Annotated in this window: 51 protein-coding genes, 1 other RNA gene and 1 pseudogene; 20 read left to right on the top strand and 33 right to left on the bottom strand. The window is 66.2% G+C overall.

Features of this window, described 5'->3' with window-relative positions; all coding sequences use genetic code 11:
- Positions 1-140: 140 nt before the first annotated feature.
- The gene (gene fdxA, locus KZ491_RS00265; protein WP_222563894.1) at positions 141-467 is read left to right on the top strand and encodes a ferredoxin FdxA; all 327 of its coding nucleotides are present in this window, start codon (positions 141-143) and stop codon (positions 465-467) included.
- A gap of 167 nt (positions 468-634) precedes the next feature.
- On the opposite strand, the gene gap is transcribed toward fdxA, so the two are convergent.
- Positions 635-1,636, bottom strand: coding sequence for a type I glyceraldehyde-3-phosphate dehydrogenase (gene gap, locus KZ491_RS00260; protein ID WP_222563893.1), 1,002 nt, complete (start codon positions 1,634-1,636; stop codon positions 635-637).
- Between the two features lie 170 nt (positions 1,637-1,806).
- Between gap and KZ491_RS00255 the strand changes: the two genes are divergently transcribed.
- The gene (locus tag KZ491_RS00255) at positions 1,807-2,643 is read left to right on the top strand and encodes a S1/P1 nuclease (protein WP_222563892.1); all 837 of its coding nucleotides are present in this window, start codon (positions 1,807-1,809) and stop codon (positions 2,641-2,643) included.
- Between the two features lie 113 nt (positions 2,644-2,756).
- Here KZ491_RS00255 and KZ491_RS00250 read toward each other — a convergent pair whose 3' ends face one another.
- From KZ491_RS00250 to KZ491_RS00230, 5 genes are all read right to left on the bottom strand, one after another.
- Positions 2,757-3,431, bottom strand: coding sequence for a protein tyrosine phosphatase family protein (locus KZ491_RS00250; RefSeq protein WP_222563891.1), 675 nt, complete (start codon positions 3,429-3,431; stop codon positions 2,757-2,759).
- A gap of 73 nt (positions 3,432-3,504) precedes the next feature.
- Entirely contained in the window at positions 3,505-3,969 is a 465-nt protein-coding gene (trxC, locus tag KZ491_RS00245; protein WP_222563890.1) for a thioredoxin TrxC, read from the bottom strand.
- Positions 3,966-7,256 carry an efflux RND transporter permease subunit gene (locus tag KZ491_RS00240; protein ID WP_222563889.1) on the bottom strand — a complete coding sequence of 1,097 codons (3,291 nt, stop codon included), beginning with the start codon at positions 7,254-7,256 and terminating at the stop codon, positions 3,966-3,968. The genes trxC and KZ491_RS00240 overlap by 4 nt, the downstream gene beginning before the upstream one ends.
- A complete protein-coding gene (locus KZ491_RS00235) occupies positions 7,249-8,352 on the bottom strand; it encodes an efflux RND transporter periplasmic adaptor subunit (protein ID WP_246606432.1) in 1,104 nt (367 codons plus the stop codon). Before KZ491_RS00235 ends, KZ491_RS00240 begins: the two co-directional genes overlap by 8 nt.
- The gene (locus tag KZ491_RS00230) at positions 8,349-8,564 is read right to left on the bottom strand and encodes a YgaP family membrane protein (protein ID WP_043957848.1); all 216 of its coding nucleotides are present in this window, start codon (positions 8,562-8,564) and stop codon (positions 8,349-8,351) included. The genes KZ491_RS00235 and KZ491_RS00230 overlap by 4 nt, the downstream gene beginning before the upstream one ends.
- Positions 8,565-8,687: 123 nt before the next feature.
- Here KZ491_RS00230 and KZ491_RS00225 point away from each other — a divergent pair, with 123 nt between their 5' ends.
- From KZ491_RS00225 to KZ491_RS00215, 3 genes are read left to right on the top strand one after another with little or no spacing between them, the layout of a single operon-like run.
- Positions 8,688-9,074, top strand: a complete 387-nt coding sequence (locus tag KZ491_RS00225) for a rhodanese-like domain-containing protein (RefSeq protein ID WP_222563888.1) — start codon at positions 8,688-8,690, stop codon at positions 9,072-9,074.
- A gap of 11 nt (positions 9,075-9,085) precedes the next feature.
- Positions 9,086-9,454, top strand: a complete 369-nt coding sequence (locus KZ491_RS00220; RefSeq protein ID WP_246606431.1) for an ArsR/SmtB family transcription factor — start codon at positions 9,086-9,088, stop codon at positions 9,452-9,454.
- Positions 9,451-10,329 (top strand): MBL fold metallo-hydrolase, encoded by an 879-nt coding sequence (locus KZ491_RS00215; RefSeq protein WP_222563887.1) that lies wholly within the window; start codon positions 9,451-9,453, stop codon positions 10,327-10,329. Before KZ491_RS00220 ends, KZ491_RS00215 begins: the two co-directional genes overlap by 4 nt.
- Before the next feature lie 30 nt (positions 10,330-10,359).
- Here the strand turns inward: KZ491_RS00215 and KZ491_RS00210 are convergent, their stop codons facing one another.
- The 15 genes and pseudogenes from KZ491_RS00210 to KZ491_RS00140 all read right to left on the bottom strand — a co-directional run bounded on the left by KZ491_RS00210 (position 10,360) and on the right by KZ491_RS00140 (position 27,708).
- A complete protein-coding gene (locus tag KZ491_RS00210; RefSeq protein WP_222563886.1) occupies positions 10,360-11,577 on the bottom strand; it encodes a TonB family protein in 1,218 nt (405 codons plus the stop codon).
- Entirely contained in the window at positions 11,564-11,935 is a 372-nt protein-coding gene (locus KZ491_RS00205) for a BlaI/MecI/CopY family transcriptional regulator (protein ID WP_222563885.1), read from the bottom strand. Before KZ491_RS00205 ends, KZ491_RS00210 begins: the two co-directional genes overlap by 14 nt.
- Positions 11,936-12,088: 153 nt before the next feature.
- Positions 12,089-14,080, bottom strand: a complete 1,992-nt coding sequence (tkt, locus tag KZ491_RS00200; protein ID WP_222563884.1) for a transketolase — start codon at positions 14,078-14,080, stop codon at positions 12,089-12,091.
- A 161-nt stretch (positions 14,081-14,241) separates the two neighbouring features.
- Positions 14,242-15,546 (bottom strand): dicarboxylate/amino acid:cation symporter, encoded by a 1,305-nt coding sequence (locus KZ491_RS00195; RefSeq protein ID WP_222563883.1) that lies wholly within the window; start codon positions 15,544-15,546, stop codon positions 14,242-14,244.
- Positions 15,547-16,941: 1,395 nt separating this feature from the next.
- Positions 16,942-17,253 (bottom strand): annotated as a pseudogene (locus tag KZ491_RS12900) (BatD family protein); the annotation flags it as partial.
- Between the two features lie 29 nt (positions 17,254-17,282).
- A complete protein-coding gene (locus KZ491_RS00185) occupies positions 17,283-19,094 on the bottom strand; it encodes a vWA domain-containing protein (protein WP_222563881.1) in 1,812 nt (603 codons plus the stop codon).
- A complete protein-coding gene (locus tag KZ491_RS00180) occupies positions 19,094-20,113 on the bottom strand; it encodes a vWA domain-containing protein (protein WP_246606502.1) in 1,020 nt (339 codons plus the stop codon). Before KZ491_RS00180 ends, KZ491_RS00185 begins: the two co-directional genes overlap by 1 nt.
- Positions 20,114-20,118: 5 nt before the next feature.
- Positions 20,119-20,613, bottom strand: coding sequence for a DUF4381 family protein (locus tag KZ491_RS00175; protein ID WP_222563879.1), 495 nt, complete (start codon positions 20,611-20,613; stop codon positions 20,119-20,121).
- Entirely contained in the window at positions 20,613-21,506 is an 894-nt protein-coding gene (locus tag KZ491_RS00170; RefSeq protein ID WP_343225501.1) for a DUF58 domain-containing protein, read from the bottom strand. Before KZ491_RS00170 ends, KZ491_RS00175 begins: the two co-directional genes overlap by 1 nt.
- Positions 21,503-22,531: an AAA family ATPase gene (locus KZ491_RS00165; protein ID WP_222563877.1), complete on the bottom strand. Its 1,029-nt coding sequence runs from the start codon at positions 22,529-22,531 to the stop codon at positions 21,503-21,505. The genes KZ491_RS00170 and KZ491_RS00165 overlap by 4 nt, the downstream gene beginning before the upstream one ends.
- 148 nt (positions 22,532-22,679) lie before the next feature.
- A complete protein-coding gene (locus tag KZ491_RS00160) occupies positions 22,680-24,626 on the bottom strand; it encodes a type IV pilus secretin PilQ (RefSeq protein WP_246606430.1) in 1,947 nt (648 codons plus the stop codon).
- A gap of 19 nt (positions 24,627-24,645) precedes the next feature.
- Entirely contained in the window at positions 24,646-25,203 is a 558-nt protein-coding gene (locus KZ491_RS00155) for a pilus assembly protein PilP (protein WP_425493062.1), read from the bottom strand.
- A complete protein-coding gene (locus KZ491_RS00150) occupies positions 25,200-25,865 on the bottom strand; it encodes a type IV pilus inner membrane component PilO (RefSeq protein WP_222563876.1) in 666 nt (221 codons plus the stop codon). The genes KZ491_RS00155 and KZ491_RS00150 overlap by 4 nt, the downstream gene beginning before the upstream one ends.
- Positions 25,862-26,650 (bottom strand): PilN domain-containing protein, encoded by a 789-nt coding sequence (locus tag KZ491_RS00145; RefSeq protein WP_222563875.1) that lies wholly within the window; start codon positions 26,648-26,650, stop codon positions 25,862-25,864. Before KZ491_RS00145 ends, KZ491_RS00150 begins: the two co-directional genes overlap by 4 nt.
- Positions 26,650-27,708 carry a pilus assembly protein PilM gene (locus KZ491_RS00140; RefSeq protein ID WP_043957862.1) on the bottom strand — a complete coding sequence of 353 codons (1,059 nt, stop codon included), beginning with the start codon at positions 27,706-27,708 and terminating at the stop codon, positions 26,650-26,652. The genes KZ491_RS00145 and KZ491_RS00140 overlap by 1 nt, the downstream gene beginning before the upstream one ends.
- A 245-nt stretch (positions 27,709-27,953) precedes the next feature.
- Here KZ491_RS00140 and KZ491_RS00135 point away from each other — a divergent pair, with 245 nt between their 5' ends.
- Together KZ491_RS00135 and KZ491_RS00130 are read left to right on the top strand one after the other, a co-directional pair.
- Positions 27,954-30,458, top strand: a complete 2,505-nt coding sequence (locus KZ491_RS00135; RefSeq protein ID WP_222563874.1) for a penicillin-binding protein 1A — start codon at positions 27,954-27,956, stop codon at positions 30,456-30,458.
- Between the two features lie 45 nt (positions 30,459-30,503).
- Positions 30,504-31,205: a hypothetical protein gene (locus KZ491_RS00130; protein ID WP_222564655.1), complete on the top strand. Its 702-nt coding sequence runs from the start codon at positions 30,504-30,506 to the stop codon at positions 31,203-31,205.
- A 51-nt stretch (positions 31,206-31,256) separates the two neighbouring features.
- Here KZ491_RS00130 and KZ491_RS00125 read toward each other — a convergent pair whose 3' ends face one another.
- The 10 genes from KZ491_RS00125 to KZ491_RS00080 all read right to left on the bottom strand — a co-directional run bounded on the left by KZ491_RS00125 (position 31,257) and on the right by KZ491_RS00080 (position 42,456).
- Complete coding sequence (locus tag KZ491_RS00125) at positions 31,257-32,549, bottom strand: citrate synthase (protein WP_222564654.1); 1,293 nt, start codon at positions 32,547-32,549, stop codon at positions 31,257-31,259.
- Between the two features lie 251 nt (positions 32,550-32,800).
- Positions 32,801-33,043 carry a type B 50S ribosomal protein L31 gene (locus KZ491_RS00120; protein ID WP_043957864.1) on the bottom strand — a complete coding sequence of 81 codons (243 nt, stop codon included), beginning with the start codon at positions 33,041-33,043 and terminating at the stop codon, positions 32,801-32,803.
- A 74-nt stretch (positions 33,044-33,117) separates the two neighbouring features.
- Positions 33,118-34,059, bottom strand: a complete 942-nt coding sequence (locus tag KZ491_RS00115; RefSeq protein ID WP_222563873.1) for a nucleoside hydrolase — start codon at positions 34,057-34,059, stop codon at positions 33,118-33,120.
- Positions 34,056-35,477 (bottom strand): M28 family metallopeptidase, encoded by a 1,422-nt coding sequence (locus tag KZ491_RS00110; protein WP_222563872.1) that lies wholly within the window; start codon positions 35,475-35,477, stop codon positions 34,056-34,058. The genes KZ491_RS00115 and KZ491_RS00110 overlap by 4 nt, the downstream gene beginning before the upstream one ends.
- Positions 35,478-35,593: 116 nt before the next feature.
- Positions 35,594-37,738 (bottom strand): ATP-dependent DNA helicase RecG, encoded by a 2,145-nt coding sequence (gene recG, locus KZ491_RS00105; protein ID WP_222563871.1) that lies wholly within the window; start codon positions 37,736-37,738, stop codon positions 35,594-35,596.
- Positions 37,731-38,114: a RidA family protein gene (locus KZ491_RS00100; protein ID WP_222563870.1), complete on the bottom strand. Its 384-nt coding sequence runs from the start codon at positions 38,112-38,114 to the stop codon at positions 37,731-37,733. Before KZ491_RS00100 ends, recG begins: the two co-directional genes overlap by 8 nt.
- Positions 38,115-38,162: 48 nt before the next feature.
- Positions 38,163-40,343 (bottom strand): RelA/SpoT family protein, encoded by a 2,181-nt coding sequence (locus tag KZ491_RS00095; protein WP_222563869.1) that lies wholly within the window; start codon positions 40,341-40,343, stop codon positions 38,163-38,165.
- A gap of 188 nt (positions 40,344-40,531) precedes the next feature.
- Entirely contained in the window at positions 40,532-40,831 is a 300-nt protein-coding gene (gene rpoZ / locus KZ491_RS00090) for a DNA-directed RNA polymerase subunit omega (protein ID WP_043957870.1), read from the bottom strand.
- 101 nt (positions 40,832-40,932) lie between these two features.
- Positions 40,933-41,562, bottom strand: coding sequence for a guanylate kinase (gene gmk / locus KZ491_RS00085; protein WP_222564653.1), 630 nt, complete (start codon positions 41,560-41,562; stop codon positions 40,933-40,935).
- Between the two features lie 33 nt (positions 41,563-41,595).
- Positions 41,596-42,456, bottom strand: a complete 861-nt coding sequence (locus tag KZ491_RS00080) for a YicC/YloC family endoribonuclease (protein WP_222563868.1) — start codon at positions 42,454-42,456, stop codon at positions 41,596-41,598.
- A gap of 107 nt (positions 42,457-42,563) precedes the next feature.
- Between KZ491_RS00080 and rph the strand changes: the two genes are divergently transcribed.
- The 6 genes from rph (at position 42,564) to pepQ (ending at position 49,476) form a co-directional block, all read left to right on the top strand.
- Positions 42,564-43,319, top strand: coding sequence for a ribonuclease PH (gene rph / locus KZ491_RS00075; protein ID WP_222563867.1), 756 nt, complete (start codon positions 42,564-42,566; stop codon positions 43,317-43,319).
- Between the two features lie 43 nt (positions 43,320-43,362).
- Positions 43,363-43,956, top strand: a complete 594-nt coding sequence (rdgB, locus tag KZ491_RS00070) for an RdgB/HAM1 family non-canonical purine NTP pyrophosphatase (RefSeq protein ID WP_222564652.1) — start codon at positions 43,363-43,365, stop codon at positions 43,954-43,956.
- Between the two features lie 41 nt (positions 43,957-43,997).
- A complete protein-coding gene (gene hemW / locus KZ491_RS00065) occupies positions 43,998-45,170 on the top strand; it encodes a radical SAM family heme chaperone HemW (protein WP_222563866.1) in 1,173 nt (390 codons plus the stop codon).
- Between the two features lie 118 nt (positions 45,171-45,288).
- Positions 45,289-47,628, top strand: coding sequence for a DUF1631 family protein (locus KZ491_RS00060; protein ID WP_222563865.1), 2,340 nt, complete (start codon positions 45,289-45,291; stop codon positions 47,626-47,628).
- Complete coding sequence (locus KZ491_RS00055; protein ID WP_343225500.1) at positions 47,625-48,026, top strand: PilZ domain-containing protein; 402 nt, start codon at positions 47,625-47,627, stop codon at positions 48,024-48,026. The genes KZ491_RS00060 and KZ491_RS00055 overlap by 4 nt, the downstream gene beginning before the upstream one ends.
- Positions 48,027-48,147: 121 nt before the next feature.
- Complete coding sequence (pepQ, locus tag KZ491_RS00050; RefSeq protein WP_222563863.1) at positions 48,148-49,476, top strand: Xaa-Pro dipeptidase; 1,329 nt, start codon at positions 48,148-48,150, stop codon at positions 49,474-49,476.
- Positions 49,477-49,512: 36 nt separating this feature from the next.
- On the opposite strand, the gene KZ491_RS00045 is transcribed toward pepQ, so the two are convergent.
- Together KZ491_RS00045 and KZ491_RS00040 are read right to left on the bottom strand one after the other, a co-directional pair.
- The gene (locus KZ491_RS00045) at positions 49,513-50,871 is read right to left on the bottom strand and encodes an aminopeptidase P N-terminal domain-containing protein (RefSeq protein ID WP_425493060.1); all 1,359 of its coding nucleotides are present in this window, start codon (positions 50,869-50,871) and stop codon (positions 49,513-49,515) included.
- Complete coding sequence (locus KZ491_RS00040) at positions 50,840-51,397, bottom strand: UPF0149 family protein (protein WP_222563861.1); 558 nt, start codon at positions 51,395-51,397, stop codon at positions 50,840-50,842. The genes KZ491_RS00045 and KZ491_RS00040 overlap by 32 nt, the downstream gene beginning before the upstream one ends.
- Before the next feature lie 286 nt (positions 51,398-51,683).
- Between KZ491_RS00040 and KZ491_RS00035 the strand changes: the two genes are divergently transcribed.
- The 7 genes from KZ491_RS00035 (at position 51,684) to rpiA (ending at position 56,611) form a co-directional block, all read left to right on the top strand.
- On the top strand, positions 51,684-53,894 hold the full coding sequence (locus KZ491_RS00035) for a putative bifunctional diguanylate cyclase/phosphodiesterase (RefSeq protein WP_222563860.1): 2,211 nt from the start codon (positions 51,684-51,686) through the stop codon (positions 53,892-53,894).
- Positions 53,895-53,950: 56 nt separating this feature from the next.
- Positions 53,951-54,172 (top strand): TIGR02449 family protein, encoded by a 222-nt coding sequence (locus KZ491_RS00030; protein ID WP_222563859.1) that lies wholly within the window; start codon positions 53,951-53,953, stop codon positions 54,170-54,172.
- Positions 54,169-54,471, top strand: a complete 303-nt coding sequence (locus KZ491_RS00025; RefSeq protein ID WP_222563858.1) for a cell division protein ZapA — start codon at positions 54,169-54,171, stop codon at positions 54,469-54,471. The genes KZ491_RS00030 and KZ491_RS00025 overlap by 4 nt, the downstream gene beginning before the upstream one ends.
- 54 nt (positions 54,472-54,525) lie before the next feature.
- Positions 54,526-54,713: non-coding RNA, 6S RNA (gene ssrS, locus KZ491_RS00020), on the top strand.
- A gap of 116 nt (positions 54,714-54,829) precedes the next feature.
- Complete coding sequence (locus KZ491_RS00015) at positions 54,830-55,474, top strand: 5-formyltetrahydrofolate cyclo-ligase (protein ID WP_222563857.1); 645 nt, start codon at positions 54,830-54,832, stop codon at positions 55,472-55,474.
- Positions 55,471-55,941 carry an EVE domain-containing protein gene (locus KZ491_RS00010; protein WP_222563856.1) on the top strand — a complete coding sequence of 157 codons (471 nt, stop codon included), beginning with the start codon at positions 55,471-55,473 and terminating at the stop codon, positions 55,939-55,941. The genes KZ491_RS00015 and KZ491_RS00010 overlap by 4 nt, the downstream gene beginning before the upstream one ends.
- Positions 55,942-55,948: 7 nt before the next feature.
- On the top strand, positions 55,949-56,611 hold the full coding sequence (gene rpiA, locus KZ491_RS00005; RefSeq protein ID WP_222563855.1) for a ribose-5-phosphate isomerase RpiA: 663 nt from the start codon (positions 55,949-55,951) through the stop codon (positions 56,609-56,611).
- Positions 56,612-56,783 lie beyond the last annotated feature (172 nt).

Below are 56,783 nucleotides of genomic sequence, written 5' to 3'. Positions count from 1 at the left end.
TGGTACTGACTCCATATGGTGGGGTGATGGCGACAATTGTCCGTACGCGGGCTCTCCATCGCCTTGATCCATGTCAGGGGCAGCGATGTTCGATCCGCGAGACAATGGCGCTGCCGGAAGCAATACGATTGGAACACCCCATGACCCACGTCGTTACTGAAAACTGCATCAACTGCAAACATACCGATTGTGTCGAGGTATGCCCGGTCGACTGTTTCCACGAGGGACCCAACTTCCTTGTCATCGACCCGGACGAATGCATCGACTGCACCCTGTGCGTGGACGAATGCCCCGTGGGCGCGATCTATCCCGAGGACGATGTGCCGCTCGGGCAGGAGCACTTCCTCGCCATCAACGCTGAACTGGCGCCGCTTTGGCCGGTGATCGACCGCAAGATCGCACCGATGGAAGACGCCGAGAAGTGGGATGGCGTGCCCAACAAACTCCCCTTGTTGAAGCGCGAGTAGCCACGCAGTAAACGGCGTGTTCCGTTGAGGTCGCCGCGCAGGTCTGTGCGCGCGGGTCTGCGTGCGCCGGTCCATGCGCGCGCATTTCCGCAGGCGGGTTTCTGCAAGCACAAAAAAGCCGGGCGCGAAGCCCGGCTTTTTAATTGCGAGAACCGTTATGGTGCGGGTTACTTCGCCACCACCTTGACCATCTCCAGGCACTTGTTCGAGTAGCCCCACTCGTTGTCGTACCAGGCCACCAGCTTCACGAAGGTGTCGTCCATCGCGATGCCCGCGCCGGCATCGAAGATCGAGGTACGGGTGTCGCCACGGAAATCGGTCGCAACCACCATGTCGGTCGTGTAGCCCAGGATGCCCTTCAGCGCGCCTTCGGACTGCGACTTCATCTCCGCGCAGATTTCCTCGTACGTCGCGCCCTTCTCCAGCTCGACGGTGAGGTCGACCACGGAGACGTCGGAAGTCGGGACCCGGAAGCTCATGCCGGTCAGCTTCTTGTTCAGCTCCGGGATCACCACGCCGACGGCCTTGGCCGCACCGGTGGAAGACGGAATGATGTTCTCCAGGATGCCGCGGCCGCCGCGCCAGTCCTTGTTGGACGGACCGTCGACGACCTTCTGGCTCGCGGTCGCCGCGTGCACGGTGGTCATCAGGCCACGCTTGATGCCCCACTTGTCGTTGAGCACCTTGGCCACCGGTGCCAGGCAGTTGGTGGTGCACGATGCGTTGGAGATGATCGCCTCACCGGCGTACTTCTTGTCGTTGACGCCGAAGACAAACATCGGAGTGTCGTCCTTGGACGGCGCCGACAGGATCACCTTCTTCGCGCCGGCATCGATGTGCTTCTGGGCGCTTTCCTTGGTCAGGAACAGGCCGGTGGACTCGATTACCACGTCCACATCGACCTCGCCCCACTTCAGGTTGGCCGGATCGCGCTCCTGGGTCAGGCGGATCTGCTTGCCGTTGACGATGATGTTGTCGCCCTCGACCTTGACGTCGCCCTTGAAACGGCCGTGGACGGAGTCGTACTGCAGCATGTAGGCCAGGTAATCCGGCTCCAGCAGGTCGTTGATCGCGACCACTTCGATGTCATCGCCGAAATTCTCAATCGCCGAACGCAGGACGTTGCGTCCGATACGGCCAAAACCGTTGATACCAACCTTGATCGCCATTGCAGGGCTCCTGACGGGCACGTGTGGGAATAAAGCCCCCCATTTTAGCCCATTCACGCTGGACCCGGCGGGCGCTGAGAAAGGAACGCCGGTTTGTGCGACCGCGCGGGAATGCCGTCAGCCAACTTGCGGCAGGTCCTTTCCTGCCCGGTGCGGATACCCTGTCGTCCATGAAACCATTCTCCGCTTTCCGCACCATCTGCTACGGCGTCCTCGCCTTCGCTCTTCTTTCACCCTCGGTCGCCTCGGCATGGGGTCCTCAAGGCCATCGCCTGGTCGCCGAACTGGCCTGGGAGCAGCTCACTCCGCAGGCGCAGGCCCGGATCGAGCCGCTGCTGCACGGCGAGCCGGAGCCCACCCTGCCCGGCATCGCCAACTGGGCCGACCGCCTGCGCTCGTCAGACCCCGATCTGGGACGGCTCAGCGCCGCCTGGCATTACGTCAACATCGGCGGCGACCAGTGTGTCTTTGATGAGCCTCGGGACTGCCCCGAGGGCAGTTGCGTGGTCGAGGCGATTCCGGCCCAGGCCGCGCTGTTGGCAGACGAGAGCCTGCCGATGGCCAGCCGGACCCGGGCGCTGAAGTTCCTGGTGCACTTTGTCGGCGATGTGCACCAACCGCTGCATGCGGGCCATGCGGAGGACAAGGGCGGCAACACGTATCAGGTGAATCTCGACGGCAAGGGCAGCAATCTGCACCAGCTGTGGGACAGCGGCCTGCTGGGCACGACCAGACTGGATGACGTGCGCTACCTGGAGCGGTTGCGCGCCCTGCCCGCGGACCCACAGGCAGCGGCACTGGTCACCGATCCGCTCGCACTGCGCGCCGCGAAATGGGCGGAGCAGTCGTGCGTGATCGTCGTCGAGCCGGGGTTCTATCCGCAGAACCGCAAGATCAGCGCCGAGTACGTCCAGTCCTGGCTGCCCGTGGCAGAGCAGCAGCTGCGCCTGGGTGGTGCGCGGCTGGCCGTCGTACTGAACGAGATCTTCGATCCGGCGGAACGCTAGGTTTCTACAACCCGCCTGCGGGCGGAAGTACGGTCACGCCGTCACCGCTGCCCGACTGCACAGGCGACATGTCAGCGCTTGCGTCACGTCAGCCGGCGCTGACGGGAAACGGATCAGCAACTGGCGTCGGCCTTGCAGGCCTCCGCGCGTGCGCTTTCGATCACTTCGCGCACGCGCGGCTCAAGACTGCCCAGTCCGGCGCTGCGACCAAAGGCCAAAGCCTGCTCGGCGGGGACAGCGCCGCTCTCGGCCTCGCCCAGCGCCAGCAACGCACCGACGCGGTTGCCGGACGCGCAGTGGACCAGGACCGGGCCGGCAGCCTCATCGATCAGGCGTCTGAGTTCGGTGGCGTTGGCCATGGTGATGTCGCCTGCGCCGGCCACGGGAAGCTGGTGATAGACCATCCCGGCCGCGGCGACCTCGGCCGCTTCGTCGTGATCGCCCATCTCGGCAGCCGGTCGCAGGTTGATCACCGTGGTGACGCCTTCACTGGCGGCCGCCTGCCATGCCGCGGCGTCGGGCTGGCCTGCGGTATAGAGCCCGGGTCGTGGCTCTCGCAGGCCCGAAATCGCTGCCTCCAGCGTCGGCGCACCGGCGTCCGCGACCGGCGTAGCCGTGTCCATCGGATGTGCGCCGGCCTGCAGCGCATTCGCGGCCGGCTGAATGGTTGTGACAGCGTCCGTCACATCGACATGATCGGCGTAACCGCAGGCGGCCAGCGAACATGCCGTCAGTACCGCGATGGTGGCGGATCTCATCGCAATGGCGTTGGAAAACGGAAACTTCATCTCAATTCGCCTTCGGTGAACAAGGGCCCATGATGAGCGCCCCGCCGCCATCTGTCGCGTTCGGGGGCCCGGGTTACCCCGGCAGGTGCTGCCGCGTCCAGCGCACGATGTCGGCCGACGACATCGCCCCCGCCTGCCGCGCGAGCTCGCGGCCACCCTTGAACAAGGCCAGGGTGGGAATGCTGCGGATGGCGTACTGCTGGGCCAGGGTGGGCTCGCTCTGGGTATCGACCTTGGCCAGCCGCACGTACGGCTCCAATTCGGCGGCCGCGAGCTCGAACTGCGGCGCCATGACCTTGCAGGGGCCGCACCACGGGGCCCAGAAATCCACCAGCACGGGCAGGCCACCGCGACTGATGTGGGCGGCGAAATGGTCCACTCCCAGACTCACCGGCTTGCCGTCGAACAGCGCCTTCTGGCAGCGACCACACGATGGCGCCTCGGCCAGTCGGGCGTCCGGCACGCGATTGGGTGAGTGGCAATGGGGGCAGACGACCAGCACCGCCTCCGCTGCGTTGCCTGTGGTTGAAGAACTCATGCGTGGACCTCCTTTCGCCGCTGCCAATGCAGCAGGGTGTAATAAAGCAATGGAATCACCACCAGCGTGAGCGCGGTGCTGACCAGGATGCCGAAGATCAGCGACACCGCCAGCCCGTTGAAGATCGGGTCATCAAGGATGAAAAACGCTCCCATCATCGCCGCCACACCGGTGAGCAGGATTGGTTTCGCCCGCACGGCGCAGGCATCCACCACCGCCTGTTCAACCGAGCGCCCGGCATCGATGGAGTGGTTGATGAAATCCACCAGCAAAATCGAGTTGCGCACGATGATGCCGGCCAGCGCGATCATCCCGATCATCGAGGTCGCCGTGAATTGCGCGCCCAGCAAGGCATGGCCGGGCATCACGCCGATCACGGTCAGCGGAATCGGCGCCATGATCACCAGCGGTACCAGATAGCTACGGAATTGCGCGACCACCAGCAGGTAGATCAGCACCATGCCGGCGGCGTAGGCGATGCCCATGTCGCGGAACGTCTCGTACGTGATCTGCCACTCCCCGTCCCATTTGATCGCGAAATCACTGGTGTCCGCCGGCTGCGAGATGAAGGTCTGGGCGATGTTCTGGCCGCCCACCGCATCGCGCCTGAGCTGGCCGACCAGATCGAACATGCCGTACAGCGGGCTGTCCAGTTTGCCGGCCTCATCGCCGGTCACGAAGACCACCGGCAGCAGGTCCTTGTGGTGGATCGCCCCGTCCCACTGGCCCGTCCGCAGGCTTACCAGCTCGGACAGCGGCACCAGTTGGCCCTCGCCACCGCGGACATGCAGCGCCAGCAGACGATCCACGCCGGCCTGCTCGGAAGGCGGCAGGCGCAGTCGCACCGGCCGCGGGTACTTGGATGCGCCGTCATGGACCCAGGTCGCGTCGATGCCGCTGACCGTGGCCTGCAGCGCGTCGGCAACCGCCGATTGAGGCACGCCGAGTCGCGCGGCACGGGCGCGGTCGATCACCAGCGTCTCGCGCGGCGCGGTGCTTTCGACGGTGGTATCCACATCGACCACGCCCTCGGTAGCGCGGAAGCGCTGCGCCAGTTCCAGTGCGAGCTCGCGGCTGCGCTGGTAGTCAGGCCCATACACCTCGGCAACCAACGGCGAGAGCACGGGCGGCCCCGGCGGCACTTCCACGACCTTGACCGACGCGCCGTGACTCTCGCCGATGGCGGCCAGCGCCGGCCTCAGCGCGCGCGCGATCTCGTGGCTCTGGCGTTTGCGTTCGTGCTTGTCCACCAGGTTGACCTGCAGATCGCCGACGTTACTGCCGCTGCGCAGGAAATACTGGCGGACCAGCCCGTTGAAGTTCATCGGTGCGGAGGTGCCTGCGTAACCCTGGTAATCCAGCACTTCGGGCACGCCGTCCAGGGTGGCAGCCAGCTCCACCAGCAAGGCGTTGGTGTCTTCCAGGGTCCGGCCCTCCGGCAGATCGACCACGACCTGGAATTCAGACTTGTTGTCGAACGGCAGCATCTTCATCACCACCAGCTGGAAGACGGCCAGCGACGCCGCCGCGACCACCAGCAATGCCATGCCGCCAAACAGCCACCCACGTCGGCCGGAGCCCCGGTCCGGGTCCAGGAACGGATCCATCAGCTTGCCAAACCAGCGGTGCAGGAACGTGTCCTGCGCAAGCGCCGTGGGTGAGTCCGGACTTGCGTCCGGCCCGGCCGACGGATCAGGCGTATCCGGTGCATGCCGGCGCAGCAGCTTCAGCGACAGCCACGGGGTCACGATCAGCGCGATCGCCAGCGACAGGAACATGCCCACCGAGGCATTGATCGGGATCGGCCGCATGTACGGTCCCATCAGCCCTGACACGAACGCCATCGGCATCAACGCGGCGATGACCGTGAAGGTGGCCAGGATGGTCGGCCCACCAACCTCATCGACCGCCGGCGGGATGGCCTGGAACAGCGTTCGCGGCTTGCCGTCCGGACCCGGCAACGCCATGTGCCGGTGAATGTTTTCCACCACCACGATGGCGTCATCCACCAGGATGCCGATCGAGAAGATCAGTGCGAACAGCGACACCCGGTTGAGGGTGAAGCCCATCGCCCAGGACGCGAACAGGGTCAGGGCGAGGGTCAGCACGACCGCGCTGCCCACCACCAGCGCCTCCCGCCAGCCCAGCACGAACAGGATCAACAGCACCACCGAGCCGGTCGCGAACACCAGCTTCTGGATCAGCTTCTGCGCCTTGTCGTTGGCGGTGCGGCCGTAGTCGCGGGTAACACTGACATGCACGCCTTGGGGGATCACCTCGCCCTCCAGCTGGGCAACCCGATCGATGATGCCGTTGGTGATGTCGGAGGCATTGCTGCCGGGCTTCTTGGCGATGGCGATAGTTACCGCAGGCGCAATCCCGCTCGCGGGACCGTCCTTGCCGGGCGGACTGCCATGCCACGCGTAGCGGCTGGCGACGTCCCCGCCGGCACGGATGGTGGCCACGTCCGACAGGCGCAAGGGGTTGCCGTCACGCAGCCCGACCACCAGCCCGGCGACCGCATCGGCGTCCACAAGAAAATCGCCGGCAGTCACCGGGATCGCGCCCTCAGGGCCGACGCGCTCGCCGACATGGCGCACCGCGTTGGCCGCCTGCAGGGACTGCATCAGGTCGTTCACCGTCAGGCCGTAGGCCGACAGGCTGGCCGGGTCGAGGGTGACCGCGACCACACGATCGGGCGCGCCGAGCGTGTAGACATCCCGCGTGCCCGGCACCCGCTTGAGTTCGGTCTCCAGGGTGTGGGCGACCTCCGCCAGGTCGGTCGCGCTGCGGCCAGGATCGTCCGTCCACACGGTAAGCGCCATCACCGGCACATCGTCAATGCCCTTGGGCTTGATCAACGGCTGGCCGACACCCAGGCCGGGCGGTAGCCAGTCCTGATTGGAAAACACCTGATTGTAGAGACGCACGATCGCGGCCTGGCGCTCGACCCCGACGGTGTATTCGACCGTCAGCACCGCCATGCCCGGGCGACTGATCGAGTAGACGTGTTTCACGCCCTCGATCTCCGACAGCTTCTGCTCCAGGGGCGAGCTGACCAACTGCTCGACGTCGCGCGCGCTGGCACCCGTGAAGGGCACGAACACGTTGGCCATGGTCACGTCGATCTGCGGCTCTTCCTCCTTGGGCGTGATCATCACCGCGACCACGCCCAGCAACAGGCCGAGGATCGCCAGGATCGGAGTCAGAGGGTTTGCCTGGAACTTCGCGGCAAGCCAGCCCGACAGGCCCAGCCGTGCGGGCGCGAGGGCAGCGTGGTCAGTCATCGAAACCCCCATCGGCACGGCGCTGTGCCGCCAGGGCCTGGACCGCCAGGGTCGGGTCGGACACGACCTCCTCGCCCAGCGTCAATCCGGCCAGGACCTCGACGCTGTCACCGCTGCGGCGCCCCAGCCGCAACTGGCGCAGTGCCAGTCGGTCATCCGACAGCACGTACACGCTGCTGAGCTCGCCGCGCTGGGCGATCGCCGACCGGGGAATTCGTATGGGTGCGGCATCCGTCACGCCAGCGATCGGGAAGACGACCTTGGCCGTCACCCCTGGCGTCGGCGCGTCGTCCAGCTCCGGCAGCATTACCCGCACACCCACACTGTGGGTGAGTGGATCGGCTGCCGGGTACACGGCCACCTCGGCATCGACCGCGCGACCATCGGCGAGTTGCACCTGGGCACGGTCGGCCGCGCGGATCGCTGCGGCGTCGGACTGTGGCACCTGGACCTGGATCCGCAGCGCCCCCGGGGCGTGGATCGCCAGCAATGGCTGGCCGGGGGCAACGCTCTCGCCCGGTTCCACCCGACGTGCGTCGACCACGCCCGCAAAGGGCGCCCTTACAACGGTGTATTCGGTTTGCTGGCCCGCCTGGGCGAGTTGCGCGCGCGCGGCATCCCGCGCCGCCGCCGCGCTGTCGCGTGCGGCACGCACCTGGTCCAGCTGCGCCCTGGACACGAACTGGCCCTCGGCCAATGCGGCGTGGCGGCGGTAATTGGCAGTGGCCTCCGCGACGGCGGCCTCGGCGGCGCGCAACTGCGCACGCGCGGTGTTCGCCCCGGCCTGCTGTTCGACCGCGGTCAGGCGCAGCAGCACGTCACCGGCGGCAACGCGATCGTTGATGTCCACATTGACCGCAGTGACGCGTCCGGCGGTCTGCGCGGTCAGCTCCGCCTGCTGCACGGCTTCCACCACGCCGTCCCAGCTCCGGCTGGCCCCGTCACTGTCGGCGGCGACGATGAACGTCGGCAGCTTTGGCAGGGCCGCGCGATCCGGGCTCGCCGGCTCACCGCCACACGCGGCCAGGGCCACCAGCATCGCGCCGGCAATCACCAAGCGAGCCCGCTTGGCGTGGGTCGCCGTCAGCCGGCTCAACGCGGGCAACTCTCGCCCCCGGCGTTCCTGCCGACACCCAGCTTGCGCATGACCATCGCGGCAGGGCAGAACCCGGTAAAGCTGGACTGCAGCAGGTTGAAGCCGATGAATGCGGTCAGCCACCACCAGTGTGGCGATACCAGCTGGGTCAGCAGCACGCTGATCAGAACCATCACGCCGGCAAATGCGGTTACGGCACGTTCGATGCTCATCGGTCTCTCCTGGTCAGTCCGGCCCTGGCGGGTGCCAGCGGCTGCCGCGACAGTCATACATTAGCCTTTGCTTATATTAGAGTCAAGTGATATATTGGCGCTCCATCGTTAAGGAGTCCTGTCATGCATGTGACCGCCAACGAGCTTGTCGAAGAAGCACGCAAGCAGATCAACGAAATCGCCCCCGGCGATCTGGCTGCCAATCGAGGCAGCGCGGTGTTGATCGATGTGCGTGAGCCGGCGGAATACCAGACCGGCCATATCGCCGAGGCGATCAACATTCCGCGCGGCGTACTCGAGTTCCAGGTCGACGCCCACCCCGCCGTCGCCAATGTCAGCGACCCGGCGCTGACCTCCAAGTCGTGCCCCATCGTGGTGTATTGCCGCACCGGTGGCCGCGCCGCGCTGTCAGCGGCGAGCCTGCAGCGCATGGGTTTTACCAACGTGCGCTCGATCGGCGGCGGCATCACCGCGTGGAGCGAAGCCGGCTTGCCGGTGACCACACGTTGAGGCAGCAGTCGATGACCGCTCAAAGCACGTCCGACGCCACCGTCTCCCTGGCCGGGATCGATCCGGACGCGATGCGCAGCCATGCGGGCGACGCAGTGCGCCTGTTGAAGGCCCTGGGCAACGAGAAGCGCCTGATGCTGCTGTGCATGCTGGTTGATGGCGAGCAATCGGTCAGTGAACTCAACAACCAGCTCGACCTGAGCCAATCGGCCTTGTCACAACACCTCGCCCTGCTGCGTACAGACGGGCTGGTTCATACCCGTCGAGACGCGCAGACGATCTACTACTCGCTCAGCGAAGGCCCGGCGCGGCAGATCATCAAGGCCCTGCACGGGATCTTCTGCGCCGTGGACGCCGCCCCCGGCGGAGAGAACGCATGACCTGCCAGCCACAGGTGGAACCGTTTTTCCATGAGCTGACCGGTACCTGGAGCTACGTCGTCCATGACGGCCGCGACGCGGTGGTAATTGATCCGGTGCTCGACTACGACCAGCCCTCGGGCCGCATCCGCACCGAGTCGGCGCGCGCGGTGCTGGACTTCATCGCCGCCAACAGGCTCCAGATCCACCACGTCCTGGAGACCCATGCCCACGCCGACCACCTGAGCGCGGCCGCATTCCTCCGCGCACGGCTCGACGCTCCGGTAGCCATCGGCGAGGGAATCCGCTCGGTGCAGGACCACTTTTCGGCCGTGTTCGGTATCGACCGCAACGACCCGATGCTGGCAGACGCGTTCGAGCGCTTGCTCGCTGACGGCGAAGTGTTGAGCGCCGGTGTGCTGTCGATCGAGGTGATGGCCACGCCGGGTCACACCGCCGACAGCCTGAGCTATCGCATCGGCGACAACGTGTTCGTTGGCGATACCCTGTTCGCGCCCGACGTGGGCACCGCGCGCTGCGACTTTCCCGGCGGCAGCATTGATCAGCTGTACGCCTCCATCACCCGGCTGCACGCGCTGCCGGGTGACACCGTCCTTTGGCTGTGTCACGACTACCCGCCGGAGGGTCGCGAGCGACGCGCCGGTGTCACCGTGGCGGAGTCGCGACGCGACAACCGGCTGCTATCTGCGGGCACCTCGCTGGAGGAGTTTCGCAAGGTCCGGTCCGAACGCGACGCGAGTCTTACCGCGCCCTGGCTGCTGTATCCATCGCTGCAGGTGAACATCCGCGGCGGCCGCCTGCCCCCGGCAGGAGCAGACGGGCGCCGTTATCTGTGCACGCCATTGCAGCTGGAACCGCACACCGACGGGTTGTAGGTCTGCGTGGGTGCCCGCGGCGGGGCGCGCTTACGTCGCGCGGGGCGCTTCGGGAATCGCCGGAGGAGCAGGTGGATCCGCCTCGAAGGTGACGGGCACGCGCACCTTGCCGGCCACGGGCTTGCCATCTTTCATCGCCGGGTTGAGGGTCCAGTTGCGCGCAGCGTCGATCGCTGCCTGATCAAACACGCCAGCGGGCTGCGAGCTTTCCACCTCGACCCCGGAGACTTTTCCCTGGGCGTCCAGCTGCAACACCAGAACCACCTTGCCTCCAATGCCCTGCTTCGCGGCATCCGCCGGATAGCGCGGTGGCGGCATCCTCCCGCCAGGGCGAGTATCGCTAATGACCGGCGAGCCGGCAGGCTGCGCGGCCCAGGCGCCAACCCCCATGGCAAGGGTCAGCGCGCTGGCCGCGACGGTGCCGGCAATCCAGCGCGGCAGTCCAACAACGGGTTGCTTGAGCATCTCGATTCTCTCCTTGAGTGGATGGCTGTAACCCCAGTGGCATCCCAGCGGCACGGGTTGACCGGCCAGCTGGGTTTTCAACATGGCCTCGCCATAGGCGCGGCGCGATTGCGGGTATCGGGCGATCACGCGCTGATCGCAGGCCAGCTCCTGGTCGTGGCGGAAATGCACCGCCGCGACGTGGACCAGCGGGTTGAACCAGAACAGGCAGCGCAGGCCAACGGCGAACGCGTTGACCTGCAGGTCGCCGCGACGGATGTGGGTGGACTCATGCGCGCGCATCAACTCGCGCTGCTCGTCGCTGTAGCGCTGGTCAAAATCCAGCGGCACCACGATCCTTGGGCGCAACAGGCCCATCGCCGCCGGCAAGCCCTGGGCCGCACTCGCCTGGCGCGTACCGTCGGCACGCTCTTGCAGGTGCCCCAGCGCACGGTGAAAGCGGCATTGCTGGATTGCAAAACGCACCACCATCGCGCCCACGCCGGCAATCCAGATCACAAGCACAAACGTCGCCGGGTTGAACGCCGAGAACGATGCCGCTTCGACCGCTGCGACAGTCGGAAGCCCGCCCAGGCCACCAATCCAGTGCGGCTGCAGCGAGAACCCCGCCAGGGGTGCCAGCACCGCGACCAGAGACGCAGGTACCCCCAGCCACGCGGCGTAGGCACTGGCGGCGCCGAACCCCCGACGCAGCGGGCGTCGCAGCAGCAACACCAACCCCATCGCGACGCTGGAGGCGACTGCGGCGCGGCCCAGCAACAGGAGGATCTCAGCGGCGCTCATCGTCGATCTCCGCCAGCAGTTCACGCAGCTGCGAGACGTCCTCGGCACTGAGCTTGCGATGGGCGCTGAAGTGGGCCACCAACGGCGCGACCCGGCCATCGAACAGGCGGTCGAGCAATACCGAGCTCTCCGTGTTCACCCAGTCGGCGCGCTGCAGCACGGGCGAGTAGAGATACCGCCGGCCTTCCTTGCTGGCGCAGATGGCGCCCTTCTTGAGCAGGCGGTTGAGCAGGGTCTTGATGGTCGCCTCCTGCCAGTCCTGGCTGGGGGCCAGGGCGGCGACCACGTCCTCGGCCGCCAGCGGCTGCTGCTGCCAGAGAACTTCCATGACGATCGATTCGGCTTCGCTGATCTGCATTGTTTACACCCGTAATCCTTACTTCAGATTACGAATGTAAACGATGATGTCAAGCGGAATTTCCAGCCCCAGGTGCGGCCGGTGCGGCAATGTCCAACGAGAAGTTGTGACCGGCGCCTCCCGACCCCGGAGGCGCCCAGTCGCGGGGACCGCTCAGCCCAGCGCGCGCGCCGCCCGAACCACGTGGTCGACGGTGAACCCAAAGTGCGGGAACAGCTTGTCCGCCGGTGCGCTCGCGCCGAAGGTGTCGATGCCGATCACCGCGCCATCCAGACCGACGTACTTGGCCCAGAAATCCGGGACCCCGGCCTCGATCGCGACGCGTTTACGGCACGCGCTGGGGAGCACGGTTTCGCGGTACTCGTCGTCCTGACGGTCGAACACGTCGGTGGAGGGCATGGAAACCACGCGCACCGCATCGCCCAGCTCCTCGGCAGCCTTCATCGCCAGACCGACTTCCGAGCCGGTTGCGATCAGGATCAGCTCCGGGTCCGCGCCACCGTCACGGAGCACGTAGCCGCCGCGCGCAATGTCGCCCAGCTGCGCGTTGTCGCGCGGCTGGTGGTCAAGGTTCTGGCGCGAGAACACCAGGCAGCTGGGACCATCCAGGCGCTCAATGGCCGCCTTCCACGCGACCGCCGATTCGACCGCATCGCACGGGCGCCAGACATCGTTGTTGGGGATGTAGCGCAGGCTGGCCATGTGCTCGATCGGCTGATGCGTCGGGCCGTCTTCGCCCAAGCCGATGGAGTCATGGGTGTAGACGTGGATCGCGCGGACCCCCATCAGCGCGCTCATCCGCACCGCATTGCGCGCGTAGTCGCTGAACACCAGGAACGTCCCGTCATACGGAATGAAACCGCCATGGACGCTCAGGCCGTTGCTGATCGCGGTCATCGCGAACTCGCGCACGCCGTAATAGATGTAGTTGGCGTCGCGGTCATCGCCGGCGACCGATTTGCTGCCGCTCCACAAGGTCAGGTTGGAACCGGCCAGGTCGGCCGAACCGCCGACCAGCTCGGGCAGGTGCGGGGCAAACGCCTCGATCGCATTCTGCGAGGCCTTGCGCGAGGCGATCACCGGGCCGTCGGCCTGAAGCTTGGCGATGAACGCATCGGCCGCATCGGCGAAGTCGTCGGGCAGTTCACCGTGCGAGCGCCGGACCAGCTCTGCCGCCTCGACGGGGAAACGGGCCGCGTAGTTGTCGAAAGCCTCGTTCCACTGGTCCTCGCGGAACCTGCCGACACCGCCCACGCGCCATCCCTCGTAGATTTCGGCCGGGATCTCGAACGCGCCGTGCTCCCAGCCCAGCGCCTTGCGGGTCGCGACGATCTCCTCGGCGCCCAGCGGCGCGCCATGGCTGGACTCGCTGCCGGCCTTCTTCGGCGACCCGTAACCGATCGTGGTGCGACAGCACAGCAGGGTCGGCTTGTCGCTGCACGACATCGCCTCGTCGATCGCGCGCTTGATCGCATCGGCGTCGTGGCCGTCCACGCCACGCACCACATTCCAGCCGTAGGCCTCGAACCGCGCCGGGGTGTCGTCGGTGAACCAGCCGGCGGTGTTGCCGTCGATGCTGATGCGGTTGTCGTCCCAGAACGCGACCAGCTTGTGCAGGCCCCAGGTCCCGGCGAGCGATGCGGCCTCGTGCGAGATGCCTTCCATCAGGCAGCCATCGCCCATGAACACCCAGGTGCGGTGGTCGACGATGGCGTGCTCGGGACGGTTGAAGCGCTGCGCGAGCAGCTTCTCGGCCAGCGCCATGCCGACCGCGTTGGCCAAGCCCTGGCCCAGCGGACCGGTCGTGGTTTCCACGCCCGGGGTCATGAAGTTCTCCGGGTGGCCCGGCGTGCGCGACTCGAGCTGGCGGAAGTTCTTAAGGTCGTCGATCGAGAGGTCATACCCCGACAGATGCAGCAGCGCGTACTGCAGCATCGAGCCATGGCCGTTGGACAACACGAAGCGGTCACGGTTGAACCAGCCGGGGTTCGCCGGGTTGTGGCTCAGGTAATCATTCCAGAGCACCTCGGCTATGTCGGCCATGCCCATCGGCATGCCCGGGTGGCCGGAGTTGGCCGCCTGGACGGCATCGATGGCGAGGAAACGGATGGCGTTGGCAAGGTCGCGACGGCTGGGCGTGGGCATGGCAGATCCAGGAATGGGGGGCGGCCCGCGCACCTCCGGCGCAGGGCAGTCGCCCATTGTCGCCGGTTCCGCGCGCGCGGCCAAACCGCCGCGGCCCGAGCCCCGTGACGCGTGGCTCTGCGATGGCGCCGCTCAGCAGCACTGCGTACCGCGGCGGGCGTTCACTCGGGCAGTTCGACGTGGACCTTGCCCGACTCGCTGTGCGAAATCACCACCGTACCCACCAGGTCGCCGGTGACGTTGACGCACGTCCGGCACATGTCGAGGAAACGGTCGACGCCCAGGATCAGACCCAGGCCTTCCGGGGGAATTCCGAACATCACCAGGATCATCGCGATCACCGGCAGCGATCCGCCCGGCACACCGGCAGCGCCGACACCGCCGAGCACGCACATCAGCACGATCAGGACCTGCTGGCCCACACTGAGGTCGATCAGGAAAAACTGCGCCAGGAACAGCACCGTGACCCCTTCGAACAGGGCCGTACCGTTCATGTTGGCGGTGGCGCCGAGGGTGCAGACGAACCGGCCGATCCGCCGCGGCGTTCCCAGTTCCTCCTCGGCCACGCGCAGCGTGGTCGGCAAGGTCGCGCTGGAGGACGAGGTCGAGAACGCGGTCAGCATCGCCAGCTGGGCGCGGCGGAAGAAGAACAGCGGCGACATGCCGCCCAGGAAGCGCAGCAACAGCGGAAACACCACCACCATGTGCAGCGCCATCGCCCCGGCCGCCACCAGCACGTACATCGCCAGCGGCTTGAGCGCGGAAAGGCCGACCTTCCCCGCAAGGCTGAACATCAGCGCGAACACCGCGTAGGGCGCCATCCTGATCACCCAGTCGATCAGTTTCAGGCTGATCTCATAGATGCCCTGCACGGTGCCGACGAACGCGTTGACCCCCGGCGTGCGCATCACCGTCGCCGCGATGCCGAACATCAGCGCGAAGAACATCACCGCGATCAGCTCGCCATCGGCCGCCGCCTGCACCGGATTGCGGGGCACGATGTTGAGCAGGATCTCGATGCCCGACAGCGATTCGCGGTGGGTCATGATCGCCGCGCTGGCCTCCGACTCGCGCGCCATCAGCGCCTCGCCGACCTCGCGCGACATGCCCGCGCCCGGCTGGAACACGTTGACCATCACCATCCCGATGGCGACAGCGATCGCGCTGACCACAAGAATGTAGAGAAGCGTCTTCAGGCCGATCCGGCCGAGCGATTCGGGATCGCCGATCTCCACCACTCCCAGCATGAGCGCGGAGAAGATCAGCGGGATCACCAGCATGAACAGCAGGCGCAGGAACAGCTGGCCGACCGGATCGGTCACGTAGCGCATGAACACGTCGGCGCCCGGCACGTCAGCCGAGTACACCAGCAACCCCAGCAACAGGCCGGACGCGAAGCCGAGCGCCATCTTCCAGTGCAGCGGCATCCGCGTCCGCGGCGTGGCGGCAGGCGTGGGTTCAGTCATCAGTGCACTCCCCGGGGGCAGCGAGCGAGCGTAACAAACCCGGACGCCCTGACCCTCACCTCAGCGTGGTGGATACAGCGGGGGCAGCAACGCCGTGGAGCTCGCCACAGGTGCATGACTTTCATTCCATTGCGGACCCGCGGCGAAGGCGGATCGCAACTGCTGTCGCGCAACCACCCCGTCGCCGCCGCCCCAGCGCGCGCGCTGCATGGCCGCCACGGCCTCGCGCTGGGCCGAATCGGCAAGCCGGGCGCGCGCCTCATCGATGTCGGCGGCCGGCGGTCGCGCCAGCCCGCACAGCCGGGCTGCCACCTCGTCGAAGTCGCCGTGATCCAACGACCTGGCAAAGCCCGACAGGTCCGCCGCAGGCTGGCTTCTGCCCGGGTCGGCTGGATCGCCAACAGCGCGGGGTACCGACGCAGTCGCGGGCACGCGGTGCAGCCCCCATAACAGGGTCAGCAGCCATGCCAGGCCGAAAACAACCGTGGCGATGACCCACGGCTGGTGATTCGCGGCAGCGCCCTGCCCCGGACCAGCGCCAGCCACGCCATCGGGCGTGCCACTTGGCGCACCGGAGATACCGGTTGCCGGACCGCTGTTTGCCGCTGCCGAGACTTCAAGGGCGAGTGCCGGCAGTTCGGCAGTACGCGCCTGGCCGGCCACTGCGTCCCACCAGGCCATCTGCGGACCGGGAATGCGGAGTGTCCCCTCCTGCGCGGGCACCAGCGCAAACTGCCGACGCAGGGTGACCTGGGGTCTCCCATCGACCCAGCGCTCTTCGGTCTGCACCGGCTCCGGGAATACCTGCGCGCCTTCAACCTCGGGCAAACGCAGCTCCGGCAACTGGGACGCGCTCGCGCCGTCCACCACGGCCTCCACGGTGAGGGTGGCAGCCGCCCCCGCCTCGGCGCTCTGGGGGGTGGCCAGATAGCGCAACTCCAGCCCCTGCAGAGGCAGCCACGGTTGCGGCGCCTGGGCGGGAATCGGCTGCACGGTGAGCGTGCTGGCTGGCGCCTTCGCCTGCAAACTGTCGCCACGCCCCATGAGGTCATCGAAAAACCCGCTCACACCTCGACCGCGGAATACCGCCCCGGGCACCTCCAACTCGCCGCTGCGGTCGGGGACCAGCAGGTAATGACGCTCGACCACGCTGTAATCGCGGCCGCCGATCTGGCGGTCAAAGCGGAGATCCTCGCCGACCTGGGTCAGGGAGACGCCCGGCGGTGCCGGCTGGTCGAGCTGGCCGGACACCAGCGGAACGGCCGAATACAGTCGCACCGTCCAGCCCACCGCCTGCTGCACGTAGGGCGAGTCGTCGTCCGGCTCACTCTCAAGGAAGACGTCGGCACCGGCCTGCGACGGGGTGGCCGCATTTCCCGGACCGACCGTCAGCGGCAGCGGATTGGTCCGCTCGCCGCCCACCGCGATTCCCGGAATCGTCAACACGCCCTGGCGACGTGGCTGCAGCGCAACGGCATACAGCGTGCGGCTGGTGACCTTGCCTCCGCCCAGTTCCACCTGGCGGCGACTGGTATGGCCACTGATCGCGAAATCCGCCTGCAGCGGTGCGTAGTCGGGTGCGGTGCCGGTGTCGGTCTCGATGTTGAGGGTTGTTGTCTCACCCAGCGCGATGTTGTCGCGGTCCAGCCACGCCCGTGTCTTGGCGGTCGCGTCCAGGCTGACCAGCAACAGCAGGCAGGCCAGCATCTGCAGCAGGCCTTGGACCATGGGCTTCATCAATCGGTACTCCCTTCGCGCTGGCGGCGCTCGTATTCAATCCGGAACTTGCGCCGCAGCAGACCGCCGGGATCATCGGGGATCCGTCGCAACCAGGCCTCGTTGGCCATGCGCTGTTCACGCTCCCCGGCACTCTCGGACGTCGCCTCGGCAGGGGCAGCGCCGTCGCTTTCGCCATTCTCGCGCGCGTTATCCAGTGCCTCGCGCATGCGTTCGCGCTGCGCCGCATCGGCGGCGGCCTGCGCCTCGGCATCGGCGGCTTCAGGGTCGTTGGATTCGTCCGCGGCGTCTTGGTTGTCGTTGCCTGGGCGTGCGGACTTGCCCTGCTCGTTCTGGGCCGCGGGCGTCTCCCCACCGCGACCCTCGCCGGCGCCGTCGTCATTGCCCTGTTCGGCATTCTCTTTCTTCTTTTGTTCGTCGCCGCGCTCCGCGTCCGACGAACCGTCGCCACTGCCCGAATCGGCGTCGTCGTTGGGCGCACGGGATGCCCCGGGGGACGACTTCTGACCCGGAGGTGGCTTACGGTTCATCGCCGCCTCCACCGCGCGCCGGTTGGCGATCGCGTCCTCCATGTCCGGCGCCACCTTCAGCGCTTCGTCATACGCGGCGATCGCATCGGCGTAACTGCCTTGACGGGCAAGCGCGTTGCCGCGGTTGTAGTGCGCGTCGGCGCCGTCCACATCACCGTAGAGTTTCGCCGCCTGATCAAAGTCGCCACGTCGATACGCCGCTTCCGCGTTCTGCATCGTTCGGTGGGCGCGCTGGTCCGGGCGTTGCCACAGCTCGGCTGCAAATGCGTCACGGCCGGGGAGCCAGAGGCATATCACCAGCAGCAGGACCGGCGCGCCGCGGCGGAATGCAAGCAGGGCCAGCAGCATCACAGGCAGCAGCAACCAGTAGCCATCGTCCGCGCGTGTGGTGACCGAACTGCCCGACTCCGTTTCGCCTGCAGTCGCTGCGCCACGGCGGGAGTCCAGGACTCCCAGCGCGGAGAGGTCGTCGTTGCTTTCGGTAAGCGCCGTATAGCGGCCGCCCCCGGCCGTCGCCAGGCCCTGCAACGAGGCATCATCGCGGCGGGCGACATCGATCTCTCCCCCGGCCGCGCGATAAGGCGCTCCGTCCGCCGTGCCCAGCCCCAGCACGGATACGGTGTAGCCGCGCGCACGCGCCTTGGCGGCCTCCGCCTGGGCGGACGGGGTCGCGTGATCGCTCAGCAACAGGATTGTCCCGTCCTGGAAACCGGCCTGGGCCAGCAATTGGGCCGAGCGCGCGATAGCGCGGTCCGGCCGCTGACCATCAACCGGCATGACATCGGGCTCCAGTGCATCCAGAAACAACGCGACATTGGCGGTATCAGCCGTCAGGGGCGCCACCGTGAACGCCTCGCCCGCCCAAGCCACCAAGCCGACCTGACCGCCTTCGCGACCCGCCAACAGACTGGCCAGTTTCACCCGTACCCGTGCGATCCGCGACGGCGGCGTATCCGCTGCAAGACTCGCGCTGGAGAGATCGACCGCGACCACCAGCGGCGAGTCCTGGGCCCAAAGTGGCTGCTGGACCTCGCGCAGGCTGGGACCGGCCAGCGCGAGCACGCAGAGGATGAACGCCAACGCGGCGATCGCCGGCGCGAGCCAGCGACGCGAAACTGGCCCCGGGCTGAGCAGGTGCGGCAACAGATGCGCATCCACCGCCTGCGTCCAGATGCTGGCGCTGGCCCGGCGACGCTGCCACCACCACCCCAGCACCGGCAGCAGCGCCAACGCCCACAGCCAGTCCGGCCGCAGCCACTGCAGCTGGGCGAGCGCCGCCATCACAGAAACCTCCGGCGCGGCGCGGCAAAGCCGAGCAGGCCCAATCCGAGCGCTGCACCCAATGGCCACTGGTAACGCTCGATCCGCGGCCGCACTGCTTCGCCGGGGTGCCGGATCGGCTCGAGCCGGTCGATCTCGGCGTAGATGCCGGCCAGCTGGGCGGTGTCGCGGGCGCGGAAGAACCGCCCGCCGGTGCTTTCGGCAATCCGCGTGAGCGTCGCCTCGTCAACCTCATCCTCGCCCGCGGGAACCGGAAGCTGGAATCCGAACACGGACATTGCGCCGTCACCACCAAAAGCGACGGTGTAAACACGCACGCCGGCATCGCGTGCCAGTTCTGCGGCCTTCAGTGGTTCCAGCATGCCCGCGTTGTTGACGCCATCGGTGAGCAGGATCAGCACGTGCTCGCCTGTGTCGCGATCCTCCGCGCCACTCACCAGCCGTTTCACCGCCAGGCCGATGCCGTCACCGATCGCGGTTTCGCGGCCCGCCAGTCCGACCACGCTGTCGCCAAGCTGCTGGCGCACCGTCGCCAGATCCAGCGTCGGCGGCGCCAGCACGTACGCGCGTTGGCCGAACACCAGCAAGCCGACGCGATCGCCCTCGCGGCGGTCGAGGAAATCCGACAGCACCGCCTTCGCCGCAGTGAGCCGGTCCACCCGGCGCCCGCCGAGGATCATGTCGGGCTCGCTCATGCTGCCCGAAAGGTCCAGCGCGACCATCATTTCGCGACCCGATTGCGGAGGCACGACCGCCTCACCGACCTGTTGCGGCCGGGCCGCCGCGATGCAGAGCAGGAGCCACGCCGCCCAGGCCAGCCACGTGCGGGCATTGCGGGCGCTGCCGGTCGCAGCCGACCCCAACCCTGCCAGGCGGTCACCGAACGGCACTCTCAGCGCCGGGACCGAACTCCGCCGCGCCGGCAAAACCCGGCGCGCCAGCCATGGCAACGGCAGGGCGAGCAACAGCCACGGCCACGCGAAACCATCCAGCCATGCACCCACGATGTTGGCGAGCAGGCCGCTCACGTGGCGGCCATCCACTGCTGGAACCGCGCACGCGCCAGTGATCGCAGGGCCGCGACATCGGCCGGGTCGACGTCGCTCTCCGGCCGGAAGGCACCTTCCACCAGCAAGCGTCCCGGTGCGCCGGCGAACCCGCCGTCGGCCGCGCCGGACCTCCGCCTGCGCCGGCCATCGCCAGCGTGGCGGTCGAGAAATGCCAGCCACGCATCCCCCCGCAGGCGGTCGGCTGACGGATCGATACGGCGCGCGGCGCGGCGTAAAAGCTGGGAGATGGCTGCCACTTCATCCACCGGGGTCGGCGCGTCAGCAACGGCGCTGTCAAAGATCGCTGCGATCTCCCGCCGTCGCTGCGCGCGCTTCCACCGCACGGCCATCATGACACCCAGCACCAGCAGGACGGCACCCGCCAGCAGCCACCATCCCGGTGCAGGCGGCCAGAACGGCGGCGCCGGCGGCTGGTGGATATCACGCAGCAGCAGTGTCGGGTTCTGCATCACGCAACCAGTGCGGGACGTCGGTCCTGCAGCGCCAGCCAGGATTCGCTGGGGGCATCGCTGGACAGGACATGCACCCGCACGCCGCGGGTGGGCAGGGTCTTCAGCACAGCACGCACGGGGGCGGAGAACTCGGCGTCCCAGCGCTGCCGGGCGGCAGCCCCGGCCAGATCGACCTCGACCCGATGGCCTCCAGCTTGGAAAGGCAGCACCGCAGAAGGCGGATGCACCTCAAGCGGATCGGTCAACAGCAACAGGACCACCTCCTGGTGGCGCGCGAGCGCGGTCCAGCGGGACGCAGGCAGGGCGGCGACACTGGCAGGATCGGCCAGCACCAGCACCCGGGAGCCCGGCCGCAACACCCGCTGGGCATGGTCCAAAGCGACTGGCAGGCCTTTGTCGTTATCGGGCGGGGCGGCGTACCAACGCGCCAGCGCTTCGATCACCCGCAACGCTCCGCGTGCGCCTCCAGCCGGGGAAACCGGCGGTTCGACGGTGGACCCGCGCAGGGCCGCGACGCGATCACCGTCGCGGATCGCGGCCCAGGCCGCAATGGCCCCGGCGCGCGCCGCCTGCACCGACTTGAAGCGCACACGGGTACCGAAATACAGGCTGTCGGCAGTGTCGGCGACGATGAGACTCAGTCGCTCCCGCTCGGCCTGGTAGAGCTTGGTGTGAGCACGCCCCGTGCGCGCGGTCACCCGCCAGTCGATGTGGCGCGCGTCGTCGCCTGCGGCGTACTCGCGCGACTCGGCGTATTCCATGCCGCGGCCCCGCATCGGTGAAATGGCCTGGCCACCGCCATGACTGCCCCTCCGCGCCGTCCGGCGCCCGGTTACTGCGGCGCGCAGTGCCACCAGTTCATCGATCCGGGGGATGACCCCATCGCTCACGGCAACGGCACCTTGGCAATGAGTTCGGCCACCAGGCGATCCCCGTCCCACCCTTCTGCGGTGGCTTCGTAACTGGGCAATACGCGATGGCGCAACACGTCCGGCGCGACGTCGCGCACGTCGTCGGGAGTGACGAAATCACGGCCCAGCAGCCAGGCGCGCGCACGCGCACAACGCTCCAGGGCGATGGATCCGCGCGGGCTCGCGCCCCACTCGATCCGGCGCGCGAGGGCGGCGTCGTAGCTGCTGGCGTCACGCGAGGCCAGCACCAGCTCCACCAGGTATCGTTCCACCATCGGCGCGACGTGCAGCTCGAGCACCTCCGCGCGCGCTGCGAAGACGTCCTCCAGCGGCAAACGCTGGAACGACTGCTCGGTGTGGGTCAGCGCGCGGCGCGCCTGATTGCGTGCCAAGGCCAGGATGCGTGTTTCGGCGTCCACGTCGGGGTAGCCGATCCGTACGTGCATCAGGAAACGGTCCAGTTGCGCTTCAGGCAGGGGGAATGTCCCCTCCTGCTCGATCGGGTTCTGGGTCGCCATGACCAGGAACAGATCCGGCAACGGATAGGTCGCCCGGCCTACCGTGACCTGGCGCTCGCCCATCGCCTCCAGCAATGCCGACTGCACCTTCGCCGGCGCGCGGTTGATCTCGTCGGCCAGCAGGATCGGATGAAATACCGGGCCCGGCATGAACTCGAAACGGCCATCCTGCGGCCTCCAGATCTCGGTGCCGGTCAGATCCGAGGGCAGCAGGTCCGGGGTGAACTGCACGCGGGCGAAGTCCGCGTCTAGCCGCGATGCCAGCGCTCGGATCGCCGTTGTCTTGGCCAGCCCGGGCGCACCTTCCACCAAAAGATGGCCATCCGCGAGCAGTGCGATCAACAGCCGTTCGACCAACCGTGATTGGCCGATGATCTGTTCCGACAACGCGGCCCTCAGCTCGTCAAACGCCGCCTGCAGCCGACCTTGCGTGGGGGGTTCGCCGGTCCCGGCGGCTGGAGCGAAATCGTCAGTCACATGTTCCATCAAGAATCCCGGTTGCGGCCCCGATTGCAGGCGTGGGGCAAGTTTGACCGAACTGGGCGCGAGGGGTTCAACGCGCTGATACCGACGTTCAGCGTTTCGCCAAAAAAAACGGAGCCCGAAGGCTCCGTTTTCCCATCCCACCGCCGGGTCAGTTGCGGTGGTTGCGCTGCGACACTTCCAGCACCTTGGGGGTGACGAAGATCAGCAATTCCGCCTTTTCCTTCTGGCGACCCTTCTTCTTGAACAGGTTGCCAAGGAAGGGGATGTCGCCCAGGAAGGGCACCTTGCTCGCGTCTTCGCGGTCGCGGAACTCGTACACACCGCCAACCACGACGGTCTGGCCGTCCTCCACCAGCACCGCGGTGTTGACTTCGCGGGTGCTGATCTGGGGCACGTCGCCGATACCGGTTTTGACGAAGCCCTCGATCTCGTCTTTCTTGACGTTGAGGTTGAGGAATACGCGGCCGTCGTTGGTGATGGTCGGCGTGACCTTCATCTCCAGCACGACTTCCTTGAACTGCACGCTCGGGGTCGCCACGCCGCCCGCCGTCGCCGGCTGGATGGTCACGTAACCCACTTCCTGACCCTGCTTGATCACCGCTTCCCGCTGGTTGCTGGTGACGATGCGCGGGTTGGAGATCACCTCACCACGGCCCTGCGTCTGCATCGCCGACAGCTCGATGTCGAGCAGGTAACCGGCATTGAGGATCGACAGCGCGACCGCGCCGGCGGGGTTGGCCACGGCCAGGTTGCTCATCAGCGCGCGCTTGATAATGGTGTCCGGGTCGCCGTCATTGACCGAGTTCAGATTTTCCCGATTTACTTCCAGGTCACCGCTGAAGCCGACATTGTTCTTGGTCCCGCTGACGCCGAACCGCGCGCCCAGCTCACGCGAGAAACTCTCGGTGGCGACCACGACGCGCGCCTCGATCACAACCTGGTCGACCGGACGGTCGATCACGGCGATCAGCTCCTTCATCTCGGCGACCTTCTTCGGCGTGTCGCTGATCATCAGGGTATTGGTCCGCTCGTCGGCGACCAGACGGCCGCGCGGCGACAGGAAGCCGGTGTCGGTATTGCTGCTGCCGCCACCCGAACCGCCGCTGCCACCCGAACCGCCGACCCCCTTGGCTTCGGTCAACGCCGTGTAGATCTGGCCGGCGTTGTGGTAGTTGATCTGGATGTACTCGGTGGTCAACTCGACCCGGTTGGACATGGCGATCCGCGCATCTTCACGGGCCTGCTCATGCTGGGCCAGCTCGGCCTGGGGAGCCACCCACACGACGTTGCCGCTGCGACGCTTGTCCAGGCCCTTGGCCTGCAGCACGATGTCCAGCGCCTGGTCCCACGGCACGTTGATCAAACGCAGCGTCACGTTGCCCTGCACGGTGTCGGCGGCAACGATGTTGAGGTTGGATTCCTCGGCCACCAGCTGCAGCACGGTACGCACCGGCACGTCCTGGAAGTTGAACGTGACCGGACGGCCGCCGTAGACCTTGGTCTCCGTCGTCGAAACGCCACTGGTTGCGCCCATCGCCGGTGCACGGCTCGACTTGGCAGCCGTGGCCACCTCAGCGCGCGGCACGATCTCGACCACGTAGTCCTTGCCGGTCTGGTAGGCCATCGACTCGAACGGACCGCCGGTGTTGAGCACCAGGGTGGTGCCACCGCCGCTGCTGCGCGCTTCGATGTTGTCCACCGGAGTGGCGAAATCGGACACGTTGAGCGGTCGCTGCAGGTTCGCCGGCAAGGACGCGTTGGCCACGTTGATGACCACCGAGCTGCCCTGGCTGCGCATGTCCGGCGCAGCGCCTTCGCCGGTGAAGCTCAGGATCAGGCGACCCGCGCCCCCGTCACCCCGCTTGAAATCGATGTTGGACACCGAGACGGTTCCAGGCACCTGCTTGGCAGGATCCGGGCTGGAGGCCGGTGCGACATGCGCACTGGTCACCTGGCCCGGGTCGGCGCCCACCGGTCCGGCGGCATGCACCCCACTGACGGCGGCCATCGCCCCCAACAGCAGGCCCAAACCTGTATTGCGGAGCACCATGGGGCGCTGCGCACGTGGCGATCGTATGGCTTTGTAAACGGTCATCGTGCTAATTCCCCAATCCTTATTGATCTTCCAAGGTGAGCGACGCCGGACGTTCCAGCCAGCCCCCCGCACCGTCCGACACCAGTTCCACCAACTCGATGCGGTCCTCGAACACGCCGGTCACCCGGCCGTCGCTCTGACCCATGTACTCCCCCCGGGTCACTTTGTAGGTCACCTTGTCGGGCGCCATCACCAGGGCAACGGTTCCACCGCCCCGGCCCAGCGTCCCCACCATGTCCAGCGAATCCAGCGGAAACTGCTCCAGCGGCACCTTGCGCCGATCCGAATCCGGCCGTGGGCCGCCGCCGTTGTCGCGGTCGGTGAACGCGTTGCTGAAAGGATCCCGCAGGCCGTGCGCGGCATATTCGAAGGTCTCGAACTGCTGCATGATCGGCAACGGATCCAGTGGCGGTGCCGGTCGCATCTTGACGTCCGCGACCCAGCCTTCCAGGTTCGGCGCATCGCCGTAGGTGCTGGTCACACCGCGGGTGCAGCCGGCCGCAGCGACGAGCGCCAATACCACCACCAGCAGACGTGGCGCTCCCGCACGGCGGCGGATGGTCGAGCTACCCATCATTTTGCCCCCTTCTTTTCAGCTTCAGCGGCAGCGGCTTGCTCCGCCATCTCTTCTTCGTCCAGATAGCGGTAGGTCTTCACCGTGCCGGCCAGTTCCAGCGGCGAGTTGGCGGTGATGCCCGTCTCCTTGCCCTTGCCGCGTGGCTTCAGCGAGATGTCGTGCATCGTCATGATGACAACCCGTGGCAGTGATGCCACGCCGCTGACAAAGCCACCGAACTGGTGATACGAGCCGACCATGCGCAGGGCGATGGGCTTCTCCGCGTAGAACTCCTTGGGCTGCTCGGGGCCGGGCTGGAACAGCTCGTTGGCGATGCCGGTGGCCAGCGCAGTCTGCGAGATGTCGACGATCAGGTCGGGCATCTCGGTCTTGCTCGGCAACTGCCGCAGCATCTGCTGCAGTTGCTGCTCCATCTCGGCCAGTTGCAGCTTCAGCGGCTCCAGGTTGGATGCCCTGCCCTGCTTGGTCTCGAAGGTGCCTCGCAACTCGGTTTCGGTGCGCTCCAGGCTTTCCAGGGTCTCGCGCTTGTCGCGCACGAACAGCCACCAGCTGAGCCCCACGATCAGCAGCGCCAGGATCACGCACAGGCCGATCTTCGCCTGTTGCGGCCAGCCGCCGATGTTGTTGAAGTCCAGTTCCTTGATATTGATTTTCTTGCTCACGACGCGGCTCCACTCTCAGGGGCAACGGCCGACGCGGCCGGCGCGGCGGGTTCCTCGTTTGCGTCGTCGGGCTTCGGGGCGAGATCGGCTGCGTCCTCGCTGCGTGCAGCCTGACCGGCATCGGATGCAGCGCTCGTCTCGGGCGCGGACGCTCCCGCCGACTCGGCGACAGCCTCAGTCGCTGTATCGAGCTGGGCGACCTGCCCATCTACAACGCCATCCCCGTCCTCGTCCCCGGTCGCGCTGGGATTGGCCAGCTTGACCTGCAACTTGAACTCGTACGGCAGGCCCTGCTCGAACCCCTTGGCCTCAATGATCGACAGCTCGGGACGGGTCATCCAGCCCGAGCCTTCCAGGTTGCGCATATAGGTACTGACGCGGGCATTGGACTGCGAGCGGCCTTCCAAAGTGAGGATCTCGTTGTCCTGCTTGATGGAGGTCAGCACGACGCCGTCGGGGATGGTGCGCACCAGCGAATCAAACAGATGCACCATCTGCGAGCGGTTGGCCTGCAACTCCTCGATGACTTCCTTGCGCGCCAGCAGCTGGGACTTCTTGCGGTCCAGCTCGTCGATCTCCTCGATCTTCTTGTCCACCTCGGCGATGTTGGCCTTGAGGAAATCGTTGCGCTCGTTCTGACCCTCGATCTGGGCGTTGTGGTACCAGATGATCATGAATGACAGCACGATCGCACCCAGCGCGGACAGCGCCAGCAGCAGCATGGTGTCCTTCTGGCGCTGCTTGCGGCGCTCAGCGCGCCACGGAAGAAGGTTGATCCGTGCCATCAGTCAAAACTCCTCAAGGCCAGTCCGCACGCGATCATCAAGGCCGGGGCGTCCTGCGCAAGCGCATGCGCCTGCACGCGTGGACCCAACGTCATGTGTGCCAGCGGGTTGGCGACCATCGTCGGGACCCCCAGCTGCTCCTCGACCAGTGGCGCGATGCCGGCAATCGCCGCGCACCCGCCGGCCAGCACGATCTGGTCGACGCGGTTGTGCTCGCTGCCTGCATAGAAGAACTGCAACAGACGGCTGACCTGCTGGACCAGGGCCTCCTTGAATGGATCGAGGGTTTCCGTCTCGTAGGTCTCCGGCAGTCCGCCCTGGCGCTTGGCCAGACCGGCTTCTTCGTAGCTCAGGCCATAGCGCCGCATGATCTCGTCGGTCAGCTGCTTGCCGCCGAACACCTGCTCGCGGCTGTAGATGCTGCGACCCTGGCGGATGACGTTGAGCGTGGTCATCGTCGCGCCTGCATCGATCAGCGCGACCAGCCCGTCGCGCGGGATGGGCAGCTGATCGGCGATCAGGGCAAATGCGTTCTCGATCGCGAACGCTTCCACGTCCATCACCTGGGGGATCAGCCCGCCAAGCTCGAGCGCGGAGGCGCGGACTTCGACGTTCTCCGAGCGCGATGCGGCCAGCAGCACCTGCACCGAATCCGGACTGCCCGGCATCGGCCCGAGCACTTCGAAGTCGAGGTTCACTTCCTCGATCGGATACGGCACGTAGTTGACCGCTTCCAGCTCGACCTGGGCTTCCAGATCATCGCCGTCCAGCTCGGCCGGCATCGGAATCACCTTGGTGATCACCGCCGATCCGGAGACGGCTGCTGCAGCGTGCTTGGCGCGGGTGCCCGAGCGGGCCATGGCGCGCTTGATCGCCTCGCCAACCGCCTCGGGTTCCACGATGTTCATTTCCACCACCGCGTTGGGTGGCAACGGTTCCACCGCGTAGTGCTCCACGCGATACCGGTTGCCAGCCCGCGACAGCTGCAGAAGCTTGACCGCAGTCGAACTGATATCCACGCCGACGAGTGCCGGCTGGCTCTTCTTGATGACGCCCAAAGTTATCTCCCCTTGCCATCAGATGCTGTACGCACCGCTTGTGGCCGATCCTTAGATAACGGACTTTTCACAAGCCCGCAAGCACTTCCATCCCCAACTGCCCACCAGTGCCCGTTTCTGTCGCAAATGGGCTTGCCCCGCGCCGCAGTATTCCAGACCCGCGGCGTCTTGTCTTGATACGCAGCGCCCGCTTCACGGTCCTCTATACTTGCCGATTGCCGAAACCGTCACCCGGACCTCATTCGATGCCTCTTCGTTTCCGACGTTTCCTGCGCTGGGCCGTGCTGGCGGTGATCGGCTTGGCGGTACTCGGCGTACTGGCACTCGCCACCGTCTACTACCTGATCTCGCCCAAGCTGCCCGACGTGGAGTCCCTGCACAACGTCGAGCTGCAGGAGCCCATGTACGTCTATGCCCGCGATGGGCGCCTGATGGCGGTCTTCGGCGAGACGCGCCGCTACCCGGTCGACATCGCCGATGTGCCGGAGCCTCTGAAGCAGGCGTTCATCGCTATCGAGGACAGCCGATTCTACGAACACAATGGCGTGGACTACCGCGGCGTTGCACGGGCCGTGTGGTTGCTGGCGACAACCGACGACAAGCGGGTTCCAGGCGGTTCGACCATCACCCAGCAGGTCGCGCGCCAGTTCTTCCTGAGCTCCGAGTACAGCTACACCCGCAAGATCGCGGAGATGATGCTTGCCTGGCGGATGGAAAACGAGCTGTCCAAGGACGAGATCCTCGAGCTGTATCTCAACAAGAGCTTCTTCGGCAACCGGGCCTATGGCGTTGCCGCAGCGGCGGAGTTCTATTACGGCAAGAAGCTCAACGAACTGGACCTGGACGAGATGGCCTCGCTGGCCGGCATCCCCAAGTTTCCATCCAGCGGCAACCCGTTGAGCAACCCCGACCGCGCGAAGATCCGCCGCGACTACACGTTGCAGCGCATGGCCGAGCTGGGCTTCATCAGCGCGGACGATGCCGCTGCCGCCCGCGCGGTGGCGATGCACGCCAGCCCGCACGAGCCGCCGCTGCAGATGTACTCGCCGTTCGTGGCCGAGATGGTGCGGCAGGAAATGATCGCCCGCTACGGTGCCGAAGCACTGACCCGCGGCTATCACGTCATCACCACCATTGACCCGCAGATGCAGGCGGCGGCGAACCAGGCGGTCCGCGACGGGCTGGTGATCTACGACAAGCGGCACGGCTGGCACGGCGTGGAGCAACACTTCGACCTGGCCGAGGACGAGGACGCTGCGACCGTGCAGGCCCGCCTGCGCGGCATCTCCGCGCAGTCCGACATGATTCCCGCGATCGTCCTGTCCACCGCCGGCAACGGCGCCAGCCTGGTCCTGCCCAGCGGCCGCGAAGTGACCCTGGAAAAGGGTCAGGGCTGGGGTGGGCGCAGCCCGGCGCAGTTGCTCAAACGCGGTGACCTGGTACGGGTCCACCGCATCGAACCATCGGAAAAAGACACCGGGTCAAACGCGGCCGACGTGGAATTGCCCAAGTACCAATTGACCCAGCTGCCCCGTGCCGAGGCGGCACTGGTGTCGCTGGAAGCCGACACCGGCGCGCTGCGCGCCCTGTCGGGCGGCTTCAGCTTTGCCGGCAGCAAGTTCAACCGCGCCACCCAGGCCCGGCGCCAGCCCGGCTCCAGCTTCAAGCCCTTTCTGTACGCCGCCGCGTTGGAACAGGGCTTCAACCCGGCTTCCGTGGTCCTGGACGCACCGGTGGTGTTCAAGGACCGGCGCGGACACGAGTGGCGACCGCAGAACGACGACGGCCGCTTCTCCGGGCCGATGCGCTTGCGCGAGGCGCTGGTGCGGTCGCGCAACCTGGTTTCGGTTCGCCTGCTGGACACGATCGGCGTCAATTACGCGCGCAAGTACATCAGCCACTTCGGCTTCGAGGAGGCGAGCTTGCCGCCCAATCTGTCGATGTCGCTGGGCACCGCTTCGTTGACCCCGATGTCGATCGCGCGCGGTTACGCCGCCTTCGCCAATGGGGGCTTCCTGGTGGATCCGTGGTTCATCGAAGAGGTCCGCGACCGCGATGGCGCGGTGGTGTTCCAGGAGAACCCGAAGACCGCTTGCCGGACATGCCGCGGCACCAGCGGATCGAGCGGCGCGACGTCAGCGCCTGCTTCCACGGTGGTCGGGGGGTTCAATCTTGGCCCAGCCACCTCGGCACCGCCCAAGGTGACAGCGGACGTTGAGATCGACGAGGAGCCAGCCGCGCCGCCGCGCGAGGACTTGATCGTTGCGCCCCGCGCAATTGACGGCCGGGTCGCCTACCAGATGGTTTCCATGATGCGCGACGTCGTCCAGCGCGGTACCGGCGTCCGGGCCAAGGTGCTGGGGCGCGAGGACGTGGGCGGCAAGACAGGTTCCACCAACGAGCATCGTGACGCCTGGTTCTCCGGCTTCGGCGGCGATCTTGCGACCACGGTGTGGGTCGGTCGTGACGACTTCAAACCACTTGGCCGCGGCGAATACGGCGGCGCGGCGGCACTGCCGATCTGGATCGAGTTCATGCGTGCGGCACTGGAGGATCGCCCCGTCAGCGCGAACACGCCGCCCGACGGAATGATCGAGGTACAGGTGTCAGCCAACGGCACGCTGATTCCCGGCGCAAGCGGCGGCCTGACCGAATGGGTGAAAGTCGAAGACCTGGAGCGCATGCAAAGCGACACCGCTTACTATGACTCGTCGGACGAACCAGCCGAGGAAACCTTCGACATCTTCTGACGCGTGGCGCGTCGCAACGGGAGGCAGGCCGTGTCAAAACGCCCCCTGAAGTCCACCCGCTCCGGCGGTAAGGCCGGCGGGAAATCGAGCAGGTCGCGACCGCACGCCCGCAGCGATGCCCACTCGCGTATCCGCGAGGGTGTCGCGCGCGAAGCCGCCCGGCTGATCAGCACGGGCGAAGCCGGCGACTACCCGCAGGCCAGGCGGAAGGCTTCGCAACGGATGGGGATACTCGACAAGGCGCTGCTGCCGGCCAACCAGGACATCGAGCAGGCACTGCAGGACTACCAGCGCCTGTTCCGACCGGAAACCGCGGAGCTGTCGTATCGCTATCGGGAGGCGGCGCTGGAAGCCATGGCATTCCTTGCGCCCTTCCAGCCACGGCTGACCGGTCCGGTCCTGGACGGCACCGCCGATGCGCAGAGCGTGGTTACCCTGCACCTGCACGACGACGACGCGGACGCGTTCGCCCACCACCTGCAACAGCACGACATCCCGGCCGACACCGACCTGCTCCGCTTGCGCCTGGATGCCCACCGGGAGGGAGAATTCCCGGTCTGGCGCTTCTTCGCGGGCGACGTCCCGTTCGAACTGGTCGGCCTGCCGTCACTGCAGGTCCGGCAAGCACCCTTCGCACCGGGTGACGACCAGCCGATGCGGCGCGCCAGCGCGACCCAATTGCGTCGCCTCATGCAGGACGAGGACGGGTCCCTGGACACCGCTGCCGGCACCGGGCCAGACGCATGAAAAACCCCGCTCAAGGCGGGGTTTCCATTGACAGCGGATTTCAGTACCCGATCAACGCTTGTCCACGCCGGGGTAGTCGCGATTGGCCGCGCCGGTATAGATCTGGCGCGGACGGCCGATCTTGTTTTCCGGATCGTCCTGCTGTTCCAGCCAATGCGCGACCCAGCCCGCGGTACGTGCGATGGCGAACATCACCGTGAACATCTCCACCGGGATACCAAGCGCCTTGTAGATGATCCCGGAGTAGAAGTCGACGTTGGGGTACAGCTTGCGCTCGACGAAGTAATCGTCCTTCAGGGCGGCCTCTTCGAGCTTCATGGCCACATCCAGGAGCGGGTCGTTGATGCCGAGTTCGCCCAGCACTTCGTGGGTCATCTTGCGCACCAGGGCTGCACGCGGATCGTAGTTCTTGTACACCCGGTGACCAAAGCCCATCAGGCGGAAACCCGAATCACGGTCCTTCGCGCGGTCAACAGCCGACTGCACGTTCTCGGGACGGCCGATCTCGCTGAGCATCTTCAGCACGGCCTCGTTGGCACCGCCGTGCGCGGGGCCCCACAAGGCGGCAACGCCGGCGGCGACGCATGCGTAGGGGTTGGCACCGGTGGAGCCGACCAGGCGCACCGTCGAGGTGGAAGCGTTCTGCTCGTGGTCGGCGTGCAGGATGAACAACAGGTCCATCGCCTTGGCAGCAATCGGGTTGAGCTCCAGCGGCTCGCTCGGCACTTCGTAGAGCATGTGCAGGAAGCGGGTCGTGTACTCGAGGTTGTTGCGCGGATGGTTCAACGGCCAGCCGACCGAATGGCGGTAGCAGGCAGCAGCTATCGTCGGCACCTTGGCGATCAGGCGAATGGCCGCCAGGCGGCGCTGCGCCGGATCCTCCAGATCGAGTTCGTTGTGGTAGAAGCTCGCCATCGAGCCGAGCATGCCGACCAGCATCGCCATCGGATGGGCGTCATGGCGGAAGCCGCCCAGGAAGCCGGTAAAGGCCTCATGGATCATCGTGTGATGGGTAACGTCGTGCTCGAAGGCGGAAAAGCCGGCCTTGTCGGGCAGCTCACCGTTGATCAGCAGATAGGCGACTTCGAGGAAGTTGGACTTCTCCGCGAGCTGCTCAATCGGGTAGCCGCGATACAGCAGCACGCCCTCTTCGCCATCGATGTAGGTGATGGCCGACTTGCAGCTGGCGGTTGCGGTGAAGCCCGGGTCATACGTGAAACAGCCGGTGGCGCGCGGCACCTTGGCGATCTCGATGCAGGGAGCGCCCAAGGTGGGATGCTGAACCGGCAGCTCGACAGCCTTGCCGCCAACGGAGAGGGTGGCCTGATCGGTTGAGGCGTTCAGGCTGGACGACGTATCGGACACAAAATGCTCCTGATGTCTGCACGTTCGCGCATCGCGCGAAACGGGAGGGGGACAAAGGATCGCAACGAATGGCGAACACCCAATTATCGCACAATGCCCTGGCGCATGGACGCAAAAGCGCCCTTCAGTGATGGTCCGTTGTGTTGCATCAGGACGCCAAAAACAACAACGGCCACCTTTCGGCAGCCGTTGTCAAAACCCGTATATACAGCGCGTTGCGCCGCCGATACTTACTTGGCGTAGCGCTTGCGGAACCTGTCCACGCGGCCGCCGGTATCCATGATCTTGTGCTTGCCCGTGTAGAACGGGTGCGAGGCCGACGAGATGTCGATCTTGATCAGCGGATACTCGTTGCCGTCTTCCCACTTCACCGACTCCTTGCTGCCAAGGGTCGAGCGGGTCAGGAACTGGAAATCGCTGGTCACGTCCTGGAACACGACTTCGCGGTATTCGGGATGGATGCCGGCTTTCATTGGCACTCACCAATCTATGCGGAAGGAAGCTGACAATAATAGCGGGCTTTGCATGGACGGCGCAAGTACACGACTCAGATCGCGGCCAGTGCGGCCTGCACGCGTCGCTGGAAGCGTGGGCGGTCGTAAGCCCGCACAATGGACGCGTTGCCGCCGGCGCCGGATTGTTCAACACGCCAGTCCACCACCGTGGCCCCGCGCGTGTGGCGACCCTCAGTCTCGACCACCAGTGCGCGCCGGGCGACATCGAGGGCGCTTTCGGGCTCCAGTGCGTGGGCCATGGCGAGCGCATCGGCGGCGTACCAGTCATCGCCGCGGCGATCGGCCGACCACTCCCGGGTCTTGCGCGAAATCGCGTCGAAAAACTTTGCCCGCGGGCTGTCGACGGCCAGCCACTGCAGCACCTCGCCATGGGGAAGGCCGTGCGAAATCGTCGCCTCCCAGTCAACCAGGTCGAAGTGCGGGAACGCAGAGAGCACGATGTGGGCAGCCTCAGGATCGAAGGCGATATTGAACTCTGCATGCGCGGTCATGTTGCCGTGACCGGTGACCGCCCCGCCCATCACCACCAGCCGGCCGATCCGCGAAGGCAGTGTCGGATCCAGCTTGAGCGCAACCGCCAGATTGGTCAGGGGGCCGAGCGCGACCAGCAGCAACTTGCCCGCATGCTGGTGCGACAGGCGCAGGATCGCGAGCGCGGCATGCTCGGATTCGGCCCGGCGCGGCGATGGCGCGAGGCCGACGTCACCCAGCCCGTCCTGGCCGTGCACATAAGCTGCGTCGACTGCGGGGTGCAGCAGCGGCGCTGCGCAACCGGCAAACACGGGGACATCCGCCCCCGCCACGTCACAGATCTTCAGTGCATTGGCGACGGTGTGCGTCAGGCCGACATTGCCGGCCGCGATCGTCAGTCCGATGACGTCGTGGCGGGGATCGTTGAAGGCCATCAGCAGGGCGAGGGCGTCATCCACGCCGGGATCGGTGTCGATGAGCAGGGGGATGCGTTGGTCAGTCATGGTGTGGCTCGATTCTCCTTGAGGGGCTCGCCCGCTTGTGACGCTTTGTAGCCGCCAAAGCTCCCGGCGGCGCCGGGGAACACCACCGGGCTCTCGGCGCCGTTGCTGGACACGGACGCAACGCCGAAGAAGTAGTTGTCGATGACGACGTCCTTTAGGGTGGTTTCACCCACGTTGCCGACGTAACGGCTGTGGGTCCACTGTGGCTCGGTCGTCAGCCGCCAGTAAAGCTTGTAGCCGGCCAGGTCGGGTGCCTGCGCCGCGGGGACAGGTGACCAGCGCAGGGTCGTGTCGGCAGTCACCGCGCCCTCGATTTCGACATCTGCCGGCGGTGGCGGCGCGCCGGCCAGCCCGGCCAGGGTCACTGCGTTGAGCGCGGTCAGCTTTGCGGCGTAGGCGAAATCGACGCCGTCGATGGTATCGCCGTAGACCACCCCGCCCTCCGTGCGCAGGTCCTGGTGCTGGCGGTCATAGTGCTCGTTGGCCTCCATCACGCGCACCGCGGGCGCACCGATGTCACTGAAGGGACGATGGTGCCCACCGCGCCCGAAGCGATCCAGGCGGTACACCATCATTACGTCCAGGTTGGGCACGTAGAGATCCGCCATCCGGTCGATGTAGCGGGCGAGGTTGCGCGAGGGCGAGTCCACCTCGCCGCCGGTGAAGCGTCGCGCCGTCGCCTGCTCCGGGGTTTCGTTGAAACGCGTGCCTTCGGCGAACACGCGCGCGGTGGTGTTGTCGATCACGCCATTGAGCCCGACGATGTTGCCGATCATGTCGTTGTTGAGCACCGCCTCGATCCGCCAGCCATTGTCGATCGCGTGCCGGGCAAGGATCCTGCCGCCGAAAAGGCCCTGCTCCTCGCCGGCCAGCGCGGCGTAAACGATGGAACCGGCAAACCGGTGCTTCGACAGCACCCGCGCCGCCTCCAGCGTGCCGGCGACACCGGACGCGTTGTCATTGGCACCCGGCGCGTCGGAGGTCGCGTCCATCACGTCCGACACGCGCGAGTCGATATCGCCGCTCATGATCACGTACCGGTCGGGATCGCTGCTGCCGCGCTGGATCGCGATCACGCTGACGATTTCGACCGGATCCGGTATCCGGGTCTCGCCGGACACGACGTCGCTGACATAGCGCACTTCAAGGCAGCCGCCGCACTGGGCGGAGATGCGCTCGAATTCGGCCTTGATCCAGCGCCGCGCCGCGCCGATCCCGCGCGTCTCGGAGGTCGTATCGGACAGCGTGTGGCGGGTGCCAAATCCCACCAGGGTGCGGATGTCGGTCTCGATGCGCTGGGCCGAGGGCGCAATGCCGATCTGTTCCAGCTCGGGCTGGGTGGCCGGTGGTACCGGGGCGGCCGCGAGCGCGGAAAGCGGCAGGCACAGCAGCAGTGCAGACATCAGCTTGGACCGCATGCGTGGATCTCCGTGGCAGGTCAGGTCAGGTCAGATCAGGTCAGGTCAGCGCGACGCTGGCTGGCAGCGTCGCGGCCGATCACCATAACCCCGAACCCGCGCTGCGGCAGCGCGGATCATGCGCCGGCATAGCGCACCGCGGTGCCGATCCAGCGCAGCACGATGCGCTCGGCAACCTCGGGGGAATCGCGTAACAGCCGCTCGGCCAACTCATGCACCTGCGGCAGGAGGTCGGCATCGCGGACCAGGTCGGCGAGGCGGAATTCGGCAAGGCCGGTCTGGCGGGTGCCCAGCAGCTCGCCGGGGCCACGCAGCTCCAGGTCCTTCTCGGCGATCAGGAAGCCGTCGTTGGTGGCGCGCATGGTTTCCAGACGCTGCCGGGCCAGCATCGACAGCGGCGAGCGGTACATCAGCACGCAGCTGGATGCCTCGCTGCCGCGCCCTACCCGCCCGCGCAACTGGTGCAGCTGGGCCAGGCCGAGACGCTCGGCATTCTCGATGATCATCAGCGACGCGTTGGGAACGTCCACGCCGACCTCGATCACGGTCGTCGCCACCAGCAGGTCGATCCGACCCGCCTTGAAGTCGGCCATCGTCGCCTGCTTTTCGGCGGCCTTCATGCGCCCGTGGACCAGGCCAACCTGCAGTTCGGGCAATCCGGCGACCAGCGTCTCGAACGTGGTCTGCGCGGCCTGCGCCTCGATCTTCATCACGGCGCCGGGTTTTGCGTCCTCATCGGGTTCATCGATCAGGGTGCATACCCAGTAGGCCTGCCGACCCTGCGCGCAGGCGGCGCGGATCCGCTCGACCAGCTCCGGGCGGCGCTCACTGGCCAGCACGACGGTCTGCACCGGGGTCCGCCCGGGCGGAAGCTCGTCGATCGACGACACGTCCAGGTCCGCATAGGCGGACATCGCCAGTGTGCGCGGGATGGGCGTGGCGGTCATGACCAGTTGGTGCGGAACCATGCCCGCGTTGGCACCGCCCGTGGCGCCCTTGTCGCCCTTGTCGCGCAGGGCCAGCCGCTGGTGAACACCGAACCGGTGCTGCTCGTCGATGATCGCCAGCGCCAGGTCGTTGAAAACGACGCTCTCCTGCATCACCGCGTGGGTCCCGACCACCACCCGGGCGGCGCCGGAGGCCACGTCCGCCAGCGCCTGCTGCCTCGCCTTGCCGGTGACCTTGCCGGCCAGCCAGACCAACGGAACATCCAGCGGCGCCAGCCACTCGCGAAAGTTGGCCAGGTGCTGCTCGGCAAGCAGCTCGGTGGGCGCCATCAGGGCCACCTGGCGGCCGCTGGCCACCGCGACCAGTGCGGCCAACGCGGCAACGACGGTCTTGCCGGAGCCCACATCGCCCTGCACCAGGCGCAGCATCGGCGACGACCGGGCCAGATCGGTGCATATCTCCGCAAAGACGCGTTGCTGGGCGCCGGTCAACCGGTAAGGCAGCTGACTCCGCATCGTCGTGGCAAGGCTCTGATCGAGCAGTTCCGGCGCGCGATGTGCCTGCTGGGCGATTCGCTGCCGGCGCAGGCTGAGATGGTGGGCCAGCAGCTCTTCCAGTGCCAGCCGGCGTTGGGCCGGATGGGTGCCGGCCAGCAAGGCAGTGACGTCGGCGTCGCGCGGGGGGCGATGCACGGTCAACAACGCTTCGCGCAGCGGCGGCAGATCACCGGCGTCGGCCAGCAACTCCAGCGTCTCGCTGTCGGGCAAACGGTCCAGGGCCAGACCGATCAGCCGGCGGAGCGTGACCGGGCCGATCCCTTCCACGGTCGGATACACGGGATCGAGCGCATCGCCCAGCGCATCGCCCCCAGCGGTGCCGAGCACCTGGTAGCTGGGATGCACGATCTCCAGGCCATGCTGACCGGGACGCGGCGTCCCATAACAGCGCAACAGCGCGCCAACCTCGAACTGCGCCACCTGCGCGGCGCGAAAGTGGAAAAACCGCACCACCAGAGTCGACGCGGAATCATCGGTGATCGCGACCCGCAGGACCGGGCGGCCGCGGAAACCGCGCTCGACGGCAAGGACACGACCCTCGATCTGCGCGGCAACACCCGGCCGCAGGTCGCCGATCGGGGTCAGGCGGGTGCGGTCCTCGTATTGCCGCGGCAACTGGAACCACAGATCCTGCAGGGTGTGCAGGTCACGCGCCGCGAGCTTTTCCGCCATTCGCGGCCCGCAGCCGGCCAATGCGGTCAGCGGGGTCTCCCCCGCCGCCGCCAATACCGGAGTACGACGAGTCGCTCTAGCCAAGGACGAGGATCGCGTCGACCTCGAATGCCGCGCCCTTGGGAAGGCCGGAGACCTCGATGGTCGAACGCGCCGGGTACGGGGCCTGGAAGTACTCGGCCATCACCGCGTTCACATCGGCAAAGTCAGCCAGGTTGGTGAGGTAAAGCCCGAGCCGGGCGACCTGCGCCAACGATCCGCCGGCCGCTTCACAGACCGCCTTGAGGTTGTCGAACGACTGTCGGGCCTGCGCGGCCACGTCACCGTCGATGAGTTCACCAGTCGCGGGATCCAGCGGGATCTGGCCGGACAGGAACACGGTCTGACCCATGCGGACGGCCTGGGAATACGGGCCGATCGCCGCCGGGGCGTTATCGGTATGGATCGGGGTACGGGACATGCGGGCTCCAGAATCACAGGTGTCAGCCGGCATTGTAGAAGCGCCGGCTCAGATCCGCTGCACGCCGAGCACCACGCTGAGCCGTCGCACCTTGCGGATCACGTTGGCCAAGTGGCGCCGATCCTTCACTTCGATCGAGAAACGCAGCACCGCCACGTTGATGTCGCGCTCCAGGTACTCCACCCGGTCGATGTTGGATTTGGCGTCGGCCACGGCTGCCGCCACCTGTGCCAGCGCACCCGGGCGGTTGTCGACCTCGATCCGCAGCGCCGCGCTGAAGTCGCCGCTGACGGTATGGTCCCAACCGATCGATATCCAGCGGTCCGGTGATTTGCGGTACTCGGCGACGTTGGGGCACTCCTTGCGGTGCACCACGATCCCCTTGCCGGCGGTGTGGTAACCCATGATGTCGTCCCCGGGCAGCGGCATGCAGCAGTTGGCGAAACTGATCACGCCGCGCTCGCTGCCGGTGATGAGGATCTTCTCCTGCGTCATCGAGGTGTGTGCCGGCGCGGGCGCCGCATCCTCGCCCGGGGCACTGGCCAGTGCGTAGGCCACCTGGCTGGGCATCTTGTTGCCCAGGGCAATGTCGGCCAGCAGGGCTTCCAGGCGCGGATGACGGCCCTCCTGCAGATAGCTGTCCAGACGTGCGGCCGGGACCCGCTCCAGCGAGCTGCCCAAGGCTTCCAACGCCCGGTCCAGCATCCGGTGCCCGAGCTGCACGGCGTCTTCGTGGCCCATCTGCTTGAGCTGGTGGCGGATCGCGGTGCGCGCCTTGCTGGAGACGACGTATTCCAGCCACTGCGGCTTGGGCGTGGACGACTTGGCGGTGATGATCTCCACCCGCTCGCCGTTGGACAGGCGCGTGCGGAGCGGCACCAGCTTGCCGTCGACCCGGGCCGCCACGGCCTGGTTGCCGACGTCGGTGTGGACGGCGTAGGCGAAATCCAGGGCGATGGCATTGCGCGGCAGCGACAGGATGTCGCCCTTGGGCGAGAACAGGTAGACCTCGTCCGGGAAGAGGTCGATCTTGACGTTCTCGAGAAACTCCAGCGACGAGCCGGTGGCGTGCTGGGACTCGACCAGTCCGCTGATCCAGTTGTAGGCACGGTTCTGCGCACTGTTGGGTGCTTGTCCGCCGTCCTTGTAGGTCCAATGGGCGGCCACGCCCTTCTCGGCCACCAGGTCCATCTCTTCGGTTCGCAGCTGGACCTCGATCGGCGAACCGTAGGGGCCGAACAGCACGGTGTGCAGGGACTGGTAACCGTTGGCCTTGGGGATGGCGATGAAATCGCGGAACCGGGCGTCCAGCGGTTTGTAGACCGAATGGACGACGCCAAGCGCGTGATAGCAGTCGGCGACCGTGCGCAGCACGATCCGATACCCAAACACATCCATCACCTGGGCAAAGCTCTTCCCCTCCGCGCGCATCTTGGTGTAGATGCTCCACGGCGACTTCACGCGGCTGATCAGGCGGTGCGGCAGCTGCTCCTTGGCCAGTCGCTGGGCGAGGTTGGCCTCGATCTGCACCAGCGCTTCACGGCGCACCATCGGCTCGGCACGGATGCGCTTTTCCAGCACCGCATGGCGGTACGGGTGCAGCGCGCGGAAACCCAGATCCTGCAATTCGCTTTTGATCTGGTTCATGCCCAGGCGCTGGGCGATGGGCGCATAGATATCCAGCGTTTCGCGGGCAATGCGCTGGCGCGACTGCGGATCCTTCGCTCCCAGCGTGCGCATGTTGTGCAGGCGGTCGGCGAGCTTGATCAGGATCACCCGCAGGTCGCGCGACATCGCCAGCAACATCTTGCGGAAGCTTTCCGCGTTCGCCTCCTGGCGATCACGGAACTGCAGCTTGTCCAGCTTGGTCACGCCATCCACGAGCTCGGCCACCGTGGGACCAAACTGGGAGGCGATGTCGTCCCATCCAAGCGACGTGTCCTCGATGGTGTCGTGCAGGATCGCTGCCAGCAGCGTCTCCACGTCCAGGCCCTGCTCGGCCAGGATGCGGGCGACCGCCACCGGATGGGTGATGTAGGGCTCGCCGGAGCTGCGCGTCTGCCCCGAGTGCGCCGCCGCCCCCACCGACCAGGCCAGGCGCAACTGCGCCCGCTGGGACTCATCCAGGTATTTTGCCGCCCGCTCCAGGTCAAGCATGTAGTCCGGCAAGGTCGCCGGATCCACGATCTGGGGGGTGGAGGTGCTACAGACAGGCTCGAAAGAAGTCATGCAGGCAATCTACGCGGGGGACGGATCACAGCGCAACGCAGGTGCTGGCGCGTGGCGGGGTGGCGTGGATCGCGGCCGTGACGGGCGGCGCCGGGATGCCGCAAAAACAGACGGCCCCGCCGAAGCGGAGCCGTTGTCGGAGCTGCCGGGGGTCCAGTCAACGCGACTGGATCGGCGCGACGGATTGCTCAGTCGTCGCCCTTGGCCAGGTCCTCGTCGGTGACGACTTCCGCAGCCGCCCACTCCAGCGCCTCGCGCTCCTTGCGCTCGCGCTCGGACTTGTCGACGGCATCGATGAAATCGCTGTCGATCACGCGGGCGGCGATCTCACGCAGGGCCAGCACAGTCGGCTTGTCATTGCCTTCGCTGTTGTCGAGCTTGGGCTCGACGCCGTTGGCAAGCTGACGCGCGCGCTTGGCGGCCATCATGACGAGTTCGAAGCGGTTATCCACCACTTCCAGGCAATCTTCTACGGTGATGCGGGCCATGGGGCTCCTGGCGGCCGGCGGGCCGTCATGCAGATGCAAAGGGGACGGAATTGTAACGATTCACTGCGCCACAAGCAAGTTGTCGCTTGGGAATCAAGCAGTTAGCCGTGCTCCGGTTCATTGGCGAGCAAGGCGGTGATCAACTTTCCGTGGCGCGCGACCTGAGCCTCGCGACGCAACCGGCTGGCGGTGAATATCGCGCACATCTCCTCAACCGCGGTGTCGAAGTGCTCGTTGACGATGACGTAGTCAAATTCCGCGTAATGCGACATCTCCTCGCGTGCCGCCGCCAGCCTGCGCGCGATCACCTCTTCACTGTCCTGGCCGCGGTTGCGCATGCGCTCCTCCAGCGCGGCCCGTGACGGCGGCAGGATGAAAACGCTGACGGCACCGCGCAGCTTGTTGCGGACCTGGCGCGCGCCCTGCCAGTCGATCTCCAGCAGCACGTCCTTGCCGCTGGCCAGTTGCGGCTCGACCGACTGCCGTGCGGTGCCCTTCCAATCGCCGTGGACCCGCGCATGTTCGAACAGCTCACCGGCCTCCACCATGCGCTCGAAGGTGGCCTCGTCGACGAAATGGTAGTGCTCACCGTCCACTTCACGTGGTCGCTCGGGACGCGAGGTGAAGGAGATCGACAGGCGGATGTTGGGATCGCGCGCCAGCACCGCGTTGACGATGCTGGACTTGCCCGCACCCGACGGCGCGGCAACGATAAACAGGGTTCCACGCATGCTCATCGGCTGCTGGTCCTCAACGGATTGCGGTTATTCAATGTTCTGGATCTGTTCGCGGACCTGATCGATCAGGACCTTCAGCTCGACCGCAGCAGTGGAGCTGCGCGCGTCCACGGATTTGGAACCCAGGGTATTCGCCTCACGGTTGAACTCCTGCAGCAGGAAGTCCAGGCGCCGGCCCACGGCCTGGCTCAGCCCGAGTACCCGGCGCGCTTCGCTGACATGCGAATCGAGCCGGTCGAGTTCTTCGTCCACGTCGAGTTTTTGCAGCCACATCACCAGCTCCTGCTCCAGCCGGCCCGGGTCCACCGGCTGCGCGAGCTCGGCCAGGCGATTCTCCAGTTTGGTGCGCTGGCCCTGGCGGATCGCCGGCATCAACGCGCGCACCTGCCCGGCGATCGCTGCGATGGCATCCACGCGCTCGGCAATGCCGGCGGCCAGCTTGCTGCCCTCTCGCTCGCGCGCTGCGATGAATTCGTCCACCACCTCATCCACCAGCGCCAAGGCCTCGGCCTGCAGCGCGGCGCCATCGACCGCCGGCGCCTGCAGCACGCCGGGGAATTGCAGCAACTGGGTGAAGTCGACCCGCAGGCCCGGGAATGGCGAGGACAGCTGGAGCGCCAACTCGGACAGCTCGCGCAGCCGCGCCGGGTCGGTGTGCAAGCCGCCTTCTCCTTCCGGAGAACGTAGCCGCAGGCTGATGTCGAGCTTGCCGCGGCTGATCCGGGAGGCAATGCGCTCGCGCAGGACCGGTTCCAGCGAGCGCAGGTCATCGTGCAGGCGCATGCCGATCTCGAGGAAGCGGTGGTTGACCGAGCGCAGTTCGCAACCCAGCGTGCCCCACGGAGTGACGCGTTCGCCGTTGGCGAAGGCGGTCATGCTGCGGATCATTGGCGGTGCCTTGTGGTGAGGTGGAAGGGGATGCCGAAAGGGGCACTCGGGGGTGAATGGTAAACTCGCCCGCCCAAAACCCCCTAACTTCCAACGGCAACCAACGCATGTCAGCACGTGGTACGAACGAATTCTCCCGGCCCAGCGGCCGCGCTCCGGACCAGCTGCGCGAGGTCCGCATCGAACGCGCGTTCACCCGCCACGCCGAAGGATCGGTGCTGATCAGCTTCGGCGATACCCGGGTGCTGTGCACCGCCAGCGTGGAGAACCGGGTACCCGGTTTCCTGCGTGGCAAGGGCGAGGGCTGGGTCACCGCCGAGTACGGCATGCTGCCGCGCGCCACCAACACCCGCAACGATCGCGAGGCGGCCCGCGGCAAGCAGGGGGGACGCACGCTGGAAATCCAGCGTCTGATCGGCCGCTCGCTGCGCGCCTGCGTGGACCGAAAAATGCTGGGCGAGCGCACCATCACCCTGGACTGCGATGTCCTTCAGGCCGACGGCGGCACACGCACCGCGGCCATCACCGGCGCCTACGTGGCGCTGGTGGACGCGGTGAACTGGATGATCAAGCGTGGCGACGTCAAGCCCAAGTCGGGACGCAGTCCGATATTCGGTGCGGTGGCGGCGGTTTCAGTGGGCATCTATCGCGGAGTGCCGGTACTTGACCTGGATTACGCCGAAGACAGCGATTGCGACACCGACATGAACGTGGTGATGAACGATGGCGGCGGCTTCATCGAGGTGCAGGGAACGGCGGAAGGGCATGCCTTCCGCGCGGAGGAGCTCGCCGCGATGACCTCGCTGGCGGCGCAAGGCGTGACCGAACTGGTCGCCCTCCAGCGTGAAGCGCTCGGGTTGTGAGCGAACGCGGCTGCAGCCGGGATCGGGGCGTGGCATGACTGCGATGTCGCGGATCGTCCTGGCCAGCGGCAACGCCGGCAAGCTGGCCGAGTTCAACCGCCTGTTTGCCGGCGCCGGGATCGCGTTCATTGCCCAGGGCGATCTGGGCGTCGAGGACATCGAAGAGACCGGGCTGAGCTTCGTCGAAAATGCCCTGCTGAAGGCGCGCCATGCATCGCGTGTCACCGGGATGCCGGCGTTGGCGGATGACTCCGGGCTTTGTGTGGACGCACTGGGCGGTGCACCGGGACTGTATTCGGCGCGCTATGCCGGAGACCCGAGCGATCCTGTGCGCAACATCGACAAGCTGCTGGACGCGTTGGAAGGCGTGCCGAACGATCAGCGCGGCGCACGCTTCCACTGCTCGCTGGTGCTGCTGCGCCACGCGGAGGATCCATCTCCGTTGATCGCCCAGGGCGACTGGTCCGGGCGCATCCTTGACCGTCCTCGCGGTAGCGGCGGGTTTGGCTACGACCCGGTGTTCATGGACGAGGCCTACGGCATCTCCGCCGCCGAGCTGGAACCGTCGGTGAAGGCGGCATGCAGTCATCGCGGCCGCGCCCTGCGCGAGCTGCAGCGGCAATTGGCCGCGCTGTAGCACTTTTCCCTGCGCCCGCCTGCCGGTGGGACAATGCGTGGATGAGTCTGTCGCCCTCCCCGCTATCCCCGCCGCCGCTGTCGCTGTACGTCCACATTCCGTGGTGCGTTCGCAAATGCCCGTATTGCGATTTCAATTCCCACCAGGGCCGCGGTGAGCTGCCGTTCGCCGCCTATGTCGACGCGCTGCTGGCCGACCTGGATTTCGACCTGCCGCTGGTCTGGGGTCGAACCGTGCAAACGGTATTCTTCGGCGGTGGTACTCCGAGCCTGATGCCGGGCGAGCTGATTGACCGCTTTCTGCAGGGGGCCAGCTCGCGACTGCGTTTCGCACCCGGCTGCGAGATCACCCTGGAAACCAATCCCGGAACCGTCGAGCATGGCAGCTTCAAGGGCTATCGCGACGCCGGCATCAACCGCCTGAGTTTCGGGGTGCAAAGCTTTGACGACGGTTGCCTGCAGCGGCTGGGACGGATCCATGACAGCGGCGAAGCCACGGCGGCGGTGAAACTGGCCCAGGACGCCGGTTTCGACAACATCAACCTGGACCTTATGTACGCCCTGCCCGGACAGACTCTGGCGATGGCGGAAAGCGATCTGGCGCAGGCCTTCGCGCTGCAACCCACGCACATGAGCCACTACCAGCTGACCCTGGAGCCGAACACGGTTTTCGCGGCCCGCCCACCGGCCGGGTTGCCCGACGAGGACAGCAGTTGGGACATCCAGGAGCACAGCCAGGCGATGCTCGCCAACGCCGGTTACCGCCAGTATGAAGTCAGTGCCTACGCGCAGCCGGGGCGCGAGTGCGTGCACAACCTGAACTACTGGAAATACGGCGACTACCTCGGGATCGGTGCCGGCGCGCACGGCAAGATCACCTCAGGTCACGACCAGTCAATCCTGCGCCGCTGGAAGCTGAAGCACCCGACGGCCTACCTGGAAGCCGCTGGCAGCGAGCGCGGCCTGGGCGGCGATGAGCACATCGCGCTCGAGCGACGGCCGTTTGAGTTCATGCTCAACGCCCTGCGCCTGGTCGACGGCTTCAGCCTGAAGGGATTTGAAGCCAGCACCGGCGTGCCGCGCAGTGCAATCCAGCCGCAGCTCCAGCGGGCGGTGCAGAACCAATGGCTGGTAATCGACGGCGACATCGTCCGACCGACGCCCTTGGGACGGCGCTTTACCAACGATGTCATCGAACTGTTCCTGGCGGACTAACGGGGTTGTGCGCACGCATGCAAGAGCGCCCGCCATCCGGAAGCACGTCACAGTTCCCACGTTAACCACGTCCTGTTACGCTCGCTGAATTACGGCCTTCGGGGGGAGTCCGGCCCACATGTCCCACTTAGATGCATCGCTTCCTCGGCCGCGTCCGGCGAATACCGCGGCAGCTTTCCCCGCGCGTGTCCGCGCCATCATCGGCCGGCTGCAGGCGCTCGCCGGTGACGAGCTGGAACGCGAACTGGTGCGCTTGCTCGACACCCTGGAGCAGGACCTGTTCCGGCAGGCGGAGAAGGCACGCAGTGCAGGGGCCCAATCTGGCTATCTCGCGTCACTGGGCACATTGCGTTCGCATCGTCACAAGCTGATTGCCTCGTTCTCGGCGGAGCTTGCAGCCGCGCTTGAAAACCTGCGCGCGCCGGTCCTCACCGCGCCATCAGCGAACATGGACCCCGATGCCAGTGGGTTGCGCCTGGTCGACCACAGCGAAGTCACTGAAGCCAACGTGTTGACCGCGATCGCGCGTCGCCACGAATCCCGCGCCGGCCTTCCACTTCTGCTGCTTGGCCAGCGCTTGGCAGTACTCGCCGGCCGCCCGGCATTTGACGTATCCACCCTGCCGGTTGGCCCGACTGCTGTAGCCACCATGCTCTCGCGCGCCTGCACCGGCGTGACCGGTGATGTTGAAGCGCGCCTGCAGCTGTACAGCCTGTTTGACCAGCAGATGATGGCGGGCTACCTGCCCCTCGTCGAAGCGATGAACACGTTGCTGGATCGCGAGAATGTGCTCCCCGGCCTGACCTTTGTCCCGACCCTGACGCGACGTGAAAACGGCGAACGCAGCGGCCAGGCTCCGGATTCTGAGGGTGGGCAGGACGACGGCGGCTCCACCGAGCTGAATCCAAATGATGAGCGCGGCGCCTCATCCCTCGACGCCACGAGCCCGCGGAGACGACGCACCGACGGGCACGCTATTCCCGGCGAGCAGGGCCCGCATGGATTTGTGCGTCAGGATTCCGGCCTCGGTGGACGGGTGGATACCGCCGACGAGATGCAGGCATTGGCCCAGCTGCAGCAATTGCTGGCGGCAACCAGACACGCGGGACCGTCTGGCGGCAATCTCCGGTCGGAGGACACTCTCGCCACCGATGAACTCGATGCCGCTCTGAGCAGCCTGCAGGCGCCGGCGGAGGGGGCATCCATGCCCCGCAGTCCCGGTCAGGTGCGCCAGGCACTGCTGGAACAGAGCCGTCAGCAGCGGGGTCGTGCCACCCACCTTGCCGACCACGATGACGAGACATTCGAACTGCTGGGTTTGCTCTACAGCGAGATCGGTCGTGAATTGCGCCAGGGCACCCGCGGCGCGGCACTGCTGGAGCGGCTGCAGGTCCCGCTGCTGCGTGTCGCCCTGCAGGACCGGGGCTTTTTCGTACGCAAGCAGCACCCGGCCCGGCAGCTGCTGAACTCGATCGCTGAGGCCGGCACCCAATGGCTGGACGACAACGATCCAGGTGCCGACCGGCGCTTGGATGACCAGCTGCATGAAGCCGTCAACCACGTGGTGGAAAACTACAACGGTGACCCGGGCGTGTTCGCCGCCGCGCAGGAGACGCTCAGCGGTCAGCTGGAGGCGCTGGCGCGCAAGGCCGAGGTGGCGCAGCGGCGACAGGTCGAAGCAGCGCGCGGTCGCGACAAACTCGAGCGCGCGAAACAGCAGGCCGCGCTGGCGATCAAGGATGCGATCGGCGGCACCGCGGTCCCCCGCTTTCTCACCACGCTGTTGGAGCAGGCATGGACGGACGTCCTCAGTCTGGTCCTGTTGCGGCACGGCGAGGAGTCTGCCGAGTGGCGGGAGCATGTCGACGCCACTGCCCGGATCATCGCCGCCAACCGCGGGGAACCGGCACCCGAATCGCTGCAGCCGCGGGTTACCGAAGCCTTGGGCCTGGTCGGCTATCAGGGTGATGAGGCGGACGCCATCGCCGGCAGGCTGGTGGCGGCAAATGATGACGGAGACGATCCCGCATCACGCACCGAGCTTGCCGTGAAGCTGAAGGCGCGGGCACGGCTGGGCGCCAATGAGATACCGCCGTTGCCGCCCGTCGGGCCACGCAACGCCCGCGAAGAGGAATGCTATGTCCACCTGCGCAGCGTGGCGTTCGGCACCTCCATCGAATTCAACATCAACCAGCAGGGTGATCGCGTGCGTCATCGCCTGGCCTGGTTCAGCCCGATCACCGGACGGGTACTTCTGCTCACTGCCAAGGGCCAGCGCATCGAAGACCAGCAGGGGCGGGAAACCCTCGACCAGATCGCCCGTCTGCTCGCGATCGGTGAGGCGAGGATCGTGCCTGCCGATGATCACACCAGTCTGGTGGATCGTGCATGGCAGTCGACGCTGGCCAAGCTGCGCAGCTTTGGCCGCAATCCTCCCGGCAAGGAGATATCGCAGTGAACGGGTCCCGCTCAGGCGCTTCCGGTGCAGGCGGTAGTGACGCGCGCCGCCGCCGGCGCCGCCCCGTGGCCGATACCGTCGAGGTCATCGACAGCATGAGCGAGCGGGTCATCGGTCATCTGGGCAATATCTCGGAAACCGGCATGCTCCTGTTGGCAATCACACCACTGGTCGATGACGCCCTGTATCAGGTGCGCTTCAACCTGTCCGGCACGAGCCAACCGGGTGCGAACGGATCCGGCACAGCGCAGCCACGCGGCCAGGTCGAAGTCGGTGTGCATCTGCTGTGGCAGGAGGACGCGGGCGCGACCGGGAAGTCCTGGGCGGGATTCCGCTTCATCAACCTGCCCGAGCCGGGGCGCCAGCACCTGCGCGACTGGCTTTCCAGCTCGGCCTGACAGTCTGCATCGACCGCGCCGCCGTCCTCCGAGCGCGGGCTTGCGCGGGAGGTGGCTAAAGGCCCCTGTGCCCGGGCAGCGAATACGTCAGACTTGTCGCACTCCCCCAAAGAGGATCGACATGGCAAATTCCGAGCTTGCGCGGGCGTATCCGCAGCACGTGGCAGAACTCGTCCGCCGCAGCACGATAGCGCTCGAGCGCGGTGGCTTTGACCATCTGGTGGTGCCCAGCGGCACGATGCACTACCAGGTGTTCGACGACCGCGAGTATCCCTACGCCGTCAATCCCCAATTCAAGGCATGGGCACCGCTGACCCGCAACCCGGGAAGCTGGCTGGTGTTCACGCCGGGCAACAAGCCCAAACTGGTGTATCTGCAGCCCTTCGACTACTGGCACGTGGTCCCGCAGACGCCCTCGGGCTATTGGGTCGACGAATTCGAGATCGTCATCATTCGCGATCCGCAGGACGCGCTGGAGCACCTGCCCGCCGACCCTGGACGATGCGCGATCCTGGGCGAAGCGGCCAGTGCGCTGGGCGACTACCTGCCCGACAACCCGGCTGCCGTGGTCAACTATCTGGAATACCACCGCGCCTTCAAGACCGATTACGAGATCGCCATGATGCGCGGGGCGACGCGGATTGCCGTGGGTGCCCACCTGGCTGCCGAGGAGGCCTTCCGGGCAGGCGCCAGCGAGTTCGACATCCACATGGCGTACTGCATCGCGGCCCGCCAGGATGCCAACGAGTTGCCGTACCACAACATCGTCGCCCTCAACGAGCACAGTGCGGTGCTGCATTACACGGAGCTGGCGACCACCCCGCCTGCGCAGATCCGCAGTTTCCTCATCGACGCCGGGGCAAGCTTCGGTGGCTACGCCAGTGACATCACCCGCACCTACGCCGCCGACCAAAACGGCGAGTTCCAGGCGCTGATCGACGCGGTCGACGTGGCGCAAAAACAGATGTGCGATGAAGTCCGCGCCGGCTTCGACTACCGCGAACTCCATCTGGGCGCGCACCTGAAGCTGGCGGGTGTGTTGAAGGATTTCGGGCTGATCGATATGTCGCCCGAATCAGCACTGGAGACCGGCGTCAGCAATGCCTTCTTCCCGCACGGCATTGGTCACGGCATCGGTTTGCAGGTGCACGATGTCGCTGGATTCGCGGAGTCCGACGCCGGCGGGGTCATCCCGCGTCCTTACGGGCAGACGTTCCTGCGCAGCACGCGAACCCTTGAGCCGGGGATGGTGATGACCATCGAACCGGGCATCTACATCATCGACATGCTGCTGGACGCCGTCCGCAGAGGCGATCACGGTCGCTCGATCAACTGGGAGCGGGTTGCCGAATTCAGACCGTTCGGAGGCATTCGCATCGAGGACGACGTGGTCTGCACCGACGGTGACCCGATCAATCTGACCCGGGATGAATTCACGGCGCAAGGCTGATCCGGTGCACGAGGCGTCGATGCCTTCAGGCGGAGGTCACGCCTTCGCCATGAAGGCTTCGATGTCATCCGCGCTGCGCGCCAGCTTGCCGGTCAGCACCGTGTGCCCGGTGCGGGTCACGGCGACATCGTCCTCGGTGCGGATGCCAATTCCCCGCCAGCGCGACGCAACGCTGGTGTCGTCAGGACGCACGTAAAGGCCGGGCTCGATGGTGAATACCATTCCGGGCTCAAGCAGGCGCGACTCACCCTCGATCCGGTAGTCACCCACGTCGTGCACGTCCAGGCCAATCCAGTGGCCGGTCTTGTGCGGAAAGAACCGGCGGCAACTGCCTTCGGCAAGGTTTTTCTTCAAAGTCCCCTTCAGCAGCCCCAGGCTCAGCAGCCCCTCTGTCAACACCTCGGTCGCGGCCAGGTGCCCGGCTTCATAAGGCTTGCCCGGCAGCGCCACGGCGAGCGCGGCGGCATGTGCGGCGCCGACCAGGTCATGCAACAGCCGCTGCTCCTTGCTGAAGCGGCCGCTTACGGGAAACGTACGGGTGATGTCGGCGGCATAACCCCGGTACTCCGCGCCCGCGTCGATCAGCACCAGGTCCCCGTCGTTGACCGGCCCGTTGTTGGCCACGTAATGCAGCACGCACGCGTTTGCGCCGGCACCGACGATACTGCTGTAGGCCGGCACCGCGTCGTTTGCGCGGAACACCCGCTCCAGCTCGGCCTGCAACTCGTACTCGAACATGCCGGGGCGGACCGAGCGCATGGCCGCCTGATGCGCAGCGACGGTGATATCCGCTGACCGCTGCATCATCCGCAGCTCGTCACGGTCCTTGAACAGGCGCAATTCGTCCAACAGGTGCCCCAGTTCGAGGAACTCGTGCGGCGGCTTGTTGCCCATCTTCATCATCGAGCGCACGCGATTGACCCAGCCGATCAGCTTGAGGTCGAACTCCGCATCGCGCCCGAAGTGGTAATACACCCGCGATCGACCTTCCAGCAGGCTCGGCAGGATGTCGTCCAGATCGCTGATCGGGTAGGCGTCATCCAGGCCAAACGCGTCCACCGCGCCCTCCGGGCCGAAACGCGGTCCGTCCCAGGCCTCGCGGTCGGGATCGCGCTCGCGACAGAACAGGATGCACTCACCGTGGGCGCGCCCCGGCACCAGCACCAGCACAGCCTCCGGCTCGGGAAAGCCGGTGAGGTAAAGCAGGTCGGAGTCCTGCCGGTAGGGATAGTGCGTGTCTCGGCTGCGGATACGTTCCAGTGCGGCCGGCAGGATCAGGATCGAGTCGTCCCCGGCCACTTCCATCAGCAGCCTGCGGCGCCGCGCGTAGGCCTTGGGCGGCATGGACAATGGTGCCGCCAACTCAGTGCAGCCTCTGCCGGTGCTGCGGCGCAAGCACGCAATCACCGTGCAGCAGCAAGGTCGCCACGCGGACGAATTCCTCGATCTCGACCAGCGCCGCTTCGTCATCCTCGTCGCCGTCGTCCTGGGCCTGGGCGGCGGCCAACTTGGCCAGGTCGCCGAGGGCTTCCAGGCTCTCGGCCGACAGCGGCGGCTCCGCCCCGGCGGCCAGCCCGAACCCACCCAGAAACCCGCGGCACCAGTCGAACACGGCACCACTGCGCGCGGCCAACGACGCGTCGGCGTCGGGCAGCAGCAGTTCGAAGTCGAAGCTGCGATCGGCCAGCTGCGCCGTCGACGCAACCCGCAAATCGTCAAGGGCGCTGCCCGGCTCGGGAGAAGCGACCTCATCGTCGACCAGCACCTTTGCGAGCCAATCGCCCTCCCCGGCGCCGCCGCCGGACAGCCAGCCGCACAGGGCGCCATGCAATTCGGACGCGGTGGTGGACGGGGACAGGCGCCCCAACTGTGCGTCAACCTCGGCAATGGGCGGCAGTCCGGAGATCGGTTCTTGCGACATGAACAGGCACCAGGGGGAGGCGCCCCAGTTTATCAAGCCGCACGGCGCCTAGCTTGTTCAGTCCCCGCACGCGTGCATACACTGGGCTGGATTTGGTCCGGAGCGATGCTGAAGTGCTGTTGCCAGTGCCCGCCAGCGCAACGCTTTCCAGCCGTCTCCGTTCGGCGGCGTCTGCGCGTCCGATCGACGCGCACCTTGATCATTGCAACCGGCGCCCGGCACCGATAACACGGGTGATTCCACAGCGTGATCTGGCCGGGACAAATTCGAACCGGGCGCCGGGCCCGTGACCGCCGTCGCCGTCCCGGGCAACCCGCTGATGCTCAGCGTGCTGGCGTTGCTGGTGCTGATCACCGTGGTGGCGGTCATATGGCATGTCCGCCACAGGGGGCAAAAGACGCAGGTCTGGACAAACCGCGCCGAAGAGCACGACGAGCGCCTCAAACTTGCCCTATGGGCTTCCGGGGAGCAATTCTGGGACTACGATCTCGCCGCGCAGGAACTGCATCACACGCGAGTATCGACGAGCGCGGTTGATGATCAACCGGAAATCACGGTGGAGCGCTACGGGCTGGATGAGCTCACGATCCATCCCGATGACCTGCCCCAGGTCCAGAACGCACTGCGACAGCACCTGCGCGGCGCCACTCCCGTCTTCAGCAGCGAGTACCGCACCCGGCGGGCCGAGGAACACAGTTGGTGCTGGGTGCGTGCACGCGGAAAAGTCGTCGAACGCGGCCCCGACGGCAGGGCATCCCGCGTTGCCGGCACGGTGCGAAACGTCACCGACAGCCGCAGTGCGGAGCACGAACGGCGGATTGCAATCGAGGTGCTGCGCAACATGGACGAGGCAGTCGCCGTCTTCGACCGCGACTTCCGTTTTATTTCCGTCAATCCGGCGTTTACCCGGATTACCGGCCACGATCCCGGCGATGTACTGGAGCGCTCGACAAGCGTCCTCGACAGCAGCCGGCACGACATCGAGTTTCACCGGCGCCTTCGCCACGACCTGCTGCGCGACGGTCGCTGGTCGGGTGAACTGTGGATACGGCGCAGGGACGGTGACGAGTTCCTGTGCCTGCTGCGGATCACCTCCGTGGGCGAACGCGACGGACGACGCAGTCATTACATCGCGGTACTCAACGACATCACCGACAAGAAGCGGGCCGAACAGGAGCTGCGCTATCTCGCCAACTACGATCCGCTGACCGGGCTGCCCAACCGGACACTGCTGCTGGAGCGCATATCTGCAGCCATTGTGCGCGCACGTGCCAACCACACCCGGATCGGCGTGTTGTTCGTCGATCTGGACCGTTTCAAGGACATCAACGACTCCCTTGGCCACGGCGTCGGCGACCGCATACTGCGCGCCGTTGCGACGCGTCTGCACGCCTTCGCCGGTCCCCAGCAGACGGCAGCCCGGCTCAGCGGAGATGAGTTCATGCTCGTGCTGGAGAACATTGCCTCAGACGAGGAAGCAACCTCTGCATCGCAACGCTTGATCGCCGCCTTCGAGTCGCCGGTCACCTTCGGCGACGGTCAGGAAGTGATCATCTCCCCCTCCATCGGCATCAGCCTCTACCCGGACGATGCCCAGATCGCCAGTGAGCTGATCCGTCAGGCCGATACCGCCATGTATCGGGCGAAAGCCGTTGGACGCCGAACGTCGATGCGTTACGAGGCGGCCATGGATGCCGATGTCCAGCGCCGCGCGACGCTGTCAGCGGCGCTGCGCACGGTATTGGATCGTAACGAGTTGTCGCTGGCCTATCAGCCCCGCCTGTCGCTGAGCAGTAACGAGATCGCCGGTGTCGAGGCCCTCCTGCGCTGGAACAGTCCGGAGCATGGCCAGATTCAGCCGGCCCAGTTCATACCGCTTGCCGAAGAAACCGGAATGATCCTGGAGATCGGAAAGTGGGCATTGATCGAGGCATGCCGCGCGCTGGCGACGTGGCGGGACGCGGGGCTCACCGAATTGACGGTCGCGGTCAACGTCTCCTCGCTACAGCTGCTTCGCGGTGACTTTCCGCAGGTGGTGGAGCGGGTGCTTGAGCAGACTGGCATCCCCGCACACCGCCTGGAACTGGAGCTGACCGAGAGTGTGTTGATGGACAACCCGGCTGAAGCCACGATCTCACTGCAGCAGTTCCGGCGCATAGGCGTGAACCTGGCCATCGATGATTTCGGAACCGGCTACTCGTCCCTGGCCTACCTCAAACGCCTGCCGATCACGATGTTGAAGATCGACAAGGAGTTCATCGACGACTTGGCCGAACACACCGACGACGCTGCGATCACCACCACGATCATCGCCATGGGCCACTCCCTCGGCCTCACCGTCGTCGCCGAAGGCGTGGAGACAAGCGATCAGGCGCAGTGGTTGCGCGATCACGGCTGCGACGAGATCCAGGGCTACTGGCTCGCCGAGCCGATGCCGGCCGCCGAGGTCGCAAAGTTTGTGCAAGAGCGCTCGGCGCGTGGAGCGTCGACTTTCTGAATACCGGAGGACACGACGTCCTTGACCGCCTGCCAGCCCCTGCCTATCGTGCGGAGATGGATCGCGCCGAATTGCTCAACCAGATGCAAGCCCTGCTCGATCGAGTCGAGCTGCTGGCCGAACGCATGCGCAAGCTGCAGGATGAAAACCGCAGTTTGCGCCAGCAACAGGAAACGCTTTCCAGCGAACGCGCCGCGCTACTGGCCAAGAACGAGCAGGCCAGGACACGCGTGGAAGGAATGATCGTCCGCCTCAAGTCGCTGGAGCAACACACATGAGCGACGCCAAACCGGTGAGTATCCAACTGCTGGACCGCGAATACACCGTCGGCTGTACCGAAGAGCAACGCGACAGCCTGCTGGCCGCGGCCAAGATGCTGGACAGCAAGATGCGCGAGATTCGCGGCGGCAATCGGATGGCGGCGCTGGACCGGGTTGCAGTACTTGCTGCCCTCAATCTGGCCCACGACCTGGAGCAGTTGCGCGAGGACACCGCCCGCCGCGAGAAGGATCTTGCGCGCAGCTTCGGCGAGCTGAATCGCAAGCTGGACGGGCTATTCAACGACTCATCCGCCTGAACGCGGGCACCGCGCCACCCACCACGATCGCCCTCCCGCGCTATACTTACGAATCGTCCTCTGCTGTGGACGACAGCGTGCGCAAACATTCGCCTTGGCCCTTAATTGCGACCGCGGGGATGCAACGGAAGTCCGGAGTGCAAGTCCGCCCTGGTAGCGGAAAGCCCGAAGGCCGACAAGCATTCCCACTTGAACCCCGGGTTCAAGGTCGTTTCGCGCGCATCGACATCGGCGGAGGATCTCCCTATTTTTACGCGGGAACGCGACTTCCCGCGCGTAGTGCGATGTTGGGGGCGGGAGCCTCCTTCAGCATCTCGGGACATTGTCCTGATGTCCGCACCAAACGGATTCTCGCAGGATGATCGACGACCTCCCGGCGCAGCGTCGCCAGCTTCGCGACCAGATGCGCGAACAGCGTCGCCAGCTTTCCGCTGCGAGGCGCGTTGCTGCCGCCAACACACTTGCCGCGAATTTGCTTGCCCTGCCCTTCGCCCCCGAGCACGGATACGTCGCCGGCTACTGGGCGATGGACGGCGAGGTCGCCTTGCACGCCTGGCAGCTCAATCTCCCCAAAGACTGCATCTACTGCTTGCCAGTGCTTGACGGAGAACGACTTGGCTTCGCCCCTTGGCGTCCGGGCGACCCCTTGGTCAACAACCGCTACGGAATCCCCGAGCCGGATGTCTCATCCACGAGCCTCTTGGCGCCCGCAGAAATGGCTTTCGTCGTCCTGCCGTTGGTCGCGTTCGACGACCATGGTTCCAGACTGGGCATGGGCGGCGGTTGGTACGATCGCAGCTTCGCCTTTCGAAAGGACCACGCCGCGCCGCCGTGGCTCGTAGGTGCCGGCTTCGAGCTGCAGCAACATGACGCCATCGAGACGGCCGCGTGGGATGTGCCGCTGGACGCCGTGTGTTGCGAAACCCGAAGCTGGGACTTTCGATCGCTACGGGTTCAAGCGAGCAAGCAGGATGCACCCTCCCCGGATCAGGAGTCCCCATGAGAACACGTCGCCGCTACTGGCTGATGAAGTCCGAACCCGACGCCTTTTCGATCGACGACCTGCAACGTGTCGGGACCGAGCCCTGGGACGGAGTCCGTAACTACCAGGCGCGCAACTTCATGCGCGATGGCATGAAAGTCGGTGATGGCGTGTTGTTCTATCACTCCAACACCAAGGTACCCGGCATTGCGGGAACCGCGACGGTAGCAAGCACAGCCTATCCCGACGAAACCCAGTTTGATCCGAAATCCAAATACTACGACCCGAAGTCGACGCGCGAAGAGCCGCGCTGGCAGCTGGTAGATATCAGCTTCGAGCGCAAGCTGGACCGGATCATCCCGCTGGAAGAAATCAAGCGGCATGCCGAGGAACTCGGAGAGGAGTTCGCCTTGATCCGGCGCGGCAACCGCCTTTCCGTCTTCCCCGTCACTGCCGACCAGTACAAATTCCTTCTTTCCCTAGAGTAGAACCTCCATGTCCGAAGCCAAAAGGCTGGCCGCAGAAAAGGCCATTGAATATGTGGAAGCCGGCTCCATCATAGGTGTCGGCACCGGCTCCACTGTCGCCTATTTTATTGACGCCCTCGGCAGCATGAAGGATCCGATCAAGGGTGCGGTGTCAAGCTCTGACCAGAGTACTGATCGGCTCCGCGCAGTCGGCATCGAGGTATATGACCTCAATGCCACCGGCCCGCTTTCCCTCTATGTGGATGGCGCCGATGAGTGCGATCCGCACAAGCGACTGATCAAGGGTGGCGGCGCGGCATTGACCCGCGAGAAAATCATCGCGGAAGCCAGCGCCAGGTTTGTTTGCATCGTGGACCCGAGCAAGCAGGTCGATGTGCTCGGTAAATTCCCGCTGCCCGTGGAAGTAATTCCGATGGCGCGTAGCCTGGTCGCCAGGGAGATCCTGGCCCTGACGCGTGCCCAGCCCGTATGGCGTCAGGACGCCAACGAGCGCGGCGTGGTAACCGACAACGGCAACCTGATCCTCGATATACATGGACTGGCGATCACCGACCCGCTAGCCCTGGAGAGCGCGATCAACCAGATACCCGGCGTGGTGGCGGTGGGTCTGTTCGCCCGGCGTCCGGCGGATGTCGTGATTGTCGGAGGCGAGCCGCCGCACATCCTGTAGCGGATACCGGCAAACGGAATACCTGTGCCTAACCGCTCGTTGGACGTAGTAGCGCTGCTTGCGCAGGCAGCCATGCACAAAGAAAAAGGCCGGATCCTGTTGGGATCCGGCCTTTGGTGTAAATGCCCAGCGATGACCTACTCTTGCATGGCTTAAGCCACACTACCATCGG

It is taken from the genome of Novilysobacter antarcticus (genome assembly GCF_019802285.1).
Taxonomy (GTDB): Bacteria; Pseudomonadota; Gammaproteobacteria; order Xanthomonadales; family Xanthomonadaceae; genus Novilysobacter; species Novilysobacter antarcticus.
This window is presented reverse-complemented; position numbering and strand designations above follow the sequence as displayed.

Excerpts from the sequence above, each read along its gene's own strand:
- KZ491_RS00165 (WP_222563877.1), bottom strand. The coding sequence starts at position 22,531 with ATGGAACATGTGACTGACGATTTCGCTCCAGCCGCCGGGACCGGCGAA.
- KZ491_RS00015 (WP_222563857.1), top strand. The coding sequence starts at position 54,830 with ATGATCGACGACCTCCCGGCGCAGCGTCGCCAGCTTCGCGACCAGATG.
- KZ491_RS00120 (WP_043957864.1), bottom strand. The coding sequence starts at position 33,043 with ATGAAAGCCGGCATCCATCCCGAATACCGCGAAGTCGTGTTCCAGGAC.
- KZ491_RS00215 (WP_222563887.1), top strand. The coding sequence starts at position 9,451 with ATGACCTGCCAGCCACAGGTGGAACCGTTTTTCCATGAGCTGACCGGT.
- rpoZ (WP_043957870.1), bottom strand. The coding sequence starts at position 40,831 with ATGGCCCGCATCACCGTAGAAGATTGCCTGGAAGTGGTGGATAACCGC.
- hemW (WP_222563866.1), top strand. The coding sequence starts at position 43,998 with ATGAGTCTGTCGCCCTCCCCGCTATCCCCGCCGCCGCTGTCGCTGTAC.
- pepQ (WP_222563863.1), top strand. The coding sequence starts at position 48,148 with ATGGCAAATTCCGAGCTTGCGCGGGCGTATCCGCAGCACGTGGCAGAA.
- KZ491_RS00225 (WP_222563888.1), top strand. The coding sequence starts at position 8,688 with ATGCATGTGACCGCCAACGAGCTTGTCGAAGAAGCACGCAAGCAGATC.
- KZ491_RS00145 (WP_222563875.1), bottom strand. The coding sequence starts at position 26,650 with ATGGCACGGATCAACCTTCTTCCGTGGCGCGCTGAGCGCCGCAAGCAG.
- KZ491_RS00255 (WP_222563892.1), top strand. The coding sequence starts at position 1,807 with ATGAAACCATTCTCCGCTTTCCGCACCATCTGCTACGGCGTCCTCGCC.
- rdgB (WP_222564652.1), top strand. The coding sequence starts at position 43,363 with ATGTCGCGGATCGTCCTGGCCAGCGGCAACGCCGGCAAGCTGGCCGAG.
- KZ491_RS00095 (WP_222563869.1), bottom strand. The coding sequence starts at position 40,343 with ATGACTTCTTTCGAGCCTGTCTGTAGCACCTCCACCCCCCAGATCGTG.
- KZ491_RS00030 (WP_222563859.1), top strand. The coding sequence starts at position 53,951 with ATGGATCGCGCCGAATTGCTCAACCAGATGCAAGCCCTGCTCGATCGA.
- KZ491_RS00010 (WP_222563856.1), top strand. The coding sequence starts at position 55,471 with ATGAGAACACGTCGCCGCTACTGGCTGATGAAGTCCGAACCCGACGCC.
- gap (WP_222563893.1), bottom strand. The coding sequence starts at position 1,636 with ATGGCGATCAAGGTTGGTATCAACGGTTTTGGCCGTATCGGACGCAAC.
- KZ491_RS00240 (WP_222563889.1), bottom strand. The coding sequence starts at position 7,256 with ATGACTGACCACGCTGCCCTCGCGCCCGCACGGCTGGGCCTGTCGGGC.
- rpiA (WP_222563855.1), top strand. The coding sequence starts at position 55,949 with ATGTCCGAAGCCAAAAGGCTGGCCGCAGAAAAGGCCATTGAATATGTG.
- KZ491_RS00195 (WP_222563883.1), bottom strand. The coding sequence starts at position 15,546 with ATGACTGAACCCACGCCTGCCGCCACGCCGCGGACGCGGATGCCGCTG.
- KZ491_RS00025 (WP_222563858.1), top strand. The coding sequence starts at position 54,169 with ATGAGCGACGCCAAACCGGTGAGTATCCAACTGCTGGACCGCGAATAC.
- KZ491_RS00205 (WP_222563885.1), bottom strand. The coding sequence starts at position 11,935 with ATGCAGATCAGCGAAGCCGAATCGATCGTCATGGAAGTTCTCTGGCAG.
- KZ491_RS00210 (WP_222563886.1), bottom strand. The coding sequence starts at position 11,577 with ATGAGCGCCGCTGAGATCCTCCTGTTGCTGGGCCGCGCCGCAGTCGCC.
- KZ491_RS00040 (WP_222563861.1), bottom strand. The coding sequence starts at position 51,397 with ATGTCGCAAGAACCGATCTCCGGACTGCCGCCCATTGCCGAGGTTGAC.
- KZ491_RS00175 (WP_222563879.1), bottom strand. The coding sequence starts at position 20,613 with ATGCAGAACCCGACACTGCTGCTGCGTGATATCCACCAGCCGCCGGCG.
- KZ491_RS00110 (WP_222563872.1), bottom strand. The coding sequence starts at position 35,477 with ATGCGGTCCAAGCTGATGTCTGCACTGCTGCTGTGCCTGCCGCTTTCC.
- trxC (WP_222563890.1), bottom strand. The coding sequence starts at position 3,969 with ATGAGTTCTTCAACCACAGGCAACGCAGCGGAGGCGGTGCTGGTCGTC.
- KZ491_RS00100 (WP_222563870.1), bottom strand. The coding sequence starts at position 38,114 with ATGTCCCGTACCCCGATCCATACCGATAACGCCCCGGCGGCGATCGGC.
- KZ491_RS00185 (WP_222563881.1), bottom strand. The coding sequence starts at position 19,094 with ATGGCGGCGCTCGCCCAGCTGCAGTGGCTGCGGCCGGACTGGCTGTGG.
- KZ491_RS00220 (WP_246606431.1), top strand. The coding sequence starts at position 9,086 with ATGACCGCTCAAAGCACGTCCGACGCCACCGTCTCCCTGGCCGGGATC.
- KZ491_RS00160 (WP_246606430.1), bottom strand. The coding sequence starts at position 24,626 with ATGACCGTTTACAAAGCCATACGATCGCCACGTGCGCAGCGCCCCATG.
- KZ491_RS00060 (WP_222563865.1), top strand. The coding sequence starts at position 45,289 with ATGTCCCACTTAGATGCATCGCTTCCTCGGCCGCGTCCGGCGAATACC.
- KZ491_RS00135 (WP_222563874.1), top strand. The coding sequence starts at position 27,954 with ATGCCTCTTCGTTTCCGACGTTTCCTGCGCTGGGCCGTGCTGGCGGTG.
- rph (WP_222563867.1), top strand. The coding sequence starts at position 42,564 with ATGTCAGCACGTGGTACGAACGAATTCTCCCGGCCCAGCGGCCGCGCT.
- KZ491_RS00230 (WP_043957848.1), bottom strand. The coding sequence starts at position 8,564 with ATGAGCATCGAACGTGCCGTAACCGCATTTGCCGGCGTGATGGTTCTG.
- KZ491_RS00115 (WP_222563873.1), bottom strand. The coding sequence starts at position 34,059 with ATGACTGACCAACGCATCCCCCTGCTCATCGACACCGATCCCGGCGTG.
- fdxA (WP_222563894.1), top strand. The coding sequence starts at position 141 with ATGACCCACGTCGTTACTGAAAACTGCATCAACTGCAAACATACCGAT.
- KZ491_RS00155 (WP_425493062.1), bottom strand. The coding sequence starts at position 25,203 with ATGATGGGTAGCTCGACCATCCGCCGCCGTGCGGGAGCGCCACGTCTG.
- gmk (WP_222564653.1), bottom strand. The coding sequence starts at position 41,562 with ATGCGTGGAACCCTGTTTATCGTTGCCGCGCCGTCGGGTGCGGGCAAG.
- KZ491_RS00250 (WP_222563891.1), bottom strand. The coding sequence starts at position 3,431 with ATGAAGTTTCCGTTTTCCAACGCCATTGCGATGAGATCCGCCACCATC.
- KZ491_RS00080 (WP_222563868.1), bottom strand. The coding sequence starts at position 42,456 with ATGATCCGCAGCATGACCGCCTTCGCCAACGGCGAACGCGTCACTCCG.
- tkt (WP_222563884.1), bottom strand. The coding sequence starts at position 14,080 with ATGCCCACGCCCAGCCGTCGCGACCTTGCCAACGCCATCCGTTTCCTC.